Here is a 43559-nt window from a genome sequence, read left to right as displayed (position 1 = left end):
GCCTTCGAGTCATCCGGAAATCAATAGGTTAGCGTTTTCTCTGCCCCTCTCGATCGAAAATCGGCATGATCTTCGATCATGGGGACATATTATAACCCACTGTTCGGAAATAGAAAACGTGATTTCTGTTCAGGCACTAATTAGCCCCTTGCTGGCGAATATCGATCTCCACTACGTACTGGATGAGTGGTTCGAGACTGAAGTCAAGCCACGGATGAGAGGGCATTGCTTCCTCGTACGGTTTGCCGATGACTTCGTCATCGGCTTTCAGTATGAGAACGATGCATGGCGCGCCATGGAGGTGTTGCCGAAGCGGTTCGGGAAATACGGACTACAACTGCATCCAGAGAAGAGCCGCCTCCTCGATTTCAGTCGGCCGGCGCGTGCACAACTGCGCGGGCGGGGAGCCAACACATTCGACTTTGTCGGATTCACCCACTACTGGGCGAGGTCAAGGCGGGGATTTTGGGTCATCAAGCGCAAGACCGCACGTAAGAAAGTCAGGAAGACGATCCAGGGGATCCGGGAGTGGTGCCGCCGGAACCGGCACCGCAACATTGAGGAGCAGCACCGCGTGCTGTGCGCAAAGCTGCGCGGTCACTACCAATACTTTGGCGTGCGTGGAAACTCGCGCGCCATGGCGGCGGTACTGGACCGCGTACGTCGTGCTTGGCGGTACTGGCTGCACCGGCGCAACAGCAAGAAAGCGATGCCATGGAAGAAGTTCGCGGCATTGCTGGAACGTCTACCGTTGCCGAATCCCAAAATCCTCCACGCCGTCTGATCGCTGGCGGGGTAGCGAAGTGATGTGTCGGGAGTGGTGTTGCGCTCCTGATCACCGAGGAACCGGATGACCGAATTGGTCACGTCCGGATCTGTGGGGGGGATGGCTCAGTAATGGCTGTCTCTACCCGTACGGTGTGGCTGGTAACAGACGCATCGATGCGTAGGTACGACAGCAGGCGAGGTGCAAAGGTAACGGGTGGAGCCGACCTTGAAGGTGTTGAGCCCCGAAAAGAACATGGGTGAGTGCCGACGGGTTTGGCCCCCCGGCAGGCCACAATCCGTATCGCGGTATGGCGTGCGATGCGGGTACTCCCCGGGGTCCGAGGCCGTATCGAGCCTGACATCGAGAGCATGCGATAACCAGGGAGATCCACGCATCGGTCCGCTGGAGGCGGGCACCCGCGAACAAGTTAAAAGCGAGGACGTGGGCGGCGTTGCGTGGAAGTCGGAGCCATCCATACGAGCGTTGACGCCCGGTAACGCGGGTCGAGCAAAGGGGTGGCGGCCTGAGACAACGCGAGGGTGAAACACGGCCCTACACCGTGAGGACTCTGTCCGTGGCAACGACGCTCGCGCGTTTCACACAGTCGGTGTGCCCCGTCCTTGGGCGGTGCGCACAAAGCCCTGCGCTGCGGCGGGTGCCGTCAATGCGGAGTCGACAGGGCGCCGGATCGCTCCCCTGTTCCACTGTGAACGACTCGGGCTGGGAGCCGGATGGTGTAACACTCCAAGTCCGGTTCTGCGAGGGGCCGGGAACGAGCCGTCACATGGCAGAGATATTGTGGCACCGCCGGGAAACCAGGCGGCAACAGAGAACACGAACTTCTGTCTACACGGCGGTGAGAACCCGGCCTACTCTCCGGTCTTTCCTTTTGCCAATAGGGCCACTCGCTTTTTCTCCCGCTCCTGCAGGGCCTCCCGAACGATATCGCTGAGGACAATATAGCCATCTCGGCCTGAAGCCAGCCGCAATTGAGTCAGCTTTCACCGGAATTCCGTGCTCACCGCCCGGACAGCCCTCACGACGCGACCCAACTCACCACCGTCCGCCCGAGCACCCGATCGAATTCACCGGTGTTGTGGGTGACCAGGGTTGCGTTCTTGGCCAAGGCGTGGCACGCGATCCAGAGATCATTTCCACCGATCGGGGTCCCGGCAGGCTTGAGTCGGGTGTATTGGGCTGCGTAGTGGTGGCAAATGCTGCGGTCGGTCGGGTAAGAGACCGGGACTTGCCGGGCGAGGCTCTCCATGCGCCGCAGGACCTCGGGTTTCCGAGTACTGCGTTCGGCTCCTTTGAACAGCTCGGCGTAGGTCACGAAGGACATGCACAACAAATCCTCGGCCGGCAGGGCATCGATGCGCTCGGCGATGCCCGGCGGGCGATTCTTGATGAGATAGATCGGGATGTTGGTGTCGAGCATGTATCGCATCGATCCTCCCTGTCCTGCGGCAACTGCCGTTGCGCACGATCCTCGTCCTGTGCGGCGACAAAGTCCTCGTCGAATCCCTTGAGAACCTCCAGCAGTGCTTGACCTCGGCCTTCGTGCAGCGGGCGCAGGATCAGATCGCCATTCGTGGTTCGGGTGATCTCGACCCGGTCGGTATCGAGTCGCAGCTCGGCGGGAATCCGCACCGCTTGGCCTTGCCGTTCATAAAGGCGCGTGTCGTCAGAGTGGTCATGATTGCCCCCAAAACGTACGTACGCTAACGTATGCACACGCGATCAGGGGCAGCTTCTACTGCCCTCTGTCTGTCATGCTCAGTCGCTCCGAGTCGACGTCGCTCGATACAGCCAGGCCCCACTCAGCGGCCCGTGTGTGACGTCCCTCAAGGTTGGCGCAGAAGTCGCCCCATCATGGCTCGACGCCGCGGGGAAAAGCGGTCGGAACGGTTTCCGAGTCGAAGCGACTCAATCGATGCGCTGGACGGCGTCGGCTGCGGTCACGATGGCGATGTCGCGAAAGCGACCCGGATAGGGCAAATTTCACTTGGCCGAAGCCGGCAGCCGCAACAACCGTTCGCTGCGCCAAACGCGGACGATACGAACCCGCTTCGATTCCCGGCGATAGACTATCCGGAAGGGCGGATGGATCAACTCGCGCAGGAATGATTGGCCAAACTCCGGAACAATCCGGCCGATATCCGGGTGGTCGGCGAGCACCTCCACCCGCTGGAAGATCTCGGCGACGAGCCGGTCGCTGATCTCCGGCACTTCTTCCGCGGCGTACCATTCCTGGATGCTCGCCAAGTCGCCGAGGGCGGAATCGGCGAAGCTGATCCCGGCGATGCCCATGCCGCTATTTAAAGCCGAATCGTGCCTTGGCCTCGGCTAGGGAGAGCTCGCGGCCGGCGTCCAAGTCGGCCAATCCCGCGACCACCGCGCGCATGAAGGCGCGTTCCTCCTCAGCCTGCTCGTAGTCGGGTACGGACTGGATGACGGCGACCCCCCGCCCCCTACTGGTGAGCAGCACGGGCCGATGGGACTCGACAGCGTGTTTGACCACACGGCCGGGGTTGACCTTAAGGTCGGTCAAGGGGACCACGTCTTCGGAGAACTTCACGCTCATGGACGCCTCATCTTCGGGCTTGCTTGGCGGCGAGACAGTAGCACCTGTTAAGTGGTCTGCCAACGAAGCCTTGGACGGAGGGTGCCGCAGCCTCCTGCATCGACACCCTCCGCCAGCCATAGCACCCGCCTATCCCTCCGACGAAGACTCGGCCGCCGTCGGTGCGAGCGGCCGGCCGAAGGTCTGCTCGTAAAGCTCGGCGTAGGGCTCGAGCGTCTCGTAGACGTGGTCGGGCACGACGCGCGACTCGAAATTGGGGAACTTGCTGCGGACGTAGTTGAGGTTGCGCAGCAGCTTCATCTCGATGACGGCGCGGGCGAACTCGAGGCCCTTGGGTCCGCGCGTGCGCTGGAGCATGGCGACCAGCTTGCGGATCGGCATCGGCGGGCGTTTCTGTCCCGGCGGGTGGCTCAGGCGCTCCATGTAGCGCGGCATCCCGCGATTGCGGTCGCCGGACTCGGTGAGCTCGCCGATCTCCAGCTCAGGGCGGAGCATCTCGAAGAGCTCCTCCCCCGTTGGGGTGCGCACCATCACCCATTGCCAGCCGAACGGGGCGCCCATGTAGCCGATGGTGATGTCGCTCAGTGTGTTGGCGTAGTCGAAGCAGGAGAGACAGGACGAGGGGAAGATACCGTGCAGCTTGTCCATCGGGAAGTCGATGTAGTTCAGGCGCTCGACGTGCCCGTCTTCATGGCGCATCCAGAGGCTGAAGTCCTGCATGAACTCGTGATGCACGACCGTCTCGGGCGATTTGGAGACCTGGGTCAGGAAATATTCGAGATCCGGATAGCTGACGTTGTCGCTGCAGGGGATGCCGATCACGTAGATGCGTTCCAGACCCAGCTCGGCCTCGGCGGCGCGCAGCTGATGGACCTGGCAGCCGGTGCCGACGACGGCGAGACGCTTGATGCCCTGATCGCGCACCGCGTCGATCAGGCCGAGTGCCGGCGAGAGGCAGGGCTTGTTGCCTGCGGTCGCCAGCACCTCCTGCGGGGTGCGCGCCAGGATGGGCTGGGCCTTGAAGCGCGTCCCGGGTGCGGCGGCGGTGGTAATGACGGCGTCGACCTTGTCCTGCTCGAGCAGGCGCGCGCCCAGCGCCGTGACCATGCCGGTCCATTGGGCGTGGGGGTTGGGGCGCGCCATCCGCGCGGCATACATGGCGCGATGGATCCCGAAGCGGCCTTCTTCGCCGGCGTGGCGGGTGCGCCCGTGCAGACGCTGCTCGATCCCGCGGGTCTGGTTGCGCACGAAGGTGCAGGTCTGCGACATTAGCAGCTTGAGGCTGCTGTCGCAGAAGCCGCAGTCGCTACAGAGACGCGGACGCCCCTTGAGCCGCTCGTCGCTGCTGAGCAACGAGATCTGGTCGAGTCCCTTCGAAGGACCCTCTTCCATCGGTGCAATGTCGGTGCTCGTCATTCGAATGCCCCCGGGAGGTCTTGCTTGGGCTCATGGGCGGCGACGAGCGCCCCGCGCGTTATTGGGCTCGTCATTGAAGGAACGGACATGCTTCGAATTCTCCTCAGGGTGTTGGCTGGTCTCGTTGTACTTGTTGTCTTGGCGGTCGTTGCCGGGCCTTTTCTGATCTCGGCGAAGCCGAGCGACGGGCTCGCCTCCAACGCGGAGGCGGCGTCAGCCGAAAGTCGTTTCGTCGGGATTCCGTTCGCGGGGACCGCGGGTCTTGAAGTCCATTATCTTGAGCAGACGTCGTCGGCTGACTCCCGGGCGCCGTCCGACGCAGCACCTTTCATCCTGCTGCACGGCTTTACCTTCAACGCCTGGACCTGGCAGCCGGTGCTCGATGCCTTCGCCGCCCGGGGCCGGACGGTCGCCTACGATCAGCTCCCCTATGGCCTCAGCGCCAAGCCGGCGCGCGCCGATTGGGAGGGCCCGAATCCCTATTCGAAGGATGCCGCCATCACGCAGCTTTTCGCGGTGATGGATGCCCTCGGTTTGGAGCGTGCGGTCCTGGTCGGCAATTCCTCGGGCGGGACGCTCGCTCTGGAGGCGGCGTTGGCCCACCCCGAGCGGGTGTCGGCCCTGATCCTGGTGGCGCCTTGGGTCTACGCCACGCGGCCGACCTTGCCCGAGTGGTTGGCCAGTCTGCCGCAGATGCGCCGTCTGAGTCTATTGATCGCGCGCAAGTTGGGTGAGAATGGCGCCTTGATGGATTTGTCCTACGCGGACCCGTCCGGGATCACGGAGGAGCGACGTGTGCAGTTCGGGATTCACACCCGGGTTGCGGGTTGGGATCTCGCTTGGGGCGAGCTGCTGGCCTTGTCGCTCTCTGCGCCGGTGACGGTGCGCGCACATCTGGAGGAGGTGACGATCCCTGTCCTGCTGGTCAGCGGCGAGACCGATCGGCTGGTGCCGATCGAGGACAGTCGGCGCGTGGCCGAGGCGCTGCCGGACGCGACCTTTGCGGTCATCGAGGGCTGCGGGCATGTCCCGCAAGAAGAATGTCCGGAGGCGTTCGAGGCGGTCGTGGGCGAGTGGCTGGATGCACGAGGCTTGTGACGACGATTCCGAAGCCCGCCCCGAACCGCTCTCTGACCCGGGCGCGCTCGAGTCGATGCGAAAAGAGCCCAAATCGCGCTCGATTCGCCCATAAACGGCTTCGCATTGACCGACTCCGCTTGACCTGACTGAAGCCGGGGCGCTAGGGTCGCGCCCCGTATCCTTCGGTCCCAAGCACACTGCAATTCAATCTCACTGCAACCAGGTTCGCTGCGTATGCCCATCCCGTTTCCGTTTTCCGCTGTCGTCGCCCAGGAGGAGATGAAGCGCTCCCTTTTGATTGCGGCCATCGATCCCTCGATCGGCGGCGTTCTCGTCTTCGGTGACCGCGGGACGGGTAAGTCGACGGCGATTCGTGGTCTCGCGGCGCTTCTGCCGAAGATGCGTGCCGTCGACTGCGTCTATAACTGCGACCCTGAGGCGGGCGAGGACGCGCTCTGTGCCGAGTGCCGGACCAAGCGCGCCAAAGGTCCGCTAAAGAGCCGGATGGTGCCGGTACCCGTGGTCGATCTGCCGCTCGGTGCGACCGAGGACCGCGTGATCGGCGCGCTGGATCTGGAGCGCGCACTGACCAAAGGCGAGAAGGCCTTCGAGCCCGGACTCCTGGCCCGAGCCCATCGTGGCTTCCTCTACATCGACGAGGTCAACCTGCTCGAGGACCACCTGGTCGACTCGCTCCTGGACGTGGCCGCCTCCGGCGAGAACCTGGTCGAGCGCGAAGGTCTGAGTATTCGCCATCCCGCCCGCTTCGTGCTGGTCGGCTCGGGTAACCCGGAGGAGGGCGAGCTGCGCCCGCAGCTCCAGGACCGCTTCGGTCTCTCGGTCGAGGTCAAGACCCCGCAGGATCTGCCGACCCGCATGAAGGTCGTGCGGCTGCGCGACGAGTTCGAGCGCGACCCGCCGGCCTTCGTGCAGAAGTGGAAGCGCCAGGACGGCAAAGTCCGCAACCAGATCCAGAAGGCGCGCGATTTCCTCCCGACCGTCGAGGTCCCGGACGCGACCCTGGAGCAGGCGGGCCGGCTCTGTATCAAGCTGGGTACCGATGGACTGCGCGGCGAGCTGACCGTTATCCGCGCTGCCCGCGCCTTGGCTGCACTCAAGGGCGATGCCGTGGTGCTGGATGCGCATCTGGTTCAGGTCGCGGCCTCCGCGCTGCGGCATCGTCTGCGCCGCGATCCGCTGGACGAGTCCGGCTCGACCAGCCGGGTCCAGCGGGCGGTCGGGGAGTTGTTCGGGGAATGAGCAGTCCTGCGGCGGTGCCTGACTCGGCGCCCGAGCGTCCGCACGGCGAGGCCGGGGTTTCGCGCTGGGAGGACGCCGTGCTCGCGGCGGCCCTCATGTCGGTGGACCCGGTCGGAACCGGTGGGGTCGCGCTGCGCTCGCTCGCCGGCCCGGTGCGCGATCAATGGCTGACGATCATGCGCGACCTGCAGCCGCCCGGCACGCCGATGCGGCGCATCCCGCTGCATGTCTCCGACGGTCGCCTGCTCGGCGGTCTGGATCTGGCTGCGACCTTGAGCGCCGGTCGGCCGGTCGCCGAGCGGGGTCTGCTGGTCGAGGCCAACGGCGGGGTCGTCGAGCTGGCGATGGCCGAGCGGATCGCGGCCGGCACCGCGGCGCGTCTCACCATGGCCTTCGATTCGGGCGAAGTGGTCCTCGAGCGCGACGGTCTGGCGATGCGCTCGCCTGCACGGTTCGCCGTGGTTGCGCTGGACGAGGGTGTCGGCGACGACGAGGGTCTGCTCAACGCGCTGCTCGACCGTCTGGCCTTCCATCAGGATCTCACACACATCCGCGTGCACGAGGCGGTCGCCTGCGACTACGACGCCGACGAGATCCTCGCCGCGCGCGCCCTGCTCCCCGCGATCGACGTGAGCGACGCCCAGATCGAGGCGCTCTGCAGTACGGCCTTGGCCTTGGGCATCCCCTCGCTGCGCGCATCCATCTTTGCCGCCCGAGCGGCCTGTGCCGCCGCCGCGCTCGACGGCCGGACCGAGGTTGCGGACGAGGATCTCGCCGTCGCCGGCCGACTGGTGCTCGCCCCGCGCGCGACCATGTTGCCCCCGATGGAGCAGCCGCCGGACGAGCCGCCCCCGCCCGAGCCCGAAGAGCCGGATCAAGAGCAGGACAAGGGCGAGGATCAGCAGGAGCCCAAAGAGCTCGAAGACCAGGTGCTCGAGGCCACCAAGGCGGCGATTCCTGCAGATCTGCTTGCGCAGCTCCAGCTCGGCAAGCTGCGGCGCTCGCGCGCCCGTGCCACGGGCAAGGCCGGCGCCGTCCAGAATGCACCCCTGCGCGGGCGCCCGGCCGGTGTCCTGCGCGGCGAGCCGCGTGCCGGTCTGCGGCTGAACGTGGTCGAGACACTGCGTGCCGCCGCACCTTGGCAGCGTCTGCGTCGCGAAGAGGTTGCGCGCTTCGGCGGCGAGTCCAACCGCATCGAGATCCGTCAGGACGACTTCCGCATCACCCGCTTCAAGCATCGCTCCGAGACCACGACCATCTTCGTCGTGGATGCCTCGGGGTCTTCGGCACTCCATCGGTTGGCCGAGGCCAAGGGTGCCGTCGAGCTGCTCCTGGCGGACTGCTATGTGCGCCGCGACCGGGTCGCACTGGTCGCCTTCCGCGGTCAGTTCGCCGAGGTGCTGCTGCCGCCGACACGCTCGTTGGTCCGGGCCAAGCGCTCGCTGGCCAGCCTGCCGGGCGGCGGCGGGACACCGCTCGCGTCCGGGATCGATCTGGGGATGGTGCTCGCGGATTCGGTCAAACGCCGGGGCGGCACGCCGATCCTCATCATCATGACCGACGGTCGCGCCAACGTGGCGCGCGACGGCACCGGCGGGCGTGCGCGCGCCAACGAGGATGCCCTCTCCGCGGCGCGTTTGGTGCGCTCGGTCGAGATCACCTCCTTGGTGATCGACACCTCGCCGCGTCCGCAGCAACAGGGTCGTGATCTGGCGGTCGAGATGGGTGCGCGCTACCTGCCCTTGCCGCATGCCGACGCGACCTCGTTGTCCCATGCCGTGCGCGCCGCAGGATGAGCCCGGGAGCGCGCTGATGGCCCGCAAAGGCGCACAGCCCGGGATCGTCGAGCTGCGCTCGACTCTTCGGCAGCGAGGCCGGAGCACAGCTGCGCGTGCCACTCCACCGCCCCGTGAGCGGCTCAGCCTTGCAGGCGCCGCCTGATGGCCGATACGCCACGCTGGGACATCGAGGGTCGCGACTGGCCCAATCGCGCGGCCAGCCGCTTCGTCGAGGCCGGCGGTCTGCGCTGGCACATCCAGCAGATGGGCTCCGGGCCGATACTCCTGATGCTCCACGGCACCGGGGCCGCGACCCACTCCTGGCGCGGCTTCGCCCCGGCACTTGCCGATCGTTTCACCGTCGTTGCGCCCGATCTTCCCGGTCACGGGTTCACCGGTGCCCTGCCGTCGAAACGCATGTCCTTGCCCGGCATGGCCACTGCCGTTCACGCCCTGATTCGTACGCTCGATTGCACGCCGGATCTCGTTCTCGGGCACTCGGCCGGCGCGGCGATCCTGATCCGGATGGTGTTGGATGGCTCCATCCGGCCCAGGGGTTTGGTGAGTCTCAACGGGGCACTCATGCCCTGGCGCGGACTCCCGGCGCACATCTTTTCACCCGCCGCCAAGCTGATGGCCGCGAATGTCCTGGTCGCGCGTCTCTTCGCTCGGCGCGCCGCCGACCGGCGGGTGGTCGAGCGTCTAGTCCAGAGCACCGGTTCGACCCTGGAGCCGGCCGGCGTCGACCTCTATCAGCGCCTGGTCCGCCATCCCTCGCATGTCGGTGCCAGCCTCGCTATGATGGCCAACTGGGATCTCGCCGCGCTCGCCCCCGAGCTGAGCCGTCTCGAGCCGCCGCTCTTTCTGGTCGTCGGCGAGGGCGACCAGACGGTATCTCCGTCCGAGGCCCGCCGCGTGCGCGAGCGACTCCCGAGTGCAGAGGTTATCTCGCTGCCGGCTCTCGGGCACCTCGCCCACGAGGAACGCCCCGCAGAGGTTGCGGATCTGGTCAAGGGTCTAGCTGACCGGCTGGGTCTTGCGGATGGAAGGCCCCGGGCGGTGTAGAGATCGATGAGCGGAGCGAACCGCACCGCGGGTGCTTTGTCTCTCCGGCCTTCATCATCCGAGATCCGGCAGTTGAACGCGATCCGCAAGGTCGTCAACTCCTTGCGTGCAACACGAAGCGTTCAACTGCCGGATCTCGGATCATGAGTTTGGCTCCGACTTGATCTAGCAGGGGCTGACAAACGCCGGTTCTTGCTATAATGTCAACCAACATTGACATTACAGAAGGTCATGCAGACTTGACACTCACGGCATCGCAGGTCTCCGAGCACAACCCTGGTCGCGGCAAGCCGCATGCGGTCGTCATCGGCAGCGGATTCGGCGGGTTGGCCGCCGCGATTCGCCTAGGCGCTCGGGGCTATCAGGTCACCGTGCTCGAGCGTCTCGACGCGCCCGGCGGTCGTGCCTACGTCCACAAGATCGACGGCTTCACCTTCGATGCCGGTCCGACCATCATCACCGCGCCCTTCCTGCTCGACGAGCTTTGGGGGCTGTGCGGTCGCACCTTCTCCGAGGAGATCGACATCCGCTTGATGGATCCCTTCTACCGGATCCGTTTCGACGACGGCAAGGTGTTCGATTACAACGGCGACGCGGATGCCGTGAAGGCGCAGATCGCCAAATTCTCGCCGCGGGATGTCGATGGCTACGATCGCTTCATGGAACATAGTCAGGCGATATTCAAAGTCGGTTTCGAGCAGTTGGGCCATGTGCCCTTCAACTCCTGGACTGACATGCTCAAGATCGTGCCGGACATGATCACGCTCGGCAGCCATCGCAGCGTCTATGCGATGGTTTCCAAGTACATCAAAGACCCCTACATCCGCCAGGTCCTGTCCTTCCATCCGCTGCTGATCGGCGGCAATCCCTTCTCCGTCACCTCAATCTACACGCTCATCTCCTTCCTGGAGCGCAGGTGGGGCGTGCACTCGGCCATCGGTGGTACGGGTGCGCTCGTCAACGGGATGGTTAGCCTCATCGAAGGCCAAGGCGGAACGATTCGCTACCGCGAAGAGGTCGAGCAGATCCTGGTGAAGAACGGCACGGCGACCGGTGTCCGGCTCAAGTCCGGCGAGACGATCGACGCCCCGGTCGTAGTGTCCAACGCAGACGCCGCTTGGACCTATCGCTACCTCTTGCCGGCCGAGCATCGCAGTCATTGGACGGATCAGAAGATCGACCGCGCCCAATACTCCAACGGGCTCTTCGTTTGGTATTTCGGCACCAAGCGCCAGTATCCCGACGTCGCCCATCATACGATCCTGCTCGGCCCACGCTACAAAGGGCTGCTGGACGATATCTTCAAGAACAAGCGACTGGCGGACGACTTCAGTCTCTATCTGCATCGCCCGACGGCGACGGATCCGGGTTTGGCACCGGAGGGTTGCGACGCCTTCTACGTCTTGGCCCCGGTTCCGCACCTAAAGGGCGATGTCGACTGGGAGAAGGAAGCCGAGCCCTTCCGGGCACGGATCGCACGTTATCTGAGTGAAACCGTCCTGCCGGGCTTGGAAGACGAGATCGTCGCCTCGCTCGTCACGACGCCGCGGGATTTCCAGGACAGGCTTCTGTCCTACAACGGGGCCGGGTTCAGTCTTGAGCCCATCCTCTTGCAGAGTGCATGGTTCAGACCGCACAACGCGAGCGAAGAGGTGAAAGGCCTTTACTTGGTCGGTGCGGGGACGCATCCGGGTGCAGGTGTGCCCGGTGTCCTGTCGTCGGCCCGTGTTCTCGATACGGTGGTGCCCGATGCCTCAACCTATGCTTAAGACCTATTATGCGAGCGCGGCGGACCTCGCCGCGTGTCGACAACTGCTGCGGACCGGCTCGCGTTCCTTCTACGCGGCCTCCTTCCTCTTGCCTCAGCGTATTCGCGATCCGGCCATCGCGCTCTACGCCTTTTGTCGCATCGCCGACGATGCGATCGATTGCGCGGGCGACGAGCCCGGCGCACAGACGCGCGCCTTGGCCGAGCTGCACCACCGTCTCGACCGCATCTACGACGGTGAGCCGATCGATGAATACACGGATCGCGCCCTGGCCGACGTTGTCAGATGCTTCGGGATCCCGAAGGCGCTGCTCGAGGCCCTGCTCGAAGGGTTCGAGTGGGATGCCGAAGGTCGGCGCTTCGAGGACATCTCGGGTGTCTACGACTATTCGGCGCGGGTCGCGGGTACCGTCGGCGCCATGATGGCGGCGCTCATGGGTGCCCGGAGCACGCAGTTGGTGGCGCGTGCCTGTGATCTGGGCGTGGCCATGCAGTTGACCAATATCGCCCGCGATGTCGGAGAAGACGCCCGCAACGGCCGTCTCTATCTGCCGATGTCGTGGATGCGCGAGGCAGGGATCGATCCCGAGGCATGGTTGAAGGAACCCGTCTTCAACGACGCAATCGCCGGCGTGATCGAGCGTCTGCTGCGCGCGGCCGATACGCTCTATGTGCGCTCCGATGCGGGGATCGCCGGGTTGCCGATGGGCTGCCGTGCCGGCATCAATGCCGCGCGCTATCTCTATGCCGAGATCGGTCGTCAGGTCGAGCGTCAGGGTCTGGACTCCATCTCTCGGCGTGCCGTGGTGCCCGGCAGTCGCAAGGTGCAGCTCTTGGCCCCGATCCTCGGAACCGCCGTGCTGTCGCCGCGCTATGTCACCGCTCCTCCGCTTGACGAGACCCGCTTTCTGGTCGACGCCGTGGTCTACTCCGCCCATCGCTCCAGTGAAGAAGACGCCGCAGCCCCCGCAGGCCTGGGCGGTCGTGTGATCTGGGTGCTGGAGCTCTTCGAGCAGCTCGAGGAGCGCGAGCGCGCACTGACCAACTGACGCGCTTTCCTCGTCATCGGCACGCGATGCGGGGGCTCGAGAAGTCACGTGTCAGAAATCGGTGGAGCACAGAATCGAATTGTTGTCGTTGTCGTTGTCGTAATCGACAACGACAACGACAAATCGTCGCACAGGGATTTTCTCGTCGAGTTGTCTGACTTATTTTTGAACCGTTCCTAAACCGCGTCCAGAGCGACATGCGTAGTTTTCATTGTGCGTTTAGCTTCGGAGATATCCTTGATCCCAGTGAGACGCGGTTTAGAATTTAAGATTTTTAATACTTTAAACCGCGCCGGCTCCGACAGTCGTCGGAGCCGGCGCGGCCAAGCCATCCAACAAATGACGCATACCGCACCGGGCGCGGTTTAAGACTGAGCCCCCGCATTGCGTACAGGCTGAGTCAACCCTAGTTCCGGGGTCGAATCGGCCTTACTCGGAAGGCCTGCTGGCAGGGCGGACGAGCGGCAGCTGAGTTCACCGAGTCCTGCACCGTTGCCGTGGTGGACTGCGCTGCGCTTGTGCACCCTACCGATCCGATCAAGGATGGCCGCCGCCGGGCGGTGCCATCTTCATACTCATGTCACGCTCGCCGTAGCCCTGCGGGATTTCGAAGATGTCGGCAGGGATGGCCTCCTTGCGGATCACGGTGACCTCGGTCTCGGTCTCCATCGTGGTGCCCATCATCTCCATCTTGGTCTTGGTCAGGATAGGATAACCCTTGATCTTGCTCATCTCTTCACGCTGGGCGACGCCGGCCGGTGAGCTCGCCAGCATGCCGCCGGGGTCCGAGAGGCTCATCATGTCGGTGTAGCGGGTCACGTCGAGGTCGACGTCCTCGGTCGCCCAGATCTCCTGATCCACCCCCATCATGCCGGTCTTGGTGACCCGATACTGCTTGGTGTTCCAGTCGCCGATCTTTTTGGTCTCGCCGGTCGCTTCGACCTTCACGGTCATCTCGCCCATCATGGCGCGCATCTGCTCGGCGGCCGGGCCCGTCATACCCTCCATCACGGACTTCACGTTGATCGGGAGATATTCCTTCTCGGCATGATTGATGAAGACGATGGTTCCGGCCGTCGGATCCATGATCATGTCGGTGGCATCGGGTCCCTCGTTGACCACCTTCATCTTGTTGTGGGCCAGGTAGGTCTTGGACAGATCTTCGCTTGCCGCCTCGCCCATCACACCCGAGCTGCGATTGATCGTCTCGACATAGAAACCCTCGTCGTCCGCGATCACTGCCGACACCGGCAGCAGAGCCACCAAAGCGATGGCAAGTCCAAGGCGACGGGTTCGGATCGGCGGACGCTCGATGCTCGAGCCTTGCGGATTCATCATGCGTGTTCCTCTCGGTGATTGCGTTAGGGTTGACGACAAGTGCCCGTAGGCCGGGGATGCGAGCGAGGGCAACTGGCATAGCCTAATCGTTGAATCGGGCTCGGGATATGACTATTCGTTAAGATTGCGTTGGTCGAGCACCCGCTTCGCCTTGCCGACGAAGCGCTCGATGCTGCGTGGCTCGACCAAATCGACATGGGCACGGATGCCTGCAACCGTATGGATCTCGCGGCTGATGCGCTCGCAAAGCGCCTGCATGCGGTCCATCCGGTCGGAGAAAAGCTCGGGGCGGATCTCGACCTTGACGTGGACCTCGTCGAGCGTGCCGGGCCGGGAGACCTCGATGAGATAATGAGGCGTGGTGCCCTCCACGCGCAGCAGCGCCTCCTCGATCTGTGATGGGAAGACGTTGACGCCGCGGATGATCAGCATGTCGTCGGTGCGCCCGGTGACGCGGCTCATGCGTGTCGTGCGTCGTCCGCAGTCACAGGGCTCGCGATAGAGGCGGGCAATGTCGCGGGTGCGATAACGGATCAGCGGCATCGCCTCGCGGGTGAGCGTCGTGATCACCAGCTCGCCGGGCTCGCCTTCCGGGACTGGCTCCAGGGTCTCCGGGTCCAGACACTCGACCAGGAAATGATCCTCCTGGATATGCATCCCGGTGCGCTCGGGGCACTCCCCGCTGACGCCCGGGCCGATCACCTCGGAGAGCCCGTAATTGTTGAATGCGGCGATGTCGAGCTGATCCTCGATCTCGCGTCGCATGTCCTCGGTCCAGGGTTCGCCGCCGAAATGGCCATAGCGGATCGGCAGGGAGCGCGGATCGATGCCGAGCTCGCGCGCCGAATCCGCGATGGTCAGGGCGTAGCTCGGGGTGCAGATCAGGACCTCGGGATCCAGATCGCGCATGATCTCGATCTGGCGACGCGTGTTGCCCGCCGCCGCCGGGATGATCGCCGCGCCGACCCGCTCGATGCCGTAGTGCAGTCCGAAACCGCCGGTGAAGAGTCCATAGCCGAAGGCGACCTGCGCCGTGTGCTCGGGCCTGAGTCCGCCGGCGACCAGGAAGCGTGCGCAGAGGTTCGACCAGGTCTCCAGGTCGCGCGCCGTATAGGCGACGAAGGTGGGCCGCCCGGTCGTGCCCGAGGAGCCGTGGATGCGGGCAAGCGCCTTGCGTGGAACGGCCAGGAACCCGAACGGATGCTGACGGCGCAGATCGTCCTTGGTGGTCAGCGGGAGGCGACGCACGTCGGCGAGCGAGCGGATGCTGTGCGGACCGATCTCAAGATGGGCGAAGTGATCCCGGTAGAAAGGCACCCGCGCGACCCGGGCCACCAGCTCGCGCAGACGCTCCAGCTGCAACGCCTCGAGACCGTCGCGCGGCAGGGTCTCGGCATCCGGATCCCAGATGCAGTGCTCGATGTGCCGATGGGCCTCATGAGTCTGCGCGGCCATAGTCCTCGATCCGTTGGTGTGTATTGCATCGGCGCGGAACCGGCCGCTTCCGAGACACACGACGCGTATAGGTTGTGCTGGCGCTAGGACGCACAAATCTTCCGCCGACGGTGCGTTGTGGCTCGCACGGCTCGGCTCAACCTCCGCCGGGTTAACGATCGAAATGCCTCTCACGGAGACGCGGAGGGCACGGAGAATCCGAGATCTGTCCTTCGTGCGCTCCGTGTCTCCGTGAGAGATTTTCAGCGCCGACGGTTGGTTGAGCCTCGCACGGCTCGGCACAACCTGCGCAGCGATGCGGAACTCATCAGACAACGCTCAGCAGCTCATCCCCGTCGACGACATGCAACCCCTTCTCCAGCAGGACGGCAATCGCCCGATCCGGATCCTCGAAGCGGAAGATCAGGATCGCCTTGTCGCCGCGCCGCACCGAGAAGGCATACATGTACTCGATGTTCAGTCCGGCACCTTCCAGAACCGCCAGCGCATCGGCTAGGCCGCCCGGCCGGTCGAGCACGTCGACCGCCACCACCTCGGTCAGGTTGACCACCCAACCCGCGTCCTCCAGGACCTGCTTGGCCTTGTCCCATTCACGCACGATCAGACGCAGGATGCCGAACTGGGCGGTATCCGCGAGCGAGAGCGTCAGGATATTGATGCCTTCCTTCGCGATCGTCTCCAGCGGCGCACCAAGGCGTCCGGGACGGTTCTCGAGAAAGAGCGAGAGTTGTTGCAGTTTCATGCTTCGCGTCCTCGTGGTGTTCAGATTGCTTGAGTGGTTTTGTCAGGGGCAGGTTCATCCGATCGGGTTCAGCGGACGCGAAGAAACGAGAAACGAGAAACGAGAAACGAGAATTCTAGTGGAGCAGTGCAGAGATTCCGAGATCGTCCGAGATCATTTTCGTTGTCGTTGTCGTTGTCGTTGTCGATTACGACCACGACAACGACCACGACAACGAACGGTCTCGCCATAACTGCCGCGCTGCACTAGAGACTTGCGTCGTCGCCCCTCGATTCCGACCAAAGTACATCACCTAAACCGCGTCTCGACCGAGCTCGGTCGGTTGCACCAAAGCATGGCAACTGCCGAGATGGTGCATGGATACGCAAGGACGCGGTTTAGCGTCGATCAATGACCCGCTTCGCCTTGCCCTCGCTTCGCGGGATGCTGCGCGGCTCGACCAGGCGCAGTCCGACGCGGATGCCGAGGATGTGCTCGATCGCCTTGGCAAGACGCGCACGCACATCCTCGAGCGCGCGGATCTTGTCGCTGAAGACCTCGGACGTGACCTCGACCTCGACCGTCATCTGGTCCAGGCCCTGCTCGCGGGTGAGGATGATCTGGTAGTGCGGGAGCGTCCCTTCGACCGCCAGCAGCGCGGCCTCGACCTGGGAGGGATAGACGTTGACGCCGCGGATGATGAACATGTCGTCCGAGCGCCGGCCGATGCGCCGCATGCGTCGGATGGTGCGTCCGCACTCGCAGGGCTCGCTGATCAGCGAGGTGATGTCGCGCGTGCGGTAGCGGATCATCGGCATCGCCTTCTTGCTCAGCGTGGTAAGCACCAGCTCGCCTTCCTCTCCGTCGGGCAGGGCCTCGCCGGTCTCGGGGTCGATGATCTCGGGATAGAAATGATCCTCGAAGATGTGCAGACCCTGTTGGACCGAGCATTCGCTCGCCACGCCGGGGCCGATGATCTCGGAGAGGCCGTAGATGTCGTAGGCCTTGATTCCCGCGGCCGCCTCGATGTGATCACGCATCCCGTCGGTCCAAGGCTCGGCCCCGAAGATGCCGGCACGCAAGGGGAGCGAGCGCAGATCTACGCCGAGCTCCGCCGCGCGCTCGATCAGATAGGTGAAATAGCTCGGTGTGCAGCAGAGCGCGGAGACGCCGAAGTCGCGGATCAGCATGATCTGGCGGTCGCTGTTGCCGCCCGAGATGGGGACGACGGTCGCCCCGAGGGCCTCCGCGCCATAGTGGGCGCCGAGTCCGCCGGTGAAGAGTCCGTAACCGAAGGCGTTCTGCAGGATGTCGCCGCGGTGCAGCCCGCAGCAGGCGAGGGTGCGGGCCATCACCTCGGACCAGACTTCCACATCCTCGCGCGTGTAAGCGACGACGATCGGCTTGCCGGTGGTGCCGGAGGAGGCATGCAGTCGCACCACGTCGCTCATGGGGCTTGCGAAGAGGCCGAAGGGGTAGGTGTCGCGTAGGTCGGTCTTGACCGTGAAGGGGAGCTGCTGGATGTCTTCGAGCCGTTGGATCGCGTCCGGGGTCAGGCCGCGTTCTTCCATCCGGGCGCGAAACAGGGCGACGTTCGCGTAGGCGCGCGACACGACGGCACGTAACCGCCGCAACTGTACCTGCTTCAGCGCCTTCGCGGGCAGGAAGTCGGGCGCGCTGGCCGGGTGGAAACCGCCCTCGGCGTCGTTCCAGAGCTCTGTCAGCATCTTGGTCCTCTCTTAAACCGCGCCCGGCGCGGTATGCGATGTTTTCTGGATGGGATCGAGCCCGGCAGACCTGACGACCGCTGGAGTCTGCGCGGTTTAAAATATTAAAAAATATATCATTTTTAAAGTGCGTCTCCACCGAAGTTGGTGAAATCCCCAAGTCCGAATACAACATGAAAATGACGCATGTCGCTCTGGACGCGGTTTAAGGCGATTTCCGCAAACTTCCATACCCGTAGGTTGTGCTGACGATAGGAAGCACAACTTGCGCCGACGGTTGGTTGTGCCTCGCACGGCTCGGCACAACCTACGCCCTTGGCATGAAGGTTTCCGGAGTTCGCCTAAAAATGTCGGGCGATCGCGCCTTTGAGCGCGGCCTCGCGCCCCAGCGCGAAGGCCTGGTCGTTGACCTTATGGAGTTTTTCCGCGAGGTTGGCGTAGATGGCTGCCATCCAGTGCTCTTGGGGGATGTCCAGCACCGTGGAGACGGCGCCGAGCAGGGCGACATTGAGGCTCTTCTTGTTCTTGAGCGCGCCTTCCGGCAGCAGGCCCGGATCGATCAGGACCCCCCCGGCCCGCAGCATCGGGCGATTGATCTCGATCTGGGTCTCCTCCAGGACCAAGAGGACGTCCGCCTCCCCGGCCGGCACCATCGGGCTCAGGACCTGCTCGCCGTAGCGTACGTCGCTGCTGACCGAGCCGCCGCGTTGGCTCATGCCGTGCAGCTCGCTCTTCTTCACATCGAATCCGGCACGAAACGCCGCCTCGGCGAGCATGTCGGAGGCGGTCAGGACCCCTTGGCCGCCGAGTCCGGCGATGACGATGTTCTTCACCTTCTCCATCAGTATCTCTCCGATCCGAGTTCAGTCCGCGACCGCCGCGGAGCAGGTGTGCCCGCGCGTCGACTCGGCCGCGGCCTTGTCGTAGAAGCGGATCTTGGGTGCGGCCAGGACGCAGGGCTGGCGGGTGATCAGGAGCGAGGTCTCGGGTTTGGCGAGCAGCTCGGCGATGACGTCCTTCAGCGATATGCTCTTGTCCGTCGTCTCCACGACCTGCACGTTCTGCACGCCCATGGCGCGCGCGATGCCCTCGAAGCTGAGCTTGTTGGTCGTGGAGTGATCGAGCAGGCGTCCGGTCCCCGGATGCTCCTGAAGGCCGGTCATCGCCGTCGTGCCGTTGTCGAGGATCATCACCAGATGACCTGTCGCCGGCGGGTTGTAGACCATCTCGGCGATCCCGGTGAGGCCGGAATGCACGAAGGTCGAATCCCCGATCACGCTGACCACGCGTCGCGCCTGATCCTCGGGCAACGCATGACGCAGCCCCAAACCGACGCCGATACTGGCGCCCATGCAGACGCAGGTATCCATCGCCGAGAAGGGCGGCAGCACGCCGAGTGTGTAGCAGCCGATGTCGCCGGAGACAATACAGCCGAGCTCCCCGAGCGCTTGGAACACCTCGCGGTGTGCGCAACCCTGACAGAGCTCGGGCGGCTTGCCTTTGGGCGGGACGGGCTCCGGGCTGGTGTCGTCGGCCAGGATGCGGCGCACGCGTGCGACATCCAGCTCGCCGAAGCGATACATCTCGGGCTTGCCTTCGGCCGCGATACCGGCGGCGCGAAGCTCGTCGACCAAAACGGGATCGCCCTCATCGACGACGAGGAGACGCTCGACCCCTGCGGCGAAGGCGCGGAGGCGCTCGATCGGCAGAGGATAGGTCATGCCGATGGTCAGATGGCTCGCCTCCGGGGCCGCCTCGCGCGCATGCACGGCACAGATCCCGGTCGAGATGACCCCGAGCTTGGAGTCGCCGACATCCAGCCGGATCGGCCCCTCCGCCTCGTTCCAGGCGGCGATCTCGGCGAGCTTGGCGCGCAGGCGATGATGTGCCGGCTTGGCATAGGCGGGGATCATGACGCGCACCGGAATCTTGCGCTCGAAGGAGGGCTCGGCCACGTCGGTAACCGGCGCGCGGGGGATCACGATGGTCTTGGAATGACAGACCCGCGTGGTGATGCGCAGCAGGACCGGAATCTTCCAGCGCTCCGAGATCTCGAACGCCAGCAGGGTGAAGTCATACGCCTGTTGGGAATCGACGGGCTCGAGCGTAGGAATGGCTGCGGCGCGAGAGTAGTGCCGGTTGTCCTGCTCGTTCTGGCTGGAGGCCATCCCGGGGTCGTCGGCGGAGACGATCACCAGGCCGCCCTCGACATCCGTGTAGGTCGCGGTGAAGAGCGGATCGGCCGCGACGTTCAGCCCGACATGCTTCATGGTCACCAGGGTCCGGGCCCCGGCGAAGGCGACCCCGAGAGCGACCTCCAGCGCGACCTTCTCGTTCGGTGACCACTGCGCATGCCCGCCGAGGCGGTCGAAGGTCTCGAGGATCTCGGTGGAGGGTGTGCCGGGGTAGCCGGTCCCGAGGCGCACACCCGCATGCAGGCCGGCGAGGGCCACCGCGTCGTCACCGCTCAGTAATTGCCGTTCTGCCGTCGTCATCGTCGACTTACTCTCTGTCAGGGCGTCACGAATCCCACATTATCCGCATCATTGTTGCCCTGCAGCAAGCCGCGTGGATCAATTGCCGGGTCTGGCGCATTCGTGGGTTGTGTCGGGGCGGCCGTTTCGCCGGTTGGGCCGTGATCACGAATCCGCTGCACGTCGCTCGTCGAATCGTTCTTGCTCCTGAGACAGGCCACTCAACCCTTTAAGGCGATCGTGACATCCGCTCCGCGGTGTCACGCATGCCCTATGGCGCTCCGCGCCACGTGCCACTATGGCTGAAATTGTCGGCGATGCGATCGAATCGGTCGGTCGGACAAATGCACCGTCGTCAGCCAGCGCCGGCCCAGAGCTCCACTCCAGGCAATTCGCGACGATTCCCAGGCTGCCTGCGAGCCGGCAGTGTTCTTCGGTCCGGCCAGGACAGGTTCAGTGCGGTTCGGGATCGTCGAGCTGAGATCGACCTTGCTGGTCGTCATGTCTGGGGAAAAGGACGACTGCAAGTCGTCAATCCCAGGGTGTTCGCGACGGGGTTGGCCGGGTCGTCAGGTACGCGTCACAATAGCTACGGTCGCTCCGGACCACCCGGGGCGGGCCTTCGTTTCAATTTTCGGGGAGCTTCGCGATGCGCAAGGGCCTACTCATGTCGTTTCCGTTGATTCTTGCTTCAACTGCCAGTCTTGCGCAGGAAGGCGTTCAGGATGCCGACCTTGCCGAGGCGAATGCGCTGGTGGAGCGCTTTGCGACCACGCTGCAAAAAGAGCTGAAGGCCGCGATGACGGAGGGAGGCCCTCAGAACGCGGTGAAGGTCTGCCGGGAGCGTGCGCCCGCAATCGCGGCCGCAATCTCCGAGGAATCCGGCTGGACGGTCGGCCGCACGAGTTTGAAACTCCGCAATGCCGAGTTGAACGCGCCCGACGAGTGGGAGCGCGCGGTGCTGGTTCAATTCGACGAGCGCAAGGTGGCCGGCGAGGATGTCGCGACCATGACGGTTGCCGAGGTCGTCGAATCCGACGAGGGCAGGCGCTTGCGTTTCATGAAGGCGATTCCGACCGTTCAGCTCTGTCTTTCGTGCCACGGCAAGATCGTGAATGCCAACGTGAACGCTGCGCTCGCGGATGCCTATCCCGAGGATCAAGCGCGAGGCTACGAGGTGGGAGACGTTCGCGGTGCATTCACGCTTTCAAGGCCCCGCTGATCTTTAGGGACTGTCGGAGCGAGTAGATTCGCCACTAAGTACAGCACGGCAGATCTGTCGAGACCGTTCATAGACGTTGTCGTTGTCGTTGTCGTTGTCGTTGTCGACAACGACAACGACAACGACAACGACAACGATTGGAGCTCGGTGCTCAACTTATTTCCGACACGTTACCTATGCCGGCCCAGATCCTTTCCCGAAAATGACCTAACCGCGACGCGCCAACAGGGTCCGCCCGTCGTCGGCCTTCAGGATCAAGGCGCCTGTAGGATCCACTTCGAATGATCTGATCCGACCGAGCAGATCGAGGACCTTGCGCTCCTGATCCATTAAGGCCGGCGCGCAGGCCATCATGGTCGTTGCCGACGGTGCGAGGGTCAGACTCTCGCCGGTCAGGCTGTAGTCGCCCTGATAGGTATTGCAGGAGGCGTGACCCCAAAGACGGCCGTCGGCGCCGAAGTTCAGCGTGACGCGGGAACGATCGATGATGCCGCCACCGCCGATGTCCTCGACCACCCATTCGGGTCCCTGAAGCAGTGTGGCGGGATCCCCGCCGCAGCCCTCGAGTCTGCGATCGTCGAGCTGAATCTCGACTGTCGCGGGGTGCGGCATTCCGCTCATGCTGTCCACACAGGGTCGATCGAAGATGCTGATGACGAGGTCGCCGTCCTCGATCAGATTGCGATAGCGGCGCCCGTCCTCGAGCAGCTCCTGCTCGGTCAGCGCGACATTGATTCGGGTTTCCCCCAGATCCGTGGTCAGATCGACCCGCTTGTCGGTCAGCTCAAGGCTCCAAAAAGGCTCGTTGCCGTTGGCGCGAAACGACGTCTTCGCGGTCTCGACCGGAATGCATTCGGGGTAGGCCGTGCCCGCGATCTCGAGCATCCCGCGATCCCCCTTGCTCCAGAAGGAGGTGGTCGGATCCGCGAGTGCCAAATACCGGGCGCCCGAGCCCGAGACCGCTTGTCTCAAATCGAAGGTCCGATCGCCGACCTGAAGGCGCATGCGATCCTCCAGGTAGCCGACACGGATCGGCTGATCCCCGCAGACGAGCTCGCTCGCGAAGGGGATCGGCTCGTAGGGTCGCATCAGGATGGTACCGAGACCGAGCGACTCGACCGAAGGATCGAGCGGCACCTCGTCGGTGATCCACGTCGCCAGACCACCGGACAGGACCGCGCCGCGGACGAAATACGTCTGCTCAGGGAGCAGCGCCGCGCGCTCGACCACGAGCGCGAAGGGGATCGGGAACTGGCGGCCGTCCAGTGCGATCCTCTGCTCGGCGACCGAGCGCCCGCCCGGCACCGTCGGATCGCTGAGCTCGACGATCGCGAGGGCGTCCGGCGGCAGGGCCATGCGGGCCAGGTCGCTCAACTCGCCGGTGATGTGCAGGCTCGGCTCGGTGTCGGCGGCGACTGCGGTGTGTAAACCGCCTCCGAGCGTGAGCCAGGACAGGATAACGGTGAGCAAGCGCGAGCGGATCGATGACATGGTCGGTCTCCCTGGCGTGATCTGGGCTGTCTCGGGCGGCTCGAGCCTTCATGCCTTCGGGCCGCGCCGCCGATTTTGCCTGCGATACGCTCAGGGGGCCAGCGCAACGGCCCGCACGGGATTGGGTCCGTGGGCCAGCTCGGCATCCACGGCTGCGAGGGCCTCGCCCAAGATCGACGGGTCACGCAGCGCTCGCTCGATCAGCCCGGCCAAGTCGGCGCGTGCGCAACTGCTCCCAGCGCTCGATCTGTCCGGGGTTCAGGCGGCCCTCGGCATCGCGTCCGACGAAGACCTTGAACATGCAGCCGCCTTCCTGGTTCAGAAACTGAACCGAGACGCTGTCCTTGCCCATGAAGGGTCGCCGCACGAAGGCGACGGCGCCGCAGCGCTCGGCGCGGATGTGACCGCTCAAGCCGAGCTCGGCCTCCAGGTTGTAGAAGCCGGATCCGAAACGGCCGGGCGGCAGCGGTCCCTTGACCTCCATCACCAGATCCTCGGTATGGACGATGACGACCACATCACCCCAATCGGTCATGTCGGCCATGGCGTCCCCGAAACAGCTCCCGGGCAATTGGGTCTGCATGTCGTCCGGGAGGCACGTCAGGGCCGCTTGGTAAGAGACGCCGTGCTGGCGCGCAAGTGACTCCAGGATCACTCCGGGGTGCTTGGCCAGGGCTTCGCGGACGGGGGCCAGCTCGGGTGTTGCGGTCATGTCGGTTCTCCTCGATTCGGAATCTGAGCTCGGCGGTCGCTCCCGGTCGGGGCCGAGAGTGTCGTGCAGATGTCGTTTAAAGCACGCAGAAGATTGGGGCTCCAGAATCGCCCTGCGGTCGTCAAGTGGATCAAGGGCCCGTCGCGCCGCAGCAGTCCGGTTTGCGCCCATTGCTCGAAAAGCGGCTCGAGGGTCGGCCGGAGCCCGGGCGCCCGCTTCGTCTCGAGCCTCGACAAGTCCAGGCAGCCGATCTCGATGCCGTTGGCGAGCCGATCGCGCAGAGGCGCAAGCGCATCGGCGACATGCAGTGTGCCGAGCGGCTTTTCGCCGCGCCGGATCGCCTCGCGGTAAGGATCCAGGTCGGCCGTGAGGCTGTAGCTGTATCGACCGATCGACCCGCCGGCACCCGCGCCGTAGGCCAGACAGTCTGACCCTTGCTTGATGAGTCGGTTGTAACGATTGCGCTCGCGGTGCGTGCGTGCCCAATGGCTGTTGCTGATCTGGCGCCAGCCGAGCTCGGCCAAGGCGTCGGCTCCGATTCGGTAGAGCTCGCCCTGTTGCGACAGGTCCGCGGGCGCGGCGATCTTGCCGTGCGTGATGGCCTGCTGCAGCGGGGCGCCTCGGATGAGTTGAAGCGCGTAGAGATCCACCCCGTCCGGACCCAGTGCATGACAGGTCCGCAGATCCTCGGACCAGATCGCAGGTGTCTGGTCCGGGAATCCGTAGACCAGGTCGAGGACCACCGTGGCGGCGTTGCGTGCGATCAGGTCGCCGACGACACGCTCGGCCTGCGGTCCGGATGCCTGACGGCCCTGGCGTCGGCGCACCTCGGTATCGAAGGTCTGCACCCCGATCGAGAAGCGGTTCGCGCCGCCGGCCAAACAGGCATCGATCATCTCGGGGGTGAAATCCTTGACCCGACCCTCGACCGTGACCTCGCAGTCCGGTGCGAGCGGAAGCTGCCGGCAGAGTGTCTCGAGGATGCGCTGGATGTCGACCGGGGCGAGCGCGGTCGGTGTGCCGCCGCCCAGATAGACCGCGTGAAGGGGGCGAGCGGCGATGCCGGGCGCCTGCGCCTCGCGCCGGATCTCCTCGATCACGAGGTCCGCGAAGGCGGCCGAGCCGCCCTCGCGCAGGCGATGGCGATAGAAGCCGCAGAAGAGACAATGATTGGTGCAGAAGGGGACATGCACGTAGGCCAGACGCCGGTCTCGCGGGGTCTCGAGGCCCTCGATCAAGCCTTGCCAAATGGGGCCGATCTCCTCCTCGGGGACCGCTGTCTTGGTGGCCCAGGGCATCATGGGGCGTCGTGCCGCGAAGGCGTCTTTGATCGGATCGCCGGACACGCGGGCGAAGTGCCCCGAGACATCGATCATCGCATTCATGCCGCCTATCGCCTGATCGGATCTCGCGTCTTCATCTCCGCCGCCCTTCGGGCGAGTCGGGTTAAGGAGCGAGATGAGCTGAGAAGGTCTTGCTGGCGATGCGCGACGAACGCGAGGCTGGCGACTCTAAACGCAGCGTGCCGACCGGATGGATCGGTCGCCGCGTTCCGACGAGAGCCTGCACAAATCGCCATGGCGATGTCAAGTCCATGCAGTCCTTCGCCCTCAGCACCGATCAGATTCAAAATCTCTCACGGAGACACGGAGACACGGAGACACGGAGACACGGAGCGCATGCAGGAAATATTTCCGATTCTCCGTGCCCTCTGCGTCTCCGTGAGAGACATTTCGAGCTGGAACTAGGGTCCGGCGTTCACCGATAGGTAGCAAGCCTCCTTCGAGAGGCGTATCCCTGATTGCCGCGCAATCCCTGTCCTTGACTTTCAAATGAGAACCATTACCATCCGAGTCTCGTCCCGGGTGGGGCGTCGATGTTTCAGCCACCGAGGCCGAGAGCCAAGGTAGCCAGCGTTGTTGACTGATGCTCTCCGGAGGCTGGCTTGTGGCTGATCGAACGTCTCGGGCGACAAACGCCCATCCTCGGGCGCTTGCGCCCATGCTCGCCCTGCTCTTGGTGCCGCTGGCCGATCGGGCCGACGCCGAGACGGGCATCCCCGCCGTCGAGCTCTCGCAAATCCGGGTCACGGCCGCCAAGAGCGAGCGCGACCCCTTCACGATCGCGGAGTCCATCAGCGTGATCGGCCGGGAGCAGATCGAGGCCGAGCAGCCGTCCCGGCTCGGCGATCTGCTGCTCGACCTTCCGAATGTCGACATCGGCGGCGGCCCCCGCGGCACAGGACAGCAGGTCGTCATCCGCGGCCTGGGCGACGAGCGCATCCTTTTCCTGCTCGACGGTGCGCGTCAGAACTTCGATCGCGCCCACAATGCGCGCGTCTTCATCGATCCGGATCTGCTCAAGCAGGTCGAGGTCTTGCGCGGGCCCGCGTCGGCGCTCTGGGGGAGCGGTGCGCTCGGCGGCGTGGTGGCGCTGACGACGGTCGACGCGGCGGATCTGCTGCGCCCCGGTCAGATGGTCGGCGCACGGGTGCGGGCGGGCTATCAGAGTGCGGATCGCCAGTGGCTGACAGGGGGCAGCGCCTACGGCATGGTCGGCGAGGATCTGGGTCTCTTGGCGAACATCAGCTATCGTCACGGGCAGGACGTGCGACTCGGCGACGGCACCACGCTCGAGAATTCCGCCTTCGAGACGCTCTCGGGTCTCGGGAAGCTGACCTGGACGCCGGCGCCGGATCATGCGTTGGCGGCGACCCTCCAGACCTTCGACGAGCGCGGCGAGGTGCCCTCGAATCCGCAGATCCGAGGTACGGCCGATAACCTTGTCGATCGCGATACCCGTCAGAGCAACCTCTCGCTGCGTTACGCCTATGCGGCGAGCGACAACCCTTGGGTCGACCTCTCGGCGCTGGTCTACACCAATTGGACCGAGATCGAGGAGCGCCGTTTGCTGGACCGGCGCCGCGACGACACCGAGCTGCAGACGACGGGATTCGACCTGCGCAATCGGTCCATGATTCGGGGTCCGGGCAGCCTGCTGCACGATGTCGTGGCCGGGGTGGACTACTATCGAGACACGGCCGAGTCGCGTCGCGACGGTCAGCCGCGTTCCTCCTTCCCGGATGCCGAGCAGGATGTCCTGGGCCTCTATCTGCAGGACGAGATCAGCATCGGCGAGCGGGTCATCCTGGTGCCAGGGCTGCGCTGGGATCGCTACGAGAGCCGCTCGAGCGGCGACGTCGCGGAGGAGCAGAACGACTCCAATCTATCCAAGAAGCTGGCGCTCACCTTCATGGTCACGGATTGGCTGAGTCTGGTCGCGGCCTACAACGAGGCCTTTCGAGCGCCGAGCCTGGGTCAGTTGTTCGTCTCCGGGGTCCATTTCACCTGCGGTCGAGGCTGCGCCAACGTCTTCGTGCCGAACCCGGATCTCAAGCCCGAGACGGCGCACAACAAGGAGATCGGCATTCGGCTGCGTCGGGCGGGGCTCTTCCAGCCGGGCGACGAAGGGCGCGCGAGCCTGAACCTGTTTCGCAACGATGTTTCCGACTTCATCGAGCAGCTTGTGATCTTTGCCCCCCGTCCGATGCCCGGCAATCCCGGACGCGGCGGGGTGAGCTACTTCGAGAACGTCCGCGATGCCCGACTCGAAGGGTTCGAGGCCGAGCTGGCATACGAGACTCCCCGTTGGTTCGCCCGTGCCGGCTATGGACTCACGTCCGGCGAAGACATGGATACGGGCCAGCCGCTCGGAGGCATCCCGGCGAACGAGCTGATCCTCAGCGCCGGGGGACAGGTCCCCTCGCACGGCCTGTCGTTCGGTTGGCGGGGCCGGTTCGTCGCCGCTCAGGATCGCGTGCCCGCCGAGGTGGAGGAGTCGTCGGCGTATGACCTGCATGAGGTCTTTCTCACCTGGCAGCCGCCCCGGGTCAAGAATCAGGCGCTCCGCCTGGATTTCGGCATCGACAACCTGATGGATCGCGAATATCTCCCCTACCTATCCGCCATCGAGGGGCCGGGGCGGAATGTCAAACTGACAATGGTGGTGAGCTTTTGAACCGCGTCCGGCGCCCAGCCGAGCCGAGCCCATGGCGAGAGATCCGATGACCGATTCGACAGCCGGACCCCCTGCACCCGATCTCGGACAGGTCTACGCGGAGGTGCTGCGCTTTCGCGAGGGCTTTGCAACCCTCCTGATGGCTACCGTCGATCCGGACGGCGAGCCGGACGCGAGCTACGCGGCCTACGTCGAGGAGGGCGGGGACTTCTATGTCTTCGTCAGCGAGCTCTCCGTCCACACCAAGAACCTACTGGAGTCCGGGCGCGTCAGTGTCCTTTTCATCGAAGAGGAGGCGTCGGCCGGTCATCTCTTTGCCCGGCGGCGCCTGACCTATCGGTGTCGCGCCGAGGAGATCGCGCGCGGCTCGATCGGCTGCGAGACCATCCTCGAGCGATTCGAGCTTCGGTTCGGCGCCTTGATCGCGACCTTGCGGGGCCTGCAGGACTTCCATCTCGTTCGGCTGCGCCCCGAAAGCGCGCGTTATGTCAGCGGCTTCGCCAAGGCGTTCGCCATCGACAACGTGCAGCTCGCCGAGATCCGCCACATCCGGGACAAAGGCCACCGCACCGGCGACGCCACAACACGCAAGGCCTTCAACCGGCGTCTCGCCAATCCTGCGGAGGAGTCCGATGTTTAGACATGCCATGGTGACCGGAGCCCTCCTGCTCGGCCTGCTGGGTCTCGCCGATGCGCCGCGCGCGGCCGAGCCGCAGCGGATCGTCTCCGTCGGCGGGGCCCTGACCGAGATCCTCTTCCGGCTCGATGTGCAGGATCGCTTGGTCGGGGTGGATACCACGAGCCAATGGCCGAGCGAGGCCGCCGCACTTCCGCAGGTCGGCTACCAACGCGCGCTGGCCGCCGAGGGCCTCCTCTCCCTCTCGCCCGATCTCGTGCTGGCCACCGAGGCGGCGGGACCGCCGGCCGTCATCGAGCAGATCCGCGCGGCCGGTGTCGAGGTGCGGATCGTCCGAGGCGATCCGTCGCCCGAGGGCCTGGTCGAGAAGATCCGGACGGTCGCCGATGCGGTCGGCCGTCCGGCCGCCGGGGCGGCCTTGGCCGACGAGATCACCGAGCGGATGCGCCGGGTCGAGGCACGTCTTGCCGCGATTTCGGACAGGCCCTCCGTGGTTTTCCTCTTGAGCGCCGCCCGTGGCGCACCCATGGCGGCGGGGCGCGACACCGCGGCCGATGCGGCGATCCGTCTCGCCGGCGGAGGCAATCCGCTGTCGGCTCGGATGGTCGGTTACAAGCCGCTCAACACCGAGTCGATGATCGGTGCCGCGCCCGATCTGATCCTCCTGACCGACTGGACGCTCGAGGGCCTTGGCGGGATCGAAGGCGTTCTCGCACTGCCCGGCGTGTCACTGACCCCGGCCGGTCGTGATCGGCGGATTGCCGCCTTGGACGACCTCTATCTCCTGGGATTCGGTCCGCGCCTGCCTGCCGCGATCGCGGATCTTGCCGCCGAGCTGCATCCGGAGCTTGCTCCCGAGACGCGCCCGGGTCTGGGTCGCGTGGATCCGAGCCGATGAAGGCGCGGGCGCTCGCCCTTCGCCTCGGTCTGGTCACGGGCAGCGGGACGGGTCCCCGGGTGCGCTTCGGCCTGGCTACGCTGGTCTTGATCGGACTGTCCTCGGGGCTGGTGCTCACGTCTATCGTCGCGCTGTCGGTGGGTGCGGTCGAGATCGCACCGACCCGGGTCATCGCCATCCTCGCGCACGGGCTCGGCCTGGATCTGCCATGGGCCTTCGAGCCCGAGCAGGCCGCGGTGCTCGGGGCCATCCGCGCCCCGCGCGTCCTGCTCGCGATCCTGGTCGGGGCGGCCCTCGCCGTCTCAGGAGCGGCCATGCAGGGGTTGTTTCGGAATCCGCTTGCGGATCCCGCCTTGCTCGGGGTCTCTGCGGGCGCCGCACTGGCCGCGGTTTCGGTCATCGTCCTGGGCGCGACGCTGCTGAGCGGCCTGACCGGGGTTTTGGGAACGGCGACACTCCCGATCGCGGCCTTCGGCGGGAGCCTGGTGGCGACCCTCCTGGTGCATCGCTTGGCGAGCCGCGACGGCCATACCGCGGTCGCCACCCTGCTGCTGGCCGGCATCGCCATCAATGCGATCGCCGGCGCGGCGACCGGTGTCTTGACCTTCGTCGCGGACGACAACCAACTGCGCACACTGACCTTCTGGACCATGGGAAGCCTCGGGGGTGCGACCTGGTCGACGGTCGCCGCCGGTGCACCCCTGATCCTCGCGGCCATCGTCTTGATCCCTCTGCATGCCCGCGCGCTGAATGCCATCCTGCTGGGCGAGTCCGAGGCGCGGCATCTGGGTTTCGAGCTGGAGCGGGTGAAGACCTTGCTGGTGATCCTGGTCGCCTTGGCGGTCGGCACGGCGGTTGCTCTGAGCGGCATCATCGGCTTCATCGGCCTAGTGGTCCCGCATCTGCTGCGCTTGACGATCGGGCCGGATCATCGTTGGCTGCTGCCCGGCTCGGCCCTGCTCGGGGCCATCCTGCTCCTCGGCGCGGACCTGATCGCACGCACGCTCGTGGCCCCGGCCGAGCTGCCGATCGGCATCGTGACCGCATTGCTGGGCGGACCCTTTTTCCTGTGGCTGCTGGCCTCGCGCCGGGGGCAGGGGTTTTGAAACGTGGCCGTCGCCGCATTTGCCGCCGACGCACCCGAACGGTCTCCCCGGATCCATTCGGCATCCCTGCGGCTCACGCGCAGTCACGGATTGTTGTCTTTTTTTGTTGAACCGCGTTCAGCCGACCGCCTGCGATTCGCAGCGTGGCCGGACGCACCTCAAACCATCCATGTCACTCGGGACGCGGTTCAATGCTGAAGGCCGAAGAGATCGGGGTTCGGATCGGCACTCATCGGTTGCTCGACGGCGTCGGCTGCGCGGTCGGACCCGGCGAGCTGGTGGTCGTGCTCGGTCCCAACGGGGCAGGCAAGAGCACCCTGCTGCGTGTGCTGTCGGGCGACCTGACGCCGACGACCGGGGCGGTGTCGCTCAACGGGCGTTGCCTTCGCAACTGGAGCCCCATGATGCTCGCGCGGCAACGTGCGGTGCTGCCGCAGCAGAGCGCCTTGAGCTTTCCCTTTCGGGTGGAGGATGTGGTTCGCATGGGCCGCAGCCCGCATCGCGCGGTGACACTGATGCGTCAGGAGGCGATCGTCCGCGAGGCGATGGGCCGAGCCGACGTGCTGCATCTCGCCGGACGCCTCTATCCGAGCCTCTCGGGAGGGGAGCGCCAACGTGTCCAGCTCGCCCGAGTCCTTGCGCAGATCTGGGAGCCCACCGATTTGGGTCCGCGTTATCTCTTGCTCGACGAGCCGACCTCGGCACTGGATATCGCCCACCAACACCAACTGCTCGAGATCGCCCGCGAGATGCTTGCCGGAGGCGAGCTGGGGGTGCTTGCAATCCTCCATGACCTGAACCTGGCGAGTGCCTATGCCGATCGCATCCTGCTGCTCAAGGACGGTCGGGTGGCGGCGGGGGGGCCGGTGGCGCAAATCATGGATCGCGAGCACCTGGAATCGGTCTTCGGCATCCCGGTGCAGACACTCGAGCATCCGAGCCTTGCGGGGCGGCGGTTGGTGATTACCGGGAGCGGCGCCTCCTGAGCGTCGGCGAAACCCATCCTCCAAACCACCGCGCTGCCGGGTTTCGGTCCGATGCCCTTGGCGCGGGCTGGATGGGTTTCGCTTCGCTCTACCCATCCTACGTGTTTCGGTTGTTTTTGAATCGTGTTTTACTGACTGCCGGCTCGTCGCACGGCCCAAGCCACGTCCGCAGCTTGGCGGTTGCCGGCGACATCATGCACCCGAAAGACCGTCACGCCGGCCAGGACACCGATGGTCGTGGTCGCGCAGGTTGCGGGCATGAGTGCGGTGAGGTCCGGTTCCCGACAGATGGCGCTGAGGAAGCGCTTGCGGCTTGCCCCGAGCAGAACGGCCGGCCCGAGACGTACCAGCTCGCCCAACCCGGCCATGAGCGCGAGGTTGTGCTCGAGCGTCTTGCCGAATCCGATACCCGGATCGGTCAGGATCTTGTCCAGCGCAATTCCCGCGGCCAAGGCCGCTTCGATGCGCTTGGCGAGAAAGTCCCGAACCTCCGCGACCACGTCTGCATAACACGGGTTCTGCTGCATCGCCTCCGGCATCCCCTGGCGATGCATCAAGACGATCGGGACGTCTCGATCCGCCGTCAGGGCGAGCATGGCCGGATCGTCGCGCCCGGCGGAGGTGTCGTTGATCCAGTCGGCACCGCCGTCGAGTGCGGCCTCTGCCACCCGAGCGGAGGTGGTGTCGATACTGATCGCGGTGCTCCTCGGCATGCATTCGCGCAGGCGCATGATCACCGGGATTACCCGGCGTTCTTGCTCCGGGGCGGGGACGGGCTGCGCGCCGGGCCGTGTGGACTCCCCGCCGACGTCGATGAGGTCGGCGCCCTCGTCGACCATCGCGAGGGCGTGGTGCACCGCAGCGGCGGTGTCCGAGTAGCGTCCTCCATCGGAAAAACTGTCGGGCGTCACGTTGAGGATGCCCATGATCATGGGAGGCGTGTCGTGCCCCGACGGCGTGCTGTTCGTCATGCTGTTCATCTGGCGGACTCCGGTCGATTGGTTTTGACCTTGCGCGGGGGATGCGTGCATGATCTCGACGCGTCGCGCGGCCGTTGAGCATCGCCTGCGGATCTCCCCGGCGGATCTCCCTCGAAGGATAACGCCGACTCGGCTTTACGCATCTATCGGGATCTCGGGCCGGGATCGGAACGAAGCCCGCGTCGACGAGCAAACGGAAAGGGTACCGAAATGAGCAGTGTCAGGCTTGGTTTGATCGGCGCCTTCGCCGGCGTCGCGTTGGTCGCCGGTTGTGCGACGGGTGGACGGTCGGGCAACCTGCCGACCGTCACGAACCCATCCGAAGCGGCAAATATTACGCTCTATCGAGACGGCTCTCTGGCCGGCTGGTTCGCCACCATGCGGGTCGATCTCGACGGCCAAGAGATCTATCGCATCGGTCGCAACGAGGCGTTTTCCTTCACGGTGGATCCGGGGCAGTACCTGCTGACCCATACGCTCGGTTTCAACGAGTGCCGCCGGATCATCTGGGCTGAGCTGAGACAGAATCAGCGGATACGCTTGTCGCCCACCTGTACTTAAACCGCGTCCCCTTGGCCACGACCTTGGGTTGAGCGGGGTTCACCGTTGGTGGATTCCAGTAGAGCTGAGGGACGCGGTTCAAAGAAAATAATACGAATGATTTTGGCGGTATTCGTCGGATCCGCGTGGGCCGGCGGCGTCCACGGTAAGCCCGGCCCAGCCTTGTTGGGTATTGCATCCGACCGACCGGAAGCGACGCCGACAATCGCCGCTTCGCGACGTCGGAACGCCGCTCGGCGCTTTGGGTCGATCACGACACCGCATTACTTCAGCAAGAATATGACCAAGGTCACTGTCGCATGCCGGTTCGGTGTGCAGGCCGCGGGATTGGGCGGTCGGGGCGGGGGCAAGTGTTTTGTCCTCGTTCTTCGGACGGACCGAAGATGGTCGAAAACGACGTTTTTCGCCCGCGAGCGTCGCTCGCCGGTCAGCACTCGAGGCGACTCAGTCCGGGTCCCTCTTGCTGACCGATGCCTCGAAGGCGGTCGTCGCCGAGTGCGCGTAATCGTTGCCGGCGCGGCTGACGAAGAAGGCGCCGATGCCGAGCGATTCGGCCAGGCTCAATCCGCGCTCGGGTCCGAGGACCATGAAGGTCGTCGCCAGGGCGTCGGCAGTTGCGCAGTCCTCGGTAATGACGGTGACGGACGCCAAGGCGTGCGCGATCGGTCGGCCGGTGCCTGGATCGATGGTGTGCGAGTAGACCTGTCCGTCTTGCTCGTAGAAGTTGCGATAATCGCCGGAGGTGGCCATGGCGTCGTCCTCGAGTGCGACGACGCGATAGACGGTCCGTGATGCCGCCTCCGGGCGCTCGATGGCGATGCGCCAGGGCTGATCGCCGGGCTTGGTCCCCTTGGCCTTGAGCTCCCCGCCGATCTCGGCGAGGTAGGCGGTCACGCCGAGTCGGTCCAATAGGTCTGCGATCTGGTCGACACCGTAGCCTTTGGCGATGGCGGACAGGTCGACATAGAGCTGGGGGTGATCCTTGCGCAGCGCGGGCGGTTGATCACGCACGTCGAGCTTGTCGTGGCCCACGCGTTCGCGGGTCTCCTCGATCGTCTGCTGGTCCGGAACCCGAAACGGGTGAGCATCCGGCCCGAATCCCCAGAGATTCACCAGCGGACCGACGGTGACGTCGAAGGCCCCGTCGCTCAGCGCGCTGATGGATTGCGCGCGGGCGACGAGACCGGCCAGTTCCGGGTCGACCGGAAACCAGTCCGTCGATCGGCTCGCATTGAAACGCGACAGCTCCGAGTCGGGGCGATAGGTCGACATCAGGGCGTTGACGGTATCGAGACGCGCATCGAGCTGCGCTTTCAGTGCATCGGCCGTCAGATCCGGGGGAAGCTCGACGAGCTTGACGCTGTAGGTCGTCCCCATGGTGCTGCCGTGGATCTCGACGAGCGCATCGGGTTCGCTGCATCCGCTCGCGAGTAGAACCGCGAGGAGTATGAACAGGTAGGCCCATTCTCGGGTCGGTGCTGACAGGCTCCAACGCATGCGATCAATTCCGGGTGGAAGCCGTTGCAGCATGCTCCAAACAGGGCAGGGAGATGCCAGGGTCGGCTGAGGTGTGCATCATAACCCCGATGTTCCGGAGTGCATCGGGTGTCGGCTCCGGAGCGCTGGAGGTGGTCGAGCTGGGCTCTCGATCTCGTGGGCTGTCCGAGCGGTGGAAGAGGACGACTGCAAGTCGTCTATCCCGGGGGTGCTGGCGCCGTTGTGGGGGAGGATCACGTCTCCAGGCAAGGCCGAGGAGCGACAGCTTGGTCCCGTCCCTTGAGGTCCGAAACCGACGGATCCGTATCCTGTTCGACGACAAGCATCTCGCGACGGAACAGGAGAGGCATGAGCAGATAGGTCGAGGCGACGGCGATGCCGACGAGCGTGAGATTGTCGATATACATGGCGATGAAAAGCGATCCTGGGGCGAGTGATATTGCTTCAGTACTTTAGCAAACACTAAAGCACTGTCAATACGCCGCTTGTTGGCACCGAGCTTGTGGGCTAGATTCGCCAAACCAATTCAGAAAATAGATAAATGTCATGGACGACGGGAGTAGTGACTCATGGCCGCTCCGATCGCCCCGCGTCCTCCCGAATCCGCGCCGTCGTCCTCTGCTGACGCGTCTCTACCGCTCGGCCTCGCCGGTCGTATTGCACGCACCTTCATCAATACGCCGGTCACGCCGATGCTGTTGTTCGGTGCGCTCTTCCTCGGGATCCTGGGTCTGCTGTTTACGCCGCGACAGGAGGATCCGCAGATCTCAGTCCCGATGATCGACATCTTCGTGCAGTATCCGGGCGCCTCCGCGCAGCAGGTCGAGCGTCTGGTGACCGATCCGCTCGAACGGATCATGAAGGAGATCAAGGGCGTTCGGCACGTCTACTCGGCCACCCAGCGCGGGGCGGCAATCGTCACCGTGCGCTTCGAGGTCGGCGAGGAGATGGGCGTCTCGATCGTCAAGGTCCACGACAAGCTCCAGTCGAACATGGACCGCATGCCTCCGGACGTGCAGATGCCCCTGGTCAAACCGGTCGGTGTCGACGACGTTCCGGTCGTGACCCTCACCCTCTGGTCCGAGGATGTCGAGGATCATCAGCTGCGCAAGCTCGGTCTCGACCTGCTCCAAGCGGTCGGCTCGCTGCCGGATGCCGGCAAGGGGTTCGTCGTCGGCGGGCGGGAGGATCAGATCCGCGTCGAGGTCCTGATGGAGCGCCTCGCCGGGCACGGCATCACGCTCGATCGCATCGCCAACACCATTCGCACCGCCAACTCCGAGCAGACCACAGGTGTCAGCGAATCCGGCGATACCGCCTTCAACGTCTATTCGGGCTCCTTCCTGCGCAATGCGGAGGATGTCGGTCGGCTGGTCATCGGCAACCGCGGGGACTATCCGCTCTATCTGCGCGATATCGCCACGGTCGAGCATGTCCCGCAGGACACAAAACGGATCGTCAACCATTTCACGGGGCCGGCCTACGCGGGCGAGCATCGCGCCGACGGGGCCCAGGCCGTGACCGTAGCGATCGCTAAGAAGCAGGGGACCAACGGCGTGGCGGTCGCGCGCCAGATCCTCGGCAAGGTCGAGGAGCTGAAGACGACACTCATCCCCTCGAACGTCCATGTCGAGGTCACGCGCGACTACGGCAAGAGCGCCAACGACAAGGTCAACGAGCTGCTGCAGGCGATGTTCGAGGCGGCCGTGATCGTGGCCATCCTCTGTCTCATCGGGCTGGGTGCGCGGGCGGCCTTCGTGGTCATCACGGTCATCCCGGTGGTGATCTTGTTGACCATCTGGTGGGCCTGGATGGTCGACTACACCATCGATCGGGTCAGTCTCTTTGCGCTCATCTTCGCCATCGGGATCCTGGTCGACGATGCCACCGTCGTGGTGGAGAATATTTTTCGCCATTGGCTCGAAAGCGGCAAGACGACCATCGAGACCGCGGTTCGGGCGGTCGACGAGGTGGGCAACCCGACCATCCTCGCCACCTTCACCATCATTGCCGCCTTGCTCCCGATGGGCTGGGTCAGCGGCTTGATGGGGCCTTACATGCGCCCGATTCCTGTGCTCGGCTCCTCGGCCATGTTCTTCTCGCTGGTTGCCGCTTTCGTCTTCACGCCTTGGTTTGCGTTGCGCGTTCGTCCGCGGCTGGCGGCGCTGGAGAAGGCGGAACGACGCGAAGAGCAGACGCGCCGCTGGGTCAGTCGCTTCTATCGGCCCTTGGTGATGCCGTTGATCCGAAACCGCGCGATCGGCATCACTTTCCTGGTCGGAACCATCCTCACCACGGCCGGTGTCTGCGTGTTCTTTTACACCCAGACCGTCCCGGTGAAGATGCTGCCCTTCGACAACAAGCCCGAGTTCAGCGTCGTCGTCAACATGCCCGAGGGAACGGCGCTCCCGGTGACCGCGAATGTCGTGCACCGACTCGCCGAGAAGGTGCGCACCATGCCCGAGGTGACCGCCGTCCAGACCTATGTCGGTACGGCCCAGCCCTTCAACTTCAACGGTATGGTGCGTCACTATTATCTGCGCGAGCGACCCTGGGAGGGTGATCTCCTGGTCATGCTCAAGGACAAGAACGCGCGCAAGCTCGGCAGCCATGCCCTGGCGGTGGCCGCGCGTGAGATGCTGACCCCGCTGGCGCATGAGCTGGGTGCGCGCATCGCGGTGGTGGAGATGCCGCCTGGCCCGCCGGTGCTGCAGACCGTCGTGGCCGAGGTCTACGGACCCGATGCCGAGACCCGCCGCCGGGTCGCAACCGATCTGACCGGGATCTTCGAGGAGGTCGAGGGCATCGTCGATGTGGACAGCTACATGGCCGAGCCCTATAGCTACTGGCGCTTCGAGGTGGATGCCGAGAAGGCGGTGCGCATGGGGATCTCGGTCGACGCCGTCAATCGTAACCTCGCCATGGCGATGGGCGGCTTCAAGCTCGGCGACGTCAAGCGCGGCGTCGTCCAGGAGCCGACCTTTATCGTCCTGCAGATCCCGCTCGCCAGCCGGGCCGAGATCGGGAGTTTGGCCAGCCTGCCGATCCAGTCCGAGCTGGGCGGGCAGGTGCCGCTCGGCGAGCTGGGCCGCTTCGTGCAGCAGCAGGAGGATCCGGTCATTTACCACAAGGATCTGCGGCCGATGGAGTATGTGGTCGGCGAGATGCAGGGGCGCCTGGGTGCGCCGATCTACGGGATGTTGGAGGTCGAGGACCGTCTCGAAAACTATCGTACGCCCGACGGGGTGCAGATCAGCGGGATGCCGCGGGGCCTGATCGGACCGCCGTTGACCGACCGCCAATCCGGATTCGAATGGTCCGGCGAGTGGACCGTGACCTACGAGACCTTCCGCGACATGGGGCTCGCCTTCATCGCCGCCTTGATCCTAATCTACGGGCTGATCGTCTGGGAGTTTCGCAACTTCAAGATCGCCGGGCTGATCATGTCGCCCATCCCCCTGACCCTAATCGGCATCGTGCCCGGTCATCTCCTCATGGGCGCCGAGTTCACCGCGACCTCCATGATCGGGCTGATCGCGCTCGGCGGCATCATCGTGCGCCAGTCGATTCTGATCGTGGAGTTCGTCAAGATCGAGGTCGCCAAGGGCAAGACCGTGAAGGAGGCGGCGGTCGCCGGCGCCGAGATCCGGATGCGGCCCATCCTCATCACCTCGCTGACCTTGATGGCCGGCGCTTGGGCCATCATCGAGGATCCCATCTTCCAGGGGATGGCCGTCAGCCTGCTGTTCGGCGCCGGTGTCGCGACCCTGATGGCGGTGATCGTCATCCCGCTCGGCTGTATCAGCTTGTGCCGCGAGTTTTATCTTGTGGAGACGTCGAGCGGGGAACGGGCGCTGTCGGCAAGCTACGGGGAGATCGAGGGTGTAGCGATGCCCGATCCGCCTGCGCCGGATGCGGCCCGAGCACGGCCTGCGGGCGGGAGATCGATTCTGCTTCAACTGTGGAGCGCATGGGTCGGCGTCGTCTTCAGCGTGATCGACGGTGTCGGGAGACTCCTTGGCTGGTTGCGACAGCGCCGATCCGGTAGGTCTGGCAAGGGTTCGGACGCGGTTTCCGACGCGGCGGTCGCTCAAGCCGACACGGCCTCCGGTGGCTCGGTGGCCGAGTCGCGAGCCGAGCCGGCGCCGCAGGCGGCTGCCGTGAAGCGGTCGTCGGCTGCCGCTCGAAAGCCGGCGCGAGCGCCGAGAAAGGCGGCGAGCAAGGCGGTTGCGGACGATGCGACGACTGTGAAGAAGCCGCGGGCCAGGCGCGCGACGAAAAAGACCGCGGACAAGCCTGAAGACCCGGGCGAGCGCTGATCAACATCGGTAGGATATCAACATGCACCGGAGTTTTTTATCGAGGTATCCGTCTTGAACGTGACGTATGACCAGGATCTCGTGCGTTGGGCTCGCGAGACCGCCGAGCTGATTCGGGAAGGGTCTTGGCAGGCGGTGGATGTCGAGCATCTGGCGGAGGAGCTGGAGGATTTGAGCAAGAGCGAAAGAAGGGCCATTGCGAGTCAGCTCGTGCGCCTGCTGTTGCACCTCCGGAATTGGCAGCATCAACCCGAACGACGCTCCGATAGCTGGCTCGATTCGATCACCGATGCCCGGCTCCAGATCGAGCTCGCTATCCAGGACAGTCCGAGTCTAAGCTCTTACCCGACCCTGGTGCTCGCACAGAGCTACCAGCGCGCGAGACGCAGCGCGGCGATGCAGACCGGTCGGCCGCTCGCGACCTTTCCGGAAACCTGTCCCTATCGACTTGAAGAGATCCTCGACGACGACTGGCTACCGGATGCCTGACGAGGTCGGTCCGCGTTGCCCTGGCCCGATCCGCCGTTGGCCGGGCTTTCGCCCGACAAAAAAGCCGAGGACATGTAGGGGCGACTTTAGTCGCCCCGAAAGCACTGAAACCGCGTCCAGAGCGAGATGCTTGTTTTCGAGTGAGTTCGACGTTTGGTGCATACAGAGCCCTTAGCGGGGGGGCGCGGTTCAAAATAATCTTGTTTTTAATCTCTTAAACCGCGCCGACTCCAACGGTCGTCAAGTCTGCCGGGGCCGATCCCATCCAAAAACACCGCATAAGGCGCTGGGCGCGGTTTAATCCGAGACGATACCGAAAAGGTCCGGGATGGCGGCACGCTCGACGACGGTCCGCGGCGGTTTGAGCCCGAGGTGAAGATAAGCCGCCTGCGTGGCGACACGTCCGCGCGGGGTCCGCATCAGATAGCCTTGTTGAATCAGGAAGGGCTCGAGGACGTCCTCGATCGTGCCGCGCTCCTCGCCGATCGCCGCCGCGAGGCTTTCCACCCCCACCGGCCCGCCGTCGAACTTGTTGATCACGGCATCGAGCAGCCGGCGGTCCATGTGGTCGAAACCCAGGGCGTCGACCTTGAGCATCCCGAGTGCCTGATCGGCGACTTCCGCGGTGATGCGCCCGTCGGCACGCACCTGGGCGAAGTCACGTACCCGGCGCAGCAGCCGGTTGGCGATGCGCGGTGTCCCCCGCGAGCGACGCGCGATCTCGGCGGCGCCCTCGGCCTCGGTCTCGATGTCCAGGATTCGCGCCGAGCGACGGACGATCCAGGCCAGATCCTCCGCGGTGTAAAACTCCAGACGCTGCACGATGCCGAAGCGGTCGCGCAGAGGCGAGGTCAGGAGCCCGGCCCGCGTGGTCGCGCCGACCAAGGTAAAGAAAGGCAGATCCAGCTTGATCGATCGCGCGGCCGGGCCGTCGCCGATCATGATGTCGAGCTGATAGTCCTCCATCGCCGGATAGAGCACCTCCTCGACCACCGGGCTGAGGCGATGGATCTCGTCGACGAAGAGCACGTCCCCCGCATCGAGATTAGTCAGAATGGCCGCGAGATCGCCCGGCTTCTCGAGCACGGGTCCGGAGGTCTGACGCAAATTGACCTGCATCTCGTGCGCGATGATGTGTGCGAGAGTGGTCTTGCCGAGGCCCGGCGGGCCGAAGATGAGGACATGGTCCAGCGCCTCGCCGCGGCCGCGCGCGGCGCCGATGAAGATCTCCATCTGTTCGCGCACGACCGGCTGCCCGACATAATCCTCGAGTTTGCGCGGGCGGATGGCTCGGTCGAGTGCCAGCTCGTCGCTAGCCGGGTCGGCGTTGATCAGACGTTCGGGCTTCGCCATCAGTGCGGGTGCCGATGCGTGTGATCCGGAAGCTGCCGATATTCCGAGCAGCGTCTCGGCGTCGGCACACCCTTGCCCGGGTTCAACAACCCCTTCGGATCGAACGCCGCCTTGACCGCGTGGAACTGCTGCAGCTCCTCGGAACTGAACTGGACGCACATCTGATTGATCTTCTCGATCCCCACCCCGTGCTCGCCCGTGATGGTCCCGCCGACCTCGACACACAGCTCCAGGATCCGTCCGCCCAGCTCCTCGGTCCGCTCCAGCTCGCCCGGCTTGTTGGCATCGAAGAGGATCAGCGGGTGCATGTTGCCGTCTCCGGCATGAAAGACATTGGCGACCCGCAGCCCGTACTCGCGCGACATCTCCGCGGTGCGCCGCAGTACTTCCGGCAGGGCGCGGCGCGGGATGGTGCCGTCCATGCAGTAATAGTCCGGCGAGATCCGACCTACAGCGGGGAAGGCGGCCTTGCGTCCCTTCCAGAACATCAGCCGCTCGGCATCGTCGCGCGAGGTCCGAACCTCGGTCGCGCCGCTGGCCAAGAGCAGATCGCGCACCCGCATGACCTCCTCCGAGACCTCTTGACTGGTCCCGTCGATCTCGCAGATGAGGATGGCCGCGGCGTCCGTCGGATAGCCGGCATGCACGAAGTCCTCCGCCGCCTGGATCGCCGGCCCGTCCATCATCTCCAGACCCGCAGGGATGATCCCGGCCGCGATGATGTCGCCGACCGCTTGGCCAGCCTTCTCCACGTCGTCGTAGGCCGCAAGGATGGCCTGGGCGCGCTCCGGTACGGGCAGCAGATTGACCGTCACCTCGACCGTCACCCCGAGCATCCCCTCGGAGCCGATGAAGAGCGCCAAGAGGTCATAGCCCGGTGCGTCGAGCCCGCCAGATCCCAGCTCGACCAGCTCGCCCTCGATCGTGACCAGCGTGACCGCGAGGACGTTGTGCACTGTCAGGCCGTACTTCAGGCAATGCACCCCGCCCGAATTCTCCGCGACATTCCCCCCGATGGTGCAGGCGATCTGGCTCGACGGATCCGGCGCGTAATAGAGCCCATGCGGCGCCGCGGCCTCGCTGATCGCCAAGTTGCGCACGCCGGGCTCGACCCGCGCGGTGCGTGCGACCGGGTCCAGCTCCAAGATCCGCGTGAAGCGCGCCAGACTCAGCAACACCCCGTCACCGCGCGGCAGGGCCCCGCCGGAGAGCCCGGTCCCGGCCCCGCGCGCCACCACCGGCACATCCCGCGCGTAACACAGCCGCATGATGCGCTGCACCTCCTCGACCGTACGCGGCAGCACTACCAGCAAGGGCAACTGCCGATAGGCCGAGAGGCCGTCGCACTCGTAAGGTTGCACCTGCTCCTGCTGCTCGAGCACCGCATCCGGCGGCAAAAAGGCCCGCAGCGCGCGGACAAGCTCCGCCCGCGTCGCGGACAGCTCGGGATCTTCGAAGTCGATCCGGGTCGGTTGAATCAGACTCATGACGTTGACCCTGGTCGTAGTGTCATCCTCGGGATAGGCGGAGCCTAGGGCCAGACGGGTTCCGAGTAAACACCGAGAGCGCTGCGGCAGGAGCGCCTTCGGACCGGATTCGCCAGGCCGGTCGCGACATCCAAACTGCCCAGCAGGGGGCTCGCGCTCATTGAGCGGCCGTCGTGCTTGACTGTAGAATGACAGAATCGCGCGGTCTTCGGACGCAGGCGCATCCCGCATCGCTGGCGTAGCTCAGTTGGTAGAGCAGCTGATTTGTAATCAGCAGGTCGTCGGTTCGAATCCGTCCGCCAGCTCCATATTTTTCAGTAGGTTATGCTTAATTTTTGGTGACTTTTTGGTCGGTACTTTTTCTGAGTGGCCATGGAGTGGCCAAGCCGCAAGAAAGCCCCCTGCCCAGAGGCTTCCTTCTAGGCTCAACCATAGATCCACGGGGCTGCAAGCTCCTGGGTCGGCTTGAGGGTTTGTACCACCCTATCTCCGGATTCCTCAAGAAACCGTTCCCACACGAAATCCGAAGACCTTGAGTCTAGTCTGAGCCCCGGAACCTGCGTACCTCGCCAAGTCGGTCACTTTTTGATCGCCTGTGCCGGTCAGCCCCCAAAATCGACGCCCCGGTCTCGGTCTCGCTCCCCGTCCGGAAGCATGCCTGGGAGCCTCTAGGAAGCCCCCAGAGACGTTGGTTCGCCCTGGTAGGGATAGGTATGGTCGGGGGTGCCTTTGTCTTTAGGGAGCCGGGGGAGGGCTTAAGGCTTGGCCTTGGCGGCGTCCTCCGCTGCGACATCCTTCAGCATGGCCTTGGCTTCTTCCAGCTCGCCGGGAGTAGGTTCTTTGCCTATTAGGCCGATGAACAGGTCGCGTAAGGACTCCACGTCCAAGGCTTCCTTGCCCGCGATCAGATCCAGGCTAGGTTTCTCCCTCATGTACGCGCCCTCCGGTTTCGTGACCATGCCTTAGGGTAAGTTAAAAAGCCGTTTGGTTGGAGCAACCTCCGGAAACAGGACGCCTGCCCTTGGCTCTTGGGCCTTCAACCCTCCGTCGCCCTAGAGGGCTCCTGCCGTGGAACTCTGGCCCCGACGTTCGTGCAGTTAACTGCAGCGCATGGTTGACCACAGCGAAGACTGCCGTACCCCGAAGATTATGCGCCCGCTAACGCGGATCCGCCCCAAAGGACAACCGTTACCAAGACCCCTGGCTATCGACGAGCTAACCCCGGCGCCGACAGCAAGGCGCCCCGTCTCTTTCCGACGTTGCGTTAGGCGGGTCATCACTTTATGACTTGGAAGGTTGACATCCATATGACCTTCCTGT

Annotated in this window: 36 protein-coding genes and 1 tRNA gene; 17 read left to right on the top strand and 20 right to left on the bottom strand. The window is 64.8% G+C overall.

All coding sequences use genetic code 11. The annotated features are described in order from the left end of the window. The coding region (locus AADX97_RS04785) for a reverse transcriptase domain-containing protein (protein ID WP_374238667.1) at positions 1-784 on the top strand (784 nt) is incomplete at its 5' end. A 1021-nt stretch (positions 785-1805) separates the two neighbouring features. On the opposite strand, the gene AADX97_RS04780 is transcribed toward AADX97_RS04785, so the two are convergent. The 5 genes from AADX97_RS04780 to AADX97_RS04760 form a co-directional block, all read right to left on the bottom strand. Beyond that, positions 1806-2216 carry a type II toxin-antitoxin system VapC family toxin gene (locus tag AADX97_RS04780; protein WP_374238772.1) on the bottom strand — a complete coding sequence of 137 codons (411 nt, stop codon included), beginning with the start codon at positions 2214-2216 and terminating at the stop codon, positions 1806-1808. Continuing rightward, positions 2099-2419 (bottom strand): antitoxin, encoded by a 321-nt coding sequence (locus tag AADX97_RS04775; RefSeq protein WP_374232257.1) that lies wholly within the window; start codon positions 2417-2419, stop codon positions 2099-2101. Before AADX97_RS04775 ends, AADX97_RS04780 begins: the two co-directional genes overlap by 118 nt. Before the next feature lie 351 nt (positions 2420-2770). Beyond that, the gene (locus AADX97_RS04770; protein ID WP_374232256.1) at positions 2771-3079 is read right to left on the bottom strand and encodes a type II toxin-antitoxin system RelE/ParE family toxin; all 309 of its coding nucleotides are present in this window, start codon (positions 3077-3079) and stop codon (positions 2771-2773) included. 4 nt (positions 3080-3083) lie between these two features. After that, positions 3084-3353 carry a type II toxin-antitoxin system Phd/YefM family antitoxin gene (locus AADX97_RS04765; RefSeq protein ID WP_374232255.1) on the bottom strand — a complete coding sequence of 90 codons (270 nt, stop codon included), beginning with the start codon at positions 3351-3353 and terminating at the stop codon, positions 3084-3086. Positions 3354-3482: 129 nt separating this feature from the next. Continuing rightward, on the bottom strand, positions 3483-4769 hold the full coding sequence (locus AADX97_RS04760; protein WP_374232254.1) for a Coenzyme F420 hydrogenase/dehydrogenase, beta subunit C-terminal domain: 1287 nt from the start codon (positions 4767-4769) through the stop codon (positions 3483-3485). 87 nt (positions 4770-4856) lie between these two features. Between AADX97_RS04760 and AADX97_RS04755 the strand changes: the two genes are divergently transcribed. The 6 genes from AADX97_RS04755 to AADX97_RS04730 all read left to right on the top strand — a co-directional run bounded on the left by AADX97_RS04755 (position 4857) and on the right by AADX97_RS04730 (position 12769). Beyond that, positions 4857-5867 (top strand): alpha/beta fold hydrolase, encoded by a 1011-nt coding sequence (locus tag AADX97_RS04755; RefSeq protein ID WP_374232253.1) that lies wholly within the window; start codon positions 4857-4859, stop codon positions 5865-5867. Between the two features lie 216 nt (positions 5868-6083). Continuing rightward, on the top strand, positions 6084-7109 hold the full coding sequence (gene bchI, locus AADX97_RS04750; protein ID WP_374232252.1) for a magnesium chelatase ATPase subunit I: 1026 nt from the start codon (positions 6084-6086) through the stop codon (positions 7107-7109). Next, complete coding sequence (locus tag AADX97_RS04745) at positions 7106-8905, top strand: magnesium chelatase subunit D (protein WP_374232251.1); 1800 nt, start codon at positions 7106-7108, stop codon at positions 8903-8905. The genes bchI and AADX97_RS04745 overlap by 4 nt, the downstream gene beginning before the upstream one ends. Positions 8906-9049: 144 nt before the next feature. Continuing rightward, positions 9050-9952 carry an alpha/beta fold hydrolase BchO gene (bchO, locus tag AADX97_RS04740; RefSeq protein ID WP_374232250.1) on the top strand — a complete coding sequence of 301 codons (903 nt, stop codon included), beginning with the start codon at positions 9050-9052 and terminating at the stop codon, positions 9950-9952. 200 nt (positions 9953-10152) lie between these two features. Continuing rightward, positions 10153-11721, top strand: a complete 1569-nt coding sequence (locus AADX97_RS04735) for a phytoene desaturase (protein ID WP_374232249.1) — start codon at positions 10153-10155, stop codon at positions 11719-11721. Then, entirely contained in the window at positions 11702-12769 is a 1068-nt protein-coding gene (locus AADX97_RS04730; RefSeq protein WP_374232248.1) for a phytoene/squalene synthase family protein, read from the top strand. The genes AADX97_RS04735 and AADX97_RS04730 overlap by 20 nt, the downstream gene beginning before the upstream one ends. Before the next feature lie 537 nt (positions 12770-13306). Here the strand turns inward: AADX97_RS04730 and AADX97_RS04725 are convergent. The 6 genes from AADX97_RS04725 to AADX97_RS04700 form a co-directional block, all read right to left on the bottom strand. Continuing rightward, positions 13307-14107, bottom strand: coding sequence for a DUF4412 domain-containing protein (locus tag AADX97_RS04725; RefSeq protein WP_374232247.1), 801 nt, complete (start codon positions 14105-14107; stop codon positions 13307-13309). Between the two features lie 111 nt (positions 14108-14218). Then, on the bottom strand, positions 14219-15562 hold the full coding sequence (locus AADX97_RS04720; protein WP_374232246.1) for a phenylacetate--CoA ligase family protein: 1344 nt from the start codon (positions 15560-15562) through the stop codon (positions 14219-14221). A 307-nt stretch (positions 15563-15869) separates the two neighbouring features. Beyond that, positions 15870-16304: an ACT domain-containing protein gene (locus AADX97_RS04715; protein ID WP_374232245.1), complete on the bottom strand. Its 435-nt coding sequence runs from the start codon at positions 16302-16304 to the stop codon at positions 15870-15872. Between the two features lie 377 nt (positions 16305-16681). After that, positions 16682-18010 (bottom strand): phenylacetate--CoA ligase family protein, encoded by a 1329-nt coding sequence (locus tag AADX97_RS04710; protein WP_374232244.1) that lies wholly within the window; start codon positions 18008-18010, stop codon positions 16682-16684. A 341-nt stretch (positions 18011-18351) separates the two neighbouring features. Continuing rightward, positions 18352-18852: an indolepyruvate oxidoreductase subunit beta gene (locus AADX97_RS04705; protein WP_374232243.1), complete on the bottom strand. Its 501-nt coding sequence runs from the start codon at positions 18850-18852 to the stop codon at positions 18352-18354. Between the two features lie 21 nt (positions 18853-18873). Continuing rightward, the gene (locus AADX97_RS04700) at positions 18874-20505 is read right to left on the bottom strand and encodes a thiamine pyrophosphate-dependent enzyme (RefSeq protein WP_374232242.1); all 1632 of its coding nucleotides are present in this window, start codon (positions 20503-20505) and stop codon (positions 18874-18876) included. Between the two features lie 628 nt (positions 20506-21133). Between AADX97_RS04700 and AADX97_RS04695 the strand changes: the two genes are divergently transcribed. Next, positions 21134-21706 (top strand): DUF3365 domain-containing protein, encoded by a 573-nt coding sequence (locus tag AADX97_RS04695; RefSeq protein ID WP_374232241.1) that lies wholly within the window; start codon positions 21134-21136, stop codon positions 21704-21706. Between the two features lie 207 nt (positions 21707-21913). On the opposite strand, the gene AADX97_RS04690 is transcribed toward AADX97_RS04695, so the two are convergent. The 3 genes from AADX97_RS04690 to hutW all read right to left on the bottom strand — a co-directional run bounded on the left by AADX97_RS04690 (position 21914) and on the right by hutW (position 25294). Continuing rightward, on the bottom strand, positions 21914-23197 hold the full coding sequence (locus tag AADX97_RS04690; protein ID WP_374232240.1) for an META domain-containing protein: 1284 nt from the start codon (positions 23195-23197) through the stop codon (positions 21914-21916). A gap of 181 nt (positions 23198-23378) precedes the next feature. Next, positions 23379-23909 (bottom strand): heme utilization cystosolic carrier protein HutX, encoded by a 531-nt coding sequence (gene hutX / locus AADX97_RS04685; RefSeq protein ID WP_374232239.1) that lies wholly within the window; start codon positions 23907-23909, stop codon positions 23379-23381. Then, on the bottom strand, positions 23906-25294 hold the full coding sequence (gene hutW, locus AADX97_RS04680) for a heme anaerobic degradation radical SAM methyltransferase ChuW/HutW (protein WP_374232238.1): 1389 nt from the start codon (positions 25292-25294) through the stop codon (positions 23906-23908). Before hutW ends, hutX begins: the two co-directional genes overlap by 4 nt. A gap of 562 nt (positions 25295-25856) precedes the next feature. Between hutW and AADX97_RS04675 the strand changes: the two genes are divergently transcribed. The 5 genes from AADX97_RS04675 to AADX97_RS04655 all read left to right on the top strand — a co-directional run bounded on the left by AADX97_RS04675 (position 25857) and on the right by AADX97_RS04655 (position 31553). Then, positions 25857-27926 (top strand): TonB-dependent hemoglobin/transferrin/lactoferrin family receptor, encoded by a 2070-nt coding sequence (locus tag AADX97_RS04675; RefSeq protein ID WP_374232237.1) that lies wholly within the window; start codon positions 25857-25859, stop codon positions 27924-27926. A 46-nt stretch (positions 27927-27972) separates the two neighbouring features. After that, positions 27973-28566, top strand: coding sequence for a HugZ family protein (locus tag AADX97_RS04670; protein ID WP_374232236.1), 594 nt, complete (start codon positions 27973-27975; stop codon positions 28564-28566). Next, positions 28559-29461, top strand: a complete 903-nt coding sequence (locus tag AADX97_RS04665; protein WP_374232235.1) for a hemin ABC transporter substrate-binding protein — start codon at positions 28559-28561, stop codon at positions 29459-29461. Before AADX97_RS04670 ends, AADX97_RS04665 begins: the two co-directional genes overlap by 8 nt. Beyond that, positions 29458-30567: a FecCD family ABC transporter permease gene (locus tag AADX97_RS04660; RefSeq protein WP_374232234.1), complete on the top strand. Its 1110-nt coding sequence runs from the start codon at positions 29458-29460 to the stop codon at positions 30565-30567. Before AADX97_RS04665 ends, AADX97_RS04660 begins: the two co-directional genes overlap by 4 nt. 191 nt (positions 30568-30758) lie before the next feature. Further along, entirely contained in the window at positions 30759-31553 is a 795-nt protein-coding gene (locus AADX97_RS04655; RefSeq protein WP_374232233.1) for a heme ABC transporter ATP-binding protein, read from the top strand. A gap of 128 nt (positions 31554-31681) precedes the next feature. On the opposite strand, the gene folP is transcribed toward AADX97_RS04655, so the two are convergent. Beyond that, positions 31682-32524, bottom strand: coding sequence for a dihydropteroate synthase (folP, locus tag AADX97_RS04650; RefSeq protein WP_374232270.1), 843 nt, complete (start codon positions 32522-32524; stop codon positions 31682-31684). 219 nt (positions 32525-32743) lie between these two features. Between folP and AADX97_RS04645 the strand changes: the two genes are divergently transcribed. After that, on the top strand, positions 32744-33094 hold the full coding sequence (locus AADX97_RS04645) for a hypothetical protein (protein WP_374232232.1): 351 nt from the start codon (positions 32744-32746) through the stop codon (positions 33092-33094). Positions 33095-33538: 444 nt separating this feature from the next. On the opposite strand, the gene AADX97_RS04640 is transcribed toward AADX97_RS04645, so the two are convergent. After that, complete coding sequence (locus AADX97_RS04640) at positions 33539-34591, bottom strand: FAD:protein FMN transferase (protein ID WP_374232231.1); 1053 nt, start codon at positions 34589-34591, stop codon at positions 33539-33541. 233 nt (positions 34592-34824) lie between these two features. Then, a complete protein-coding gene (locus tag AADX97_RS04635) occupies positions 34825-34998 on the bottom strand; it encodes a hypothetical protein (protein WP_374232230.1) in 174 nt (57 codons plus the stop codon). Positions 34999-35160: 162 nt separating this feature from the next. Between AADX97_RS04635 and AADX97_RS04630 the strand changes: the two genes are divergently transcribed. Next, a complete protein-coding gene (locus AADX97_RS04630; RefSeq protein WP_374232229.1) occupies positions 35161-38910 on the top strand; it encodes an efflux RND transporter permease subunit in 3750 nt (1249 codons plus the stop codon). A gap of 60 nt (positions 38911-38970) precedes the next feature. Beyond that, positions 38971-39399 (top strand): DUF29 domain-containing protein, encoded by a 429-nt coding sequence (locus AADX97_RS04625; RefSeq protein ID WP_374232269.1) that lies wholly within the window; start codon positions 38971-38973, stop codon positions 39397-39399. Positions 39400-39696: 297 nt separating this feature from the next. On the opposite strand, the gene ruvB is transcribed toward AADX97_RS04625, so the two are convergent. Together ruvB and AADX97_RS04615 are read right to left on the bottom strand one after the other, a co-directional pair. Further along, positions 39697-40752, bottom strand: coding sequence for a Holliday junction branch migration DNA helicase RuvB (gene ruvB, locus AADX97_RS04620; protein WP_374232228.1), 1056 nt, complete (start codon positions 40750-40752; stop codon positions 39697-39699). Beyond that, the gene (locus AADX97_RS04615; RefSeq protein ID WP_374232227.1) at positions 40752-42239 is read right to left on the bottom strand and encodes an FAD-linked oxidase C-terminal domain-containing protein; all 1488 of its coding nucleotides are present in this window, start codon (positions 42237-42239) and stop codon (positions 40752-40754) included. The genes ruvB and AADX97_RS04615 overlap by 1 nt, the downstream gene beginning before the upstream one ends. A 232-nt stretch (positions 42240-42471) precedes the next feature. Between AADX97_RS04615 and AADX97_RS04610 the strand changes: the two genes are divergently transcribed. Next, positions 42472-42547, top strand: a tRNA-Thr gene (locus AADX97_RS04610). A 447-nt stretch (positions 42548-42994) separates the two neighbouring features. Here AADX97_RS04610 and AADX97_RS04605 read toward each other — a convergent pair. Further along, positions 42995-43171, bottom strand: a complete 177-nt coding sequence (locus tag AADX97_RS04605; protein WP_374232226.1) for a hypothetical protein — start codon at positions 43169-43171, stop codon at positions 42995-42997. Positions 43172-43559 lie beyond the last annotated feature (388 nt).

Origin of the sequence: Thiocapsa sp. C2-2m, assembly GCF_041903745.1 — a bacterium.
GTDB classification, from domain to species: Bacteria; Pseudomonadota; Gammaproteobacteria; order Chromatiales; family Chromatiaceae; genus Thiocapsa; species Thiocapsa roseilacustris.
This window is presented reverse-complemented; position numbering and strand designations above follow the sequence as displayed.

Coding starts and splice junctions, on each gene's coding strand:
- AADX97_RS04780 (WP_374238772.1), bottom strand. CDS start 2,216: ATGCGATACATGCTCGACACCAACATCCCGATCTATCTCATCAAGAAT.
- AADX97_RS04770 (WP_374232256.1), bottom strand. CDS start 3,079: ATGGGCATCGCCGGGATCAGCTTCGCCGATTCCGCCCTCGGCGACTTG.
- AADX97_RS04765 (WP_374232255.1), bottom strand. CDS start 3,353: ATGAGCGTGAAGTTCTCCGAAGACGTGGTCCCCTTGACCGACCTTAAG.
- AADX97_RS04760 (WP_374232254.1), bottom strand. CDS start 4,769: ATGACGAGCACCGACATTGCACCGATGGAAGAGGGTCCTTCGAAGGGA.
- AADX97_RS04755 (WP_374232253.1), top strand. CDS start 4,857: ATGCTTCGAATTCTCCTCAGGGTGTTGGCTGGTCTCGTTGTACTTGTT.
- bchI (WP_374232252.1), top strand. CDS start 6,084: ATGCCCATCCCGTTTCCGTTTTCCGCTGTCGTCGCCCAGGAGGAGATG.
- AADX97_RS04745 (WP_374232251.1), top strand. CDS start 7,106: ATGAGCAGTCCTGCGGCGGTGCCTGACTCGGCGCCCGAGCGTCCGCAC.
- bchO (WP_374232250.1), top strand. CDS start 9,050: ATGGCCGATACGCCACGCTGGGACATCGAGGGTCGCGACTGGCCCAAT.
- AADX97_RS04735 (WP_374232249.1), top strand. CDS start 10,153: ATGTCAACCAACATTGACATTACAGAAGGTCATGCAGACTTGACACTC.
- AADX97_RS04730 (WP_374232248.1), top strand. CDS start 11,702: ATGCCTCAACCTATGCTTAAGACCTATTATGCGAGCGCGGCGGACCTC.
- AADX97_RS04725 (WP_374232247.1), bottom strand. CDS start 14,107: ATGATGAATCCGCAAGGCTCGAGCATCGAGCGTCCGCCGATCCGAACC.
- AADX97_RS04720 (WP_374232246.1), bottom strand. CDS start 15,562: ATGGCCGCGCAGACTCATGAGGCCCATCGGCACATCGAGCACTGCATC.
- AADX97_RS04715 (WP_374232245.1), bottom strand. CDS start 16,304: ATGAAACTGCAACAACTCTCGCTCTTTCTCGAGAACCGTCCCGGACGC.
- AADX97_RS04710 (WP_374232244.1), bottom strand. CDS start 18,010: ATGCTGACAGAGCTCTGGAACGACGCCGAGGGCGGTTTCCACCCGGCC.
- AADX97_RS04705 (WP_374232243.1), bottom strand. CDS start 18,852: ATGGAGAAGGTGAAGAACATCGTCATCGCCGGACTCGGCGGCCAAGGG.
- AADX97_RS04700 (WP_374232242.1), bottom strand. CDS start 20,505: ATGACGACGGCAGAACGGCAATTACTGAGCGGTGACGACGCGGTGGCC.
- AADX97_RS04695 (WP_374232241.1), top strand. CDS start 21,134: ATGCGCAAGGGCCTACTCATGTCGTTTCCGTTGATTCTTGCTTCAACT.
- AADX97_RS04690 (WP_374232240.1), bottom strand. CDS start 23,197: ATGTCATCGATCCGCTCGCGCTTGCTCACCGTTATCCTGTCCTGGCTC.
- hutX (WP_374232239.1), bottom strand. CDS start 23,909: ATGACCGCAACACCCGAGCTGGCCCCCGTCCGCGAAGCCCTGGCCAAG.
- hutW (WP_374232238.1), bottom strand. CDS start 25,294: ATGAATGCGATGATCGATGTCTCGGGGCACTTCGCCCGCGTGTCCGGC.
- AADX97_RS04670 (WP_374232236.1), top strand. CDS start 27,973: ATGACCGATTCGACAGCCGGACCCCCTGCACCCGATCTCGGACAGGTC.
- AADX97_RS04665 (WP_374232235.1), top strand. CDS start 28,559: ATGTTTAGACATGCCATGGTGACCGGAGCCCTCCTGCTCGGCCTGCTG.
- AADX97_RS04660 (WP_374232234.1), top strand. CDS start 29,458: ATGAAGGCGCGGGCGCTCGCCCTTCGCCTCGGTCTGGTCACGGGCAGC.
- AADX97_RS04655 (WP_374232233.1), top strand. CDS start 30,759: ATGCTGAAGGCCGAAGAGATCGGGGTTCGGATCGGCACTCATCGGTTG.
- folP (WP_374232270.1), bottom strand. CDS start 32,524: ATGACGAACAGCACGCCGTCGGGGCACGACACGCCTCCCATGATCATG.
- AADX97_RS04645 (WP_374232232.1), top strand. CDS start 32,744: ATGAGCAGTGTCAGGCTTGGTTTGATCGGCGCCTTCGCCGGCGTCGCG.
- AADX97_RS04640 (WP_374232231.1), bottom strand. CDS start 34,591: ATGCGTTGGAGCCTGTCAGCACCGACCCGAGAATGGGCCTACCTGTTC.
- AADX97_RS04635 (WP_374232230.1), bottom strand. CDS start 34,998: ATGTATATCGACAATCTCACGCTCGTCGGCATCGCCGTCGCCTCGACC.
- AADX97_RS04630 (WP_374232229.1), top strand. CDS start 35,161: ATGGCCGCTCCGATCGCCCCGCGTCCTCCCGAATCCGCGCCGTCGTCC.
- ruvB (WP_374232228.1), bottom strand. CDS start 40,752: ATGGCGAAGCCCGAACGTCTGATCAACGCCGACCCGGCTAGCGACGAG.
- AADX97_RS04615 (WP_374232227.1), bottom strand. CDS start 42,239: ATGAGTCTGATTCAACCGACCCGGATCGACTTCGAAGATCCCGAGCTG.
- AADX97_RS04605 (WP_374232226.1), bottom strand. CDS start 43,171: ATGAGGGAGAAACCTAGCCTGGATCTGATCGCGGGCAAGGAAGCCTTG.